The organism is Methanolobus psychrotolerans, from assembly GCF_002243045.1.
GTDB lineage: Archaea > Halobacteriota > Methanosarcinia > Methanosarcinales > Methanosarcinaceae > Methanolobus > Methanolobus psychrotolerans.
Genome location: NZ_MBKP01000027.1, coordinates 1 through 57,671 on the forward strand (window position 1 = coordinate 1; position 57,671 = coordinate 57,671).

General features: G+C 42.1%; 56 protein-coding genes (1 of these 56 running past the window's edge). 16 read left to right on the forward strand and 40 right to left on the reverse strand.

Features of this window, described 5'->3' with window-relative positions; translation table 11 throughout:
- The 11 genes from BB781_RS09590 to BB781_RS09640 form a co-directional block, all read right to left on the reverse strand.
- Window positions 1-2,630, reverse strand: a 2,630-nt coding sequence (locus BB781_RS09590; RefSeq protein ID WP_094228276.1) for a DUF7507 domain-containing protein, incomplete at its 3' end; no start/stop codon positions are given.
- Between the two features lie 170 nt (window positions 2,631-2,800).
- Entirely contained in the window at window positions 2,801-3,490 is a 690-nt protein-coding gene (locus BB781_RS09595) for a hypothetical protein (protein WP_242492607.1), read from the reverse strand.
- Between the two features lie 229 nt (window positions 3,491-3,719).
- On the reverse strand, window positions 3,720-4,448 hold the full coding sequence (locus BB781_RS09600; RefSeq protein WP_207205271.1) for a hypothetical protein: 729 nt from the start codon (window positions 4,446-4,448) through the stop codon (window positions 3,720-3,722).
- A gap of 308 nt (window positions 4,449-4,756) precedes the next feature.
- Window positions 4,757-5,017, reverse strand: coding sequence for a winged helix-turn-helix domain-containing protein (locus BB781_RS09605; protein WP_094228277.1), 261 nt, complete (start codon window positions 5,015-5,017; stop codon window positions 4,757-4,759).
- Window positions 5,018-5,071: 54 nt separating this feature from the next.
- On the reverse strand, window positions 5,072-5,617 hold the full coding sequence (locus tag BB781_RS09610) for a hypothetical protein (protein WP_129582680.1): 546 nt from the start codon (window positions 5,615-5,617) through the stop codon (window positions 5,072-5,074).
- Window positions 5,618-5,805: 188 nt separating this feature from the next.
- Entirely contained in the window at window positions 5,806-8,058 is a 2,253-nt protein-coding gene (locus BB781_RS09615; protein WP_129582681.1) for a cohesin domain-containing protein, read from the reverse strand.
- Between the two features lie 22 nt (window positions 8,059-8,080).
- The gene (locus BB781_RS09620) at window positions 8,081-11,596 is read right to left on the reverse strand and encodes a hypothetical protein (protein ID WP_094228280.1); all 3,516 of its coding nucleotides are present in this window, start codon (window positions 11,594-11,596) and stop codon (window positions 8,081-8,083) included.
- Window positions 11,597-11,893: 297 nt separating this feature from the next.
- Window positions 11,894-12,301, reverse strand: a complete 408-nt coding sequence (locus tag BB781_RS09625) for a hypothetical protein (RefSeq protein WP_129582682.1) — start codon at window positions 12,299-12,301, stop codon at window positions 11,894-11,896.
- A 34-nt stretch (window positions 12,302-12,335) separates the two neighbouring features.
- Window positions 12,336-13,847 carry a cohesin domain-containing protein gene (locus BB781_RS09630; protein ID WP_094228282.1) on the reverse strand — a complete coding sequence of 504 codons (1,512 nt, stop codon included), beginning with the start codon at window positions 13,845-13,847 and terminating at the stop codon, window positions 12,336-12,338.
- Between the two features lie 783 nt (window positions 13,848-14,630).
- Window positions 14,631-14,864, reverse strand: a complete 234-nt coding sequence (locus BB781_RS09635) for a hypothetical protein (protein WP_094228283.1) — start codon at window positions 14,862-14,864, stop codon at window positions 14,631-14,633.
- A gap of 8 nt (window positions 14,865-14,872) precedes the next feature.
- On the reverse strand, window positions 14,873-15,925 hold the full coding sequence (locus BB781_RS09640; protein ID WP_094228284.1) for an L-threonylcarbamoyladenylate synthase: 1,053 nt from the start codon (window positions 15,923-15,925) through the stop codon (window positions 14,873-14,875).
- Between the two features lie 249 nt (window positions 15,926-16,174).
- On the opposite strand from BB781_RS09640, the gene BB781_RS15730 reads away from it, so the two are divergent.
- On the forward strand, window positions 16,175-16,339 hold the full coding sequence (locus BB781_RS15730) for a hypothetical protein (protein WP_164997841.1): 165 nt from the start codon (window positions 16,175-16,177) through the stop codon (window positions 16,337-16,339).
- Window positions 16,340-16,432: 93 nt separating this feature from the next.
- On the opposite strand, the gene mnhG is transcribed toward BB781_RS15730, so the two are convergent.
- Genes mnhG through mbhE form a run of 7 tightly spaced genes read right to left on the reverse strand, consistent with a single transcriptional unit; the run spans window position 16,433 to window position 22,300 of the window.
- Entirely contained in the window at window positions 16,433-16,789 is a 357-nt protein-coding gene (gene mnhG, locus BB781_RS09645; protein ID WP_094228285.1) for a monovalent cation/H(+) antiporter subunit G, read from the reverse strand.
- 11 nt (window positions 16,790-16,800) lie between these two features.
- Window positions 16,801-17,067: a cation:proton antiporter gene (locus BB781_RS09650; RefSeq protein ID WP_094228286.1), complete on the reverse strand. Its 267-nt coding sequence runs from the start codon at window positions 17,065-17,067 to the stop codon at window positions 16,801-16,803.
- On the reverse strand, window positions 17,064-17,558 hold the full coding sequence (locus BB781_RS09655) for a Na+/H+ antiporter subunit E (RefSeq protein WP_094228287.1): 495 nt from the start codon (window positions 17,556-17,558) through the stop codon (window positions 17,064-17,066). Before BB781_RS09655 ends, BB781_RS09650 begins: the two co-directional genes overlap by 4 nt.
- Entirely contained in the window at window positions 17,555-19,096 is a 1,542-nt protein-coding gene (locus BB781_RS09660) for an NADH-quinone oxidoreductase subunit M (protein ID WP_094228288.1), read from the reverse strand. The genes BB781_RS09655 and BB781_RS09660 overlap by 4 nt, the downstream gene beginning before the upstream one ends.
- On the reverse strand, window positions 19,093-19,521 hold the full coding sequence (locus tag BB781_RS09665) for an NADH-quinone oxidoreductase subunit K (protein ID WP_094228289.1): 429 nt from the start codon (window positions 19,519-19,521) through the stop codon (window positions 19,093-19,095). The genes BB781_RS09660 and BB781_RS09665 overlap by 4 nt, the downstream gene beginning before the upstream one ends.
- Window positions 19,518-19,934, reverse strand: a complete 417-nt coding sequence (locus BB781_RS09670) for a monovalent cation/H+ antiporter subunit B (protein WP_094228290.1) — start codon at window positions 19,932-19,934, stop codon at window positions 19,518-19,520. The genes BB781_RS09665 and BB781_RS09670 overlap by 4 nt, the downstream gene beginning before the upstream one ends.
- On the reverse strand, window positions 19,931-22,300 hold the full coding sequence (gene mbhE / locus BB781_RS09675) for a hydrogen gas-evolving membrane-bound hydrogenase subunit E (protein WP_094228291.1): 2,370 nt from the start codon (window positions 22,298-22,300) through the stop codon (window positions 19,931-19,933). Before mbhE ends, BB781_RS09670 begins: the two co-directional genes overlap by 4 nt.
- A gap of 242 nt (window positions 22,301-22,542) precedes the next feature.
- On the opposite strand from mbhE, the gene BB781_RS09680 reads away from it, so the two are divergent.
- Window positions 22,543-23,526, forward strand: coding sequence for a hypothetical protein (locus BB781_RS09680; RefSeq protein ID WP_094228292.1), 984 nt, complete (start codon window positions 22,543-22,545; stop codon window positions 23,524-23,526).
- On the opposite strand, the gene BB781_RS09685 is transcribed toward BB781_RS09680, so the two are convergent.
- Window positions 23,523-23,738 carry a hypothetical protein gene (locus BB781_RS09685; protein ID WP_094228293.1) on the reverse strand — a complete coding sequence of 72 codons (216 nt, stop codon included), beginning with the start codon at window positions 23,736-23,738 and terminating at the stop codon, window positions 23,523-23,525. The genes BB781_RS09680 and BB781_RS09685 overlap by 4 nt on opposite strands.
- Window positions 23,739-23,840: 102 nt before the next feature.
- On the opposite strand from BB781_RS09685, the gene BB781_RS09690 reads away from it, so the two are divergent.
- Window positions 23,841-24,482, forward strand: coding sequence for an HAD family hydrolase (locus BB781_RS09690; RefSeq protein WP_094228294.1), 642 nt, complete (start codon window positions 23,841-23,843; stop codon window positions 24,480-24,482).
- 42 nt (window positions 24,483-24,524) lie between these two features.
- Here BB781_RS09690 and BB781_RS09695 read toward each other — a convergent pair whose 3' ends face one another.
- From BB781_RS09695 to BB781_RS09725, 7 genes are all read right to left on the reverse strand, one after another.
- Window positions 24,525-26,435: a beta-CASP ribonuclease aCPSF1 gene (locus tag BB781_RS09695; protein WP_094228295.1), complete on the reverse strand. Its 1,911-nt coding sequence runs from the start codon at window positions 26,433-26,435 to the stop codon at window positions 24,525-24,527.
- Window positions 26,436-26,539: 104 nt separating this feature from the next.
- Window positions 26,540-27,172: an archaeal proteasome endopeptidase complex subunit beta gene (psmB, locus tag BB781_RS09700; RefSeq protein WP_094228296.1), complete on the reverse strand. Its 633-nt coding sequence runs from the start codon at window positions 27,170-27,172 to the stop codon at window positions 26,540-26,542.
- Window positions 27,173-27,280: 108 nt separating this feature from the next.
- Window positions 27,281-27,805, reverse strand: a complete 525-nt coding sequence (locus BB781_RS09705) for a TIGR00295 family protein (RefSeq protein ID WP_340637518.1) — start codon at window positions 27,803-27,805, stop codon at window positions 27,281-27,283.
- A complete protein-coding gene (locus BB781_RS09710; protein ID WP_094228297.1) occupies window positions 27,789-28,286 on the reverse strand; it encodes a transcription factor in 498 nt (165 codons plus the stop codon). The genes BB781_RS09705 and BB781_RS09710 overlap by 17 nt, the downstream gene beginning before the upstream one ends.
- Before the next feature lie 109 nt (window positions 28,287-28,395).
- Window positions 28,396-29,574: an ATP-grasp domain-containing protein gene (locus tag BB781_RS09715; protein WP_094228298.1), complete on the reverse strand. Its 1,179-nt coding sequence runs from the start codon at window positions 29,572-29,574 to the stop codon at window positions 28,396-28,398.
- A 13-nt stretch (window positions 29,575-29,587) separates the two neighbouring features.
- Window positions 29,588-30,640, reverse strand: a complete 1,053-nt coding sequence (locus BB781_RS09720) for a 60S ribosomal export protein NMD3 (protein ID WP_094228339.1) — start codon at window positions 30,638-30,640, stop codon at window positions 29,588-29,590.
- Between the two features lie 59 nt (window positions 30,641-30,699).
- Complete coding sequence (locus BB781_RS09725) at window positions 30,700-31,761, reverse strand: DUF362 domain-containing protein (protein WP_094228299.1); 1,062 nt, start codon at window positions 31,759-31,761, stop codon at window positions 30,700-30,702.
- A gap of 307 nt (window positions 31,762-32,068) precedes the next feature.
- On the opposite strand from BB781_RS09725, the gene BB781_RS16360 reads away from it, so the two are divergent.
- Both BB781_RS16360 and BB781_RS09730 read left to right on the forward strand, forming a co-directional pair.
- Window positions 32,069-32,200 (forward strand): hypothetical protein, encoded by a 132-nt coding sequence (locus BB781_RS16360; protein WP_277985496.1) that lies wholly within the window; start codon window positions 32,069-32,071, stop codon window positions 32,198-32,200.
- A 196-nt stretch (window positions 32,201-32,396) separates the two neighbouring features.
- Window positions 32,397-32,576, forward strand: coding sequence for a hypothetical protein (locus BB781_RS09730; protein ID WP_094228300.1), 180 nt, complete (start codon window positions 32,397-32,399; stop codon window positions 32,574-32,576).
- Here the strand turns inward: BB781_RS09730 and BB781_RS09735 are convergent, their stop codons facing one another.
- From BB781_RS09735 to cdhA, 7 genes are all read right to left on the reverse strand, one after another.
- Window positions 32,577-32,921 carry a hypothetical protein gene (locus tag BB781_RS09735; RefSeq protein WP_094228340.1) on the reverse strand — a complete coding sequence of 115 codons (345 nt, stop codon included), beginning with the start codon at window positions 32,919-32,921 and terminating at the stop codon, window positions 32,577-32,579.
- Between the two features lie 164 nt (window positions 32,922-33,085).
- A complete protein-coding gene (gene acsC, locus BB781_RS09740) occupies window positions 33,086-34,495 on the reverse strand; it encodes an acetyl-CoA decarbonylase/synthase complex subunit gamma (protein ID WP_094228301.1) in 1,410 nt (469 codons plus the stop codon).
- Window positions 34,496-34,498: 3 nt separating this feature from the next.
- On the reverse strand, window positions 34,499-35,824 hold the full coding sequence (gene cdhD / locus BB781_RS09745; protein WP_094228302.1) for a CO dehydrogenase/acetyl-CoA synthase subunit delta: 1,326 nt from the start codon (window positions 35,822-35,824) through the stop codon (window positions 34,499-34,501).
- A 27-nt stretch (window positions 35,825-35,851) separates the two neighbouring features.
- The gene (locus tag BB781_RS09750; protein ID WP_094228303.1) at window positions 35,852-36,604 is read right to left on the reverse strand and encodes an ATP-binding protein; all 753 of its coding nucleotides are present in this window, start codon (window positions 36,602-36,604) and stop codon (window positions 35,852-35,854) included.
- Between the two features lie 12 nt (window positions 36,605-36,616).
- On the reverse strand, window positions 36,617-38,029 hold the full coding sequence (gene cdhC, locus BB781_RS09755) for a CO dehydrogenase/CO-methylating acetyl-CoA synthase complex subunit beta (protein WP_094228304.1): 1,413 nt from the start codon (window positions 38,027-38,029) through the stop codon (window positions 36,617-36,619).
- 30 nt (window positions 38,030-38,059) lie between these two features.
- A complete protein-coding gene (gene cdhB, locus BB781_RS09760) occupies window positions 38,060-38,575 on the reverse strand; it encodes a CO dehydrogenase/acetyl-CoA synthase complex subunit epsilon (protein ID WP_094228305.1) in 516 nt (171 codons plus the stop codon).
- Window positions 38,576-40,987, reverse strand: coding sequence for a CO dehydrogenase/acetyl-CoA synthase complex subunit alpha (gene cdhA / locus BB781_RS09765; protein ID WP_094228306.1), 2,412 nt, complete (start codon window positions 40,985-40,987; stop codon window positions 38,576-38,578). It abuts the gene before it with no gap.
- A 371-nt stretch (window positions 40,988-41,358) separates the two neighbouring features.
- Between cdhA and BB781_RS09770 the strand changes: the two genes are divergently transcribed.
- The 3 genes from BB781_RS09770 to BB781_RS09780 all read left to right on the forward strand — a co-directional run bounded on the left by BB781_RS09770 (window position 41,359) and on the right by BB781_RS09780 (window position 43,438).
- Window positions 41,359-42,225: a rhomboid family intramembrane serine protease gene (locus tag BB781_RS09770; protein ID WP_242492611.1), complete on the forward strand. Its 867-nt coding sequence runs from the start codon at window positions 41,359-41,361 to the stop codon at window positions 42,223-42,225.
- Entirely contained in the window at window positions 42,222-42,647 is a 426-nt protein-coding gene (locus BB781_RS09775; RefSeq protein WP_242492608.1) for a hypothetical protein, read from the forward strand. Before BB781_RS09770 ends, BB781_RS09775 begins: the two co-directional genes overlap by 4 nt.
- A 200-nt stretch (window positions 42,648-42,847) precedes the next feature.
- Window positions 42,848-43,438 carry a TIGR00288 family NYN domain-containing protein gene (locus BB781_RS09780; protein ID WP_242492609.1) on the forward strand — a complete coding sequence of 197 codons (591 nt, stop codon included), beginning with the start codon at window positions 42,848-42,850 and terminating at the stop codon, window positions 43,436-43,438.
- On the opposite strand, the gene BB781_RS09785 is transcribed toward BB781_RS09780, so the two are convergent.
- From BB781_RS09785 to BB781_RS09810, 6 genes are all read right to left on the reverse strand, one after another.
- The gene (locus tag BB781_RS09785; RefSeq protein ID WP_094228308.1) at window positions 43,435-44,607 is read right to left on the reverse strand and encodes a homocitrate synthase family protein; all 1,173 of its coding nucleotides are present in this window, start codon (window positions 44,605-44,607) and stop codon (window positions 43,435-43,437) included. The genes BB781_RS09780 and BB781_RS09785 overlap by 4 nt on opposite strands.
- Before the next feature lie 206 nt (window positions 44,608-44,813).
- A complete protein-coding gene (locus tag BB781_RS09790; protein ID WP_094228309.1) occupies window positions 44,814-45,647 on the reverse strand; it encodes an NAD(+)/NADH kinase in 834 nt (277 codons plus the stop codon).
- The gene (locus BB781_RS09795) at window positions 45,637-46,467 is read right to left on the reverse strand and encodes a bifunctional fructose-bisphosphatase/inositol-phosphate phosphatase (protein ID WP_094228310.1); all 831 of its coding nucleotides are present in this window, start codon (window positions 46,465-46,467) and stop codon (window positions 45,637-45,639) included. The genes BB781_RS09790 and BB781_RS09795 overlap by 11 nt, the downstream gene beginning before the upstream one ends.
- 15 nt (window positions 46,468-46,482) lie before the next feature.
- Entirely contained in the window at window positions 46,483-47,490 is a 1,008-nt protein-coding gene (locus BB781_RS09800) for a type II glyceraldehyde-3-phosphate dehydrogenase (protein WP_094228311.1), read from the reverse strand.
- A 76-nt stretch (window positions 47,491-47,566) separates the two neighbouring features.
- Window positions 47,567-47,755 (reverse strand): CooT family nickel-binding protein, encoded by a 189-nt coding sequence (locus BB781_RS09805; protein WP_094228312.1) that lies wholly within the window; start codon window positions 47,753-47,755, stop codon window positions 47,567-47,569.
- 11 nt (window positions 47,756-47,766) lie between these two features.
- Window positions 47,767-48,642, reverse strand: a complete 876-nt coding sequence (locus BB781_RS09810) for a damage-control phosphatase ARMT1 family protein (RefSeq protein ID WP_094228313.1) — start codon at window positions 48,640-48,642, stop codon at window positions 47,767-47,769.
- 261 nt (window positions 48,643-48,903) lie between these two features.
- On the opposite strand from BB781_RS09810, the gene BB781_RS16145 reads away from it, so the two are divergent.
- The 7 genes from BB781_RS16145 to BB781_RS09845 all read left to right on the forward strand — a co-directional run bounded on the left by BB781_RS16145 (window position 48,904) and on the right by BB781_RS09845 (window position 54,841).
- Window positions 48,904-49,581: a PEF-CTERM sorting domain-containing protein gene (locus BB781_RS16145; protein WP_094228314.1), complete on the forward strand. Its 678-nt coding sequence runs from the start codon at window positions 48,904-48,906 to the stop codon at window positions 49,579-49,581.
- Window positions 49,582-49,700: 119 nt separating this feature from the next.
- Complete coding sequence (locus BB781_RS09820) at window positions 49,701-50,645, forward strand: calcium/sodium antiporter (RefSeq protein ID WP_094228315.1); 945 nt, start codon at window positions 49,701-49,703, stop codon at window positions 50,643-50,645.
- A 178-nt stretch (window positions 50,646-50,823) separates the two neighbouring features.
- On the forward strand, window positions 50,824-51,381 hold the full coding sequence (locus tag BB781_RS09825; protein ID WP_094228316.1) for a CBS domain-containing protein: 558 nt from the start codon (window positions 50,824-50,826) through the stop codon (window positions 51,379-51,381).
- 170 nt (window positions 51,382-51,551) lie between these two features.
- On the forward strand, window positions 51,552-52,703 hold the full coding sequence (locus BB781_RS09830) for a pyridoxal-phosphate-dependent aminotransferase family protein (protein ID WP_094228317.1): 1,152 nt from the start codon (window positions 51,552-51,554) through the stop codon (window positions 52,701-52,703).
- A 17-nt stretch (window positions 52,704-52,720) separates the two neighbouring features.
- Window positions 52,721-53,185 carry a riboflavin synthase gene (gene ribC / locus BB781_RS09835; protein ID WP_094228318.1) on the forward strand — a complete coding sequence of 155 codons (465 nt, stop codon included), beginning with the start codon at window positions 52,721-52,723 and terminating at the stop codon, window positions 53,183-53,185.
- A 68-nt stretch (window positions 53,186-53,253) separates the two neighbouring features.
- Complete coding sequence (gene ribH / locus BB781_RS09840) at window positions 53,254-53,658, forward strand: 6,7-dimethyl-8-ribityllumazine synthase (RefSeq protein WP_094228319.1); 405 nt, start codon at window positions 53,254-53,256, stop codon at window positions 53,656-53,658.
- A gap of 40 nt (window positions 53,659-53,698) precedes the next feature.
- Window positions 53,699-54,841 (forward strand): pyridoxal phosphate-dependent aminotransferase, encoded by a 1,143-nt coding sequence (locus tag BB781_RS09845; RefSeq protein WP_094228320.1) that lies wholly within the window; start codon window positions 53,699-53,701, stop codon window positions 54,839-54,841.
- Window positions 54,842-54,897: 56 nt separating this feature from the next.
- On the opposite strand, the gene BB781_RS09850 is transcribed toward BB781_RS09845, so the two are convergent.
- Window positions 54,898-55,353, reverse strand: a complete 456-nt coding sequence (locus BB781_RS09850; protein ID WP_242492612.1) for an FAD synthase — start codon at window positions 55,351-55,353, stop codon at window positions 54,898-54,900.
- A 197-nt stretch (window positions 55,354-55,550) separates the two neighbouring features.
- Between BB781_RS09850 and BB781_RS09855 the strand changes: the two genes are divergently transcribed.
- Window positions 55,551-57,671 carry the 5' portion of a CHASE4 domain-containing protein gene (locus tag BB781_RS09855; protein WP_094228322.1) on the forward strand. Its footprint extends 807 nt past the window's final position, so only the first 2,121 of its 2,928 coding nucleotides appear in the window; it begins with the start codon at window positions 55,551-55,553; the stop codon falls past the right edge of the window.

Below are 57,671 nucleotides of genomic sequence, written 5' to 3' on the forward strand. Positions count from 1 at the left end.
AGTCCCTGATCATCGGTAACGACAACATTGCTCAGAGGAACATTACCTGTGTTGGTTACAACATAGGTCCATGTTACAACGGCACCTTCAGCAATTCCGGGACCAGGAGCAACATCAGCATCAACACCGTTGGTTGCTTTCTCAATATCAATGTCAGGACATTCACCGAAGTAGTGGCTTGGATCCTCATCGGTCACAACTACATCGCCATAGTCACCTGTCACATTACCCATATTAGCATACTGACCACACTCGGCAGTACCTGTAACCTCATAGGTCCAGGTCTCAGTAAGGTCAAGGATACCGTCAGTATTGGTATCACCGCTCTGGTAGACTGGAACGAGTCCCTGGTCATCGGTAACGACAACATTGCTTAGAGGAACATTGCCTGTGTTGGTCACAACATAGGTCCACGTTACAACGGCACCTTCAGCAATTCCGGGACCAGGAGCAACGTCAGCATCTACACCGTTGGTAGCTTTCTCAATATCAATGTCAGGACATTCACCGAAGTAGTGGCTCGGGTCACTGTCATCCACTGTTACATCGCCATAGTCACCTGTCACATTACCGATATTAGCATACTGGCCACACTCGGCAGTACCTGAAACCTCATAGGTCCAGGTCTCAGTAAGGTCAAGGATACCGTCAGTATTGGTATCACCGCTCTGGTAGACTGGAACGAGTCCCTGATCATCGGTAACGACAACATTGCTCAGAGGAACATTGCCTGTGTTGGTTACAACATAGGTCCACGTTACAACGGCACCTTCAGCAATTCCGGGACCAGGAGCAACATCAGCATCTACACCGTTGGTAGCTTTCTCAATATCAATGTCAGGACATTCACCGAAGTAGTGGCTTGGATCCTCATCGGTCACAACTACATCGCCATAGTCACCTGTCACATTACCGAGATTAGCATACTGGCCACACTCGGCAGTACCTGAAACCTCATAGGTCCAGGTCTCAGTAAGGTCAAGGATACCGTCAGTGTTGGTATCACCGCTCTGGTAGACTGGAACGAGTCCCTGATCATCGGTAACGACAACATTGCTCAGAGGAACATTACCTGTGTTTGTTACAACATAGGTCCATGTTACAACGGCACCTTCAGCAATTCCGGGACCAGGAGCAACATCAGCATCAACACCGTTGGTTGCTTTCTCAATATCAATGTCAGGACATTCACCGAAGTAGTGGCTTGGATCCTCATCGGTCACAACTACATCGCCATAGTCACCTGTCACATTACCGAGATTAGCATACTGACCACACTCAGCAGTACCTGTAACCTCATAGGTCCAGGTCTCAGTAAGGTCAAGGATACCGTCAGTGTTGGTATCACCGCTCTGGTAGACTGGAACGAGTCCCTGATCATCGGTAACGACAACATTGCTCAGAGGAACATTGCCTGTGTTGGTTACAACATAGGTCCATGTTACAACGGCACCTTCAGCAATTCCGGGACCAGGAGCAACATCAGCATCAACACCGTTGGTAGCTTTCTCAATATCAATGTCAGGACATTCACCGAAGTAGTGGCTTGGATCTGTATCGAACACCGGGATCACATCGAAGAAACCAACAACTGTGGCATTGTTCTCGTACTGGCCACACTCAGCAGTTCCGGTTGCTTCAAGTACCCAGACCTCACCTACGGCAAGGACATCGTCGCCATCGCCCTTGTCGATTATATTAGTAATAGGACCAAGTTTGTCGTCAGTAACAGCTATGTTTTCCAGTGGTACATCACCTGTGTTTGTTACAACATATTCCCAGGTAACATTCCCACCCTCCGGTATTCCCGGACCTGGTGCCAAATCAGCATCAACTCCATTCGTTGATTTTTCTATATCAATGATCGGAGTAGGAATTTCAAAGAATACTGCCGCAATGTCCTCTCCTACAATGTCAATATACCCTCCTGCACCGGCAGCTACACTGAAACTTTTGCCAAAGCTCATATCGAAGTGCTCAGACAGGTTATTTATAGAGATCTCATATACGCAATCGCTACAATTATCATATCCTCCGGCATTACTATTTGCAGCAAATACGTCATTTTCATCGAGTCCTGTAAAACCTATTGCATTGACAGTCCAGCCATTATTTGTGATGACAATCATCAGGAGTTTATCTTCCTGTGATATGATAATACTCCACTGTTCAGCTGGGCCGATGCCCGTGATTGGATTTGCGGTAACACTCCCTGATGTGTCACCATTTGAAGTAAGTCCTGCTATATCGCCATCACCATCAAGGTCACCTGGCAAACCGTATACGGTACACAGACCATACAGAGTATCATTTATAACGTCGTAATGAGCATATATTCCCTTTATGTCATAACCACTTGGATATGGCCCCTGGGTACTAAGATTCTCATTAAAATTCGTACCTGCATCAGAAGCAGGATCATCGTCATACCAGTTTCCATTCTGGAATACAACCATCTTATTTCCAAACGGCCCATTTGGATCATAGTCAGTACCATTCATCTGACCAAAATTCCAATTCTCATTCCATTCTCCTGTGCTTCTTTTTCCATCCACAGTAACAGCTACTGCTGTTCCTGATATTGCGATAAACACTAATGCTATCGCAAAAAGTGTTCTACATTTTGTCATGCTTGCCCCACCCTTATATAAGTAAAAAGGTATTTATTACCAGCAAATAATTTGGATATGTCACTATTTATTATGGCAGCAAACATAATTCAGTAGAAATATTCTGTAATATAGTGAAGGATTATCATTTAGAAGCTTGTAATGAAAACAGAAGTCAGTGAGAATGTTGCTTATTCAATCTTCGGGTCAACTTCTCCGGACAATATATATTCAATTATTTTGAGCGATTCACTACCGATCTTGGTTCTTTTCCCCCTGTCAATCTTTTCCATGCTGTTATAGTCAAAAATGCTTCTACAAACACCATGGTCCTTGTCCAGAGGATTATAATCCTGCAGGAAAATTATACAGCCCTCCAACCCAATCTTTTTTTGGACATATTTCAATGCATAACTTACACCATAATGGCAGCCAACACCAGGAAGAAAATAGTTATACCCTTCACTTTTTTTCTGTTCAAGCCAAGGAAAAAGGTTAGAATCACTATCAATTATAAATATCCGGTCTTTTGTAAATCCTTTTTTCTTCAAAAGATCTACCATATCACCAAGGGAACAGGGGACATTACAATTTTTACCATCCAATTTCAAACATTTCCTGTTTTTCCTTGAATTCCGTTTATCAGACATAGGACAAATAGAATTACCGGAGGGTTTGGCACAGTAAGGAAGAAAAGAAATACAACTATCCAACTCATCAGCTACTATTTTTTGCAGGTCGACAGAAGGCGAGGAGATAGCTACGCTCCAACTGAGCAACTGATCATTGACCGGGATGGGACTCAATCTATTTTCTATCAATCGTCTGTTCAAAGAGTAAGGAATTAAAGAATATAATCTCTCCAACATCGATATTTTCATGAAGGAAACCTCTTAACTACACAATTCATCTGGGTGTATGTGCACGTCCCATAATCAACTATAGCTGGATCATGGTTCTAAAACCTTGGCGTTGCAATAAAATAGCATTCAAAATCTCTATTTTTGAGATTATGAAAAAATATACAAATGAAAAATGTAAAAAAGTAGGATAACTGATCTTTTTTATAATTTGCCGCATATCTCTGAAAGCAACGGAAGATTCCCCGATCTATGTACTGGAAGGAACTTCATATGAATGGGGTGATTTGTTAGGAACACCCTCCAAATTCTGATAATCCCCCGAGAGAATGCGGTCCATCAGGATAATTGTCTCTTTGTGTATTTTGGTCATTTTTCCTTTGTCCACACCTTCCATCGCAAGATAATCGTTCATGCATTTACAGACACCAGTATCCTTGTCACCAGGGCAATAATCATCAACAAAGGCTATGCATCCTTTGTAACCGAGCTTCTTTCCAATATAATCTATGGCATAAGATACACCGTATTTACAACCTATTCCAGGCATGAAATACTCATAACCTTCCTTCCTTTTTTGTATGAGCCAGGGGAAAAGGTTGGAATCACGGTCTATTACAAATATCTGATCTTTTTTAAAACCATGCTTTAAAAGAACATCCACCATCTCACCAAGGGAACATGGTATATCGCACCTTCCTCCGGAAACTTTGATGCACTTCTGATTCTTCCTATGGTGGACCTTGTCCGATGTCGGACATTTGTGTTCACCCATAGGCTTTGCACAATATGGTAAAAAAGCAACGCATTTATCCAGATCCTCTCTCACCACTTTATTAATATCAAGAGAATGAGGATATAGTGCCAGGTGATTTTCTATCAGAAGATTGTCCTGTTTTTTGAATTTACATTTCAATTTCACAATCTTTTGATGAACAGAGTAGGGCATTAATCCGTATATTAATTCTCGGGTCAGCATTTTTTTCCTCCATTTGCGTTTTGGGCTAAATTCTTGGAGTAGTCCAGAGAACATTATTACACCCAATTGCTAAGCTTTATAACAAATACTTACTGTGGACATAGGTATAAACATCATGACCCTTTATACATTTATCTGTGAACATAGACTGTATTATACTTTAAATAGAGTGAACATATTAATAAATAATTAAGACAGATACTGTACAAAGTATCTACATTTTATGTACAAGTTAAGTAAAAAAGTAAAAGTTTTTAAACTTTGAGAAAATCACTGAAATTCAGTAACATGCAAATTGATAATAAAAACTAGATACCTAATTCCTTTGCAATCTCCTGAAACTCTTTACCCTTTGAAGTTGTTACATACAGATTCCCTTTACGTTCGATAAGTCCTTTTTCTTCCAGGATTTCAAGATACCTGTTTACCATTTCAAAATTCAAATTTGCACTGTAAACGATGTGTGTTTTTTTAGCCCCCTCTAATGCAGCTTTTAATATTTCCACGCTAATTGTCGTTCTGCTTCTTCTAATATAATCACATCCACTGGTTACAGTCTGTTCTTTCATTTGCAGGTACCCACCCATGAGAAATAAAAGTTGGAAGAACGCTTCATTCCAACATCATTTTCCAGCTTTATTCTTAGACCTGTATCCATGAACAACAATAATTCCAACAAGGATAAGGCCCAGTATAGCAAGCATACCGTTAACACCAGTTACAGGTGAGTAGCCACCATCGTCTGCTTCATCATTTACGACCTCATCAGCTACTTCGTCTATTGTGCTTGAAAGTGTTGATTCATCTGCAACATCAGGCACAGATTCAAATGTATCTTCTTCAGTGGGTTGTTCAGTAGTAGCAACGCTAATATAACCTCCGCCCCCCCCTGATGTACTTGAAGATACTGGTTTTTCTTCAGCTAGAACAGTTGCACTAATGTCCAGCGACACTGCCTCTCCGCTTTGGTAATTTTTGAGATCTAAGGTCTGTGCTTCCACCCCGTCCACATAAACCTTGACCAGATCATAACCTGTGGGTATACCCAGCCTATTGCCGCGTTTATCACCAATAACCCCTTCTGTGGTCACAGTTGTTTCACCTATGACATTTCCATCAACAACTATAGCAACCTCTGTTCCCACAACTGCGGGTTTTCCATCAACCAACAAATTACCTTCTAACACTATAGGAGGTTGGTTAGCTGCAGCAGGTACCACCAGGAATGCAAATAGAACTATTAATACCTGTAATAAAACTCTTTTTCTTTTACCACATATCATACGTCCCACCTTCGATAAATTAAAAATACAGTGAGAAAGTATCTCACTGCGATCCTTCATGTTTCATTGAGCCTTCAGGCCAATACGCACTCCTCGTCCACGAATACATAATATCCTTCGTACACGCTCATGCTAAATACATCGGTACCTACCTGGTTACCATTGATGACACCTTCCACACCGTTGTAGCCCACATAGGCATACTCGTTTGCAGAGGTAACCCATGGTCCGGTTACCTTGATGTAGCTGTTGTCAATAGTTGAGAGACTAATCTCTGCAGATAGCTCGACCTTTGTATTGTGGCCAACAGCATTCCATCCCGGATAGAGTCTCAGCGATGGTGGTGTAGATGGCACCTTTGGTGTGAGGTAATCTTTGATTATAACTACCTCTTCGTCCAGATTGTTGTGCACCCAATATGCCTTCAATGGTTCGAAACTGGTTGGTACAACCATCATTCCGGTAGATGCATCGTCATAGAATACACTATCGATCTCTGTATCATCAAAGTCCTGAAGCACAGAGTCAATTGTTGCATCCTCAAGCGTCTCTGGGAATGAGATCAGATTCCAACCCGGCAGGAGTATTATTCCTTCGGGGTTGTACACTTCAACACACACTGTGTTGAATGCTGAATCTTTTCCATCGTCCAATGTAGCTTTTATCAGGTACTGTCCGTCAGGTACACCAGTTGTATCAAGCACGCCTGTCCAGCCATCTGAACCGTCATTATCTGTTGCAAACACAGTCCAGACATTGCCGACATCATCGTCAATGCAGTTACTATTGGTATCTGCAAAGACAGCAAACGTTGCAGTATTGATATCATCCTGACCGGAATTATCTACAACTTCGACTATCTGTGTCTTTGAGACAACATCACCATCTGCATGGGAGACTATCTCCGGCTCTGGTACAACATTTGGTACTGTGGAAACTTCAACAGTTCCATCCGTGACCACAACTCCCGGAATTGCTGCATTAGCCTGGTCCTGGAGAACCACGTTCATCAGGTCAAGGTCGTAGACACCGTCTGCTGCACCTGCCTTCACTTCAAACTCAATGGTTAACATTGCTCCGGCCTTTGGTGTGTAGACCCCACCTGTGGCTGCAATACCATACGATATGGTACCTGCACCATTGTCACCACTTCCAGGTGCCACTAGTGCTCCAGCTCCAAGCAAGTTCTCATCATTTATGTCGGTCACCATAAGTACTGCAGGATCATAGCCAAGCAGTAGACTCACAGCACGCAGGTTCTTGTCGGCTGAATCGACCATCACTTCAACCTGGAATGTCTCACCGATATCGACTGGTCCGCTTGCATTTGGAGATACCATTACCTCCGGCATTACAACAGGACCGTCAGCTACCTGTACAGTAGCATCAGTGACAACAACTCCGGCGATTGCCGTGTTGGTCTCGTCCATAAGTCCCACATTGTCCAGAACAAGGTTGTAGATGCCATTTGCAGCACCTGCCTTCACTTCGAATTCGATGGTCAGCATAGTACCGGCTTGCGGCGTGTAAGCTCCTGCGGTGGAGGCAATACCATATATAATGGTACCTGCACCGTCGTCACCACTGCCTGGCGCTTCCAGTGCTCCTGCTCCAAGCAGGTTCTCGTTGGTCACACTGTTCACCATGAGAACTGCAGCATCGTATTTCAGCTGCAGGTTCACAGCACGAAGGGCCTCATCAGCGGAATCCACATCAACCATTACCTGGAATGTGGCTCCCGGAGCAACCGGACCGCTCATTGCAGGAGTGATCTTCACTGTCGGATCAGCGGGCACTGGTGGTAATACATCATCACCAATTTTCACCGTTGCATCCATGATAGCTACTCCGGCAATAGCCGTGCTGGTCTCGTCTAAGAGTATCACATTCATCAGGTCAAGGTCATAGATACCATCAGCAGCTCCCGCTTTCACTTCAAAATTAATAGTGATCATGCTACCGGCTACTGGTGCATATGGACCGGATGTGGCTGCAATACCATAGGTAATGGTTCCTGCTCCATCATCCCCACTTCCCGGTGCTTCCAGTGCTCCTGCTCCAAGCAGGTTGTTGTTGGTTATACTATTGACCTGGAGAACTGCCGGATCATAGTCCAGCTGCAGGTTCATGGCACGTAGGTCAGACGCATCGGAATCCGCCAATATACTGACCTGGAACGTATCACCTGCATCGTACTCATTGGTTTGTGGATCTACTGACACCGATGGTGCAGCCGCTGCAAGTCCTACGCCTACCATGAAACATGCACAAAATATTAAAAGGATGGCAGCAGATCCCGCCATTCCTTTCCATGTTATTTTTGTCATGATTTCACCTCTTACATCAGGCTTAAGACTGATATACTCCTGCAAACTCTACAAAGTCAAAGAAGTCTATTGCGCCATCATCATTGAAGTCGAAGATTGCATTGTAGTTGCTGTCACCCATTACTGAGTTGTAGCAAGCTGCAAATTCAACGAAGTCAAAGAAGTTGACAACTTCATCACCGTTGTAGTCACCCTTTGTCTCATCAACAACTGGTGGTTCATTGTTGCCAGCAGGTACTCCGCCATTCATGTACAGTCCTGTACCGTCCATTGGGTTGTGCGTGAACATGAGCCTCTGGTATCCGCATTCGGTTTCCAGATCAATGCCATCACACAGTACAGAGTTCGGTGCAAGGAACGAACTGGTCAGCAGATAGTCACCTGCTCCGCCTGCATTTGGTACATCCGGATAGACAAACTCCTTGTAGAAGTCTGGCATTGTCCTTATGTGCAGCCATACCCAGCTCTGAACTGGTGCTACAGAGTTGGATGATGCAGTGTTGTATGTACCTTCGCAAAGGATCTCCAGCAAGTTGGTGTGGAACCTTTCTTCAATGTCCTTACCAGTGAAGTATACCTCAAGGGCCGGGACAGTGAACATACGCTCTGCAATTGTATCCCATGAGCTGCTTATGTACCTGTCCTGATACCACAGCAGATCATTGAATCCTGGTGTTCCTACTCCGTCAGCAAGTATCTGACCGTAGTAGCAGGTCGTAGTCTCATCTGGCACGGAGTGTGGCACATCGATGTCATCGATCATGATGTACTCGCGGTTGAATGGTGGCAGTACAGGAACGATCTCATAGTTATCGACCATCTTCTTAACGACTGAGAGGTCGTTCAGTGCAACATCCTGGTGTTCTGGTATCGGGTTCCTGATGGTAATGTACTTGACATTGTCATCCTCGCTACCAAAGATAGCTGCAACGTCATACTCGGCACCGTCAACGAAGAATGTCTCACCTGTGTGGAGCAGACGTCCGACGCGTACAAGGGCCTTTCCATTGTTCGGGTTGACACCTTCGGTCCTCATGTACCATGGTTCATAGAACTGTGGAGCAGCATCTTCGGTGACTGTGTGACGTCCGGAACTCAGGATCTCATTGCCTACACCAAGAACGTGCAGACCACCGATCTGTCCAGGGTTGGTGTTACCATTGTAGTAAACCTTTACTGCAACTGAATCCGGCTGACCGTTCTTGTAGTATATGTCCTCGATCTCTACAATGTGATCAAGGAACTGCAGCCTGTCTCCTATGTTAATTGAGAAGAGCTCAGATGCAATGGATATGTCTTTCAGTCCGTCTCCACCTGGATACATCTCATCAGCGAAGTCTCCTACATCCATAAGATAGACAATATTGTCATTGCCATCACCGTTGATATCGAAACTGTCAAGACCTGTCTGGCCAAGGCGGTCTGCGACTGGGAAGTAGAAGTAGGTCCAGTATGCTCCGGTTGGGCTGATTGCCGTACCTTCTGTTGGCTGGTAGTGCTTGTCTATGAACATGTAGGTAAATTCATTGACAACATCTTCCCAGACGTACTTATTAGGCTCGTCGATCCATACACGGCCTGTCGGCTCAACGTACTCAGGTACGAACCACTGCCTGAAGAAGACCTTCTGCCAGGAGTCCCTGTTGTCCACAACTATACCTGCCTTTATCTTTGCAGGGTTGATGGTGACAAAGTCCTTAATTGGTGCTTCAGGGCTCATCGGGTCAAATGGTCCTTCCGGATCAGTATATGGGAATGCTGCGCTGTAACCGTTCTCACCGTATATCCTCAGTCCGTTGGTGGTCTCGTCGATCTCATTGATATAGAGGTCAGTGAAACCTTCGACCTGGTCATATACAAACATCACTCTCTGTGGAAGAACTACGTCCCTTGGTGTCTCACAGACATCAGAGTTTGGTGCTCTCCATGAGCTGGTGAAGAGGAAGTCTCCGTACCTGTCATCTGCATCAGGCAGTTCAGGATATACGAATTCCTTGTAGAAATCAGGCATTGTCCTGATGTGCAGCCACTTCCATGCTTCGATCTCGTCCTCGTCAAGGATCTCCAGCAGGTTGGTGTGGAGCCTTGGCTCTTCTGTCTTGTCAATGAAGTAGATAAGCAGTGGGTCTACATCATAGATCTTCCGCTCCTCAATGGTATCATAATAAGAATCAATATACATAGATTCATACCATTCGCCATCCGGCGCGTTCTTGTTAAGCAGGTCGCCATAGTAGCAGGTTGTGCCTTCCGCTCCCAGTGTGTGCATAATGTTGATATCATCGATCATGGTGTGTACCATGTTGAGTGGTGGCAACATAGGGATGTATTCGCCGTTATCAACCATCTTCTTAACGACTGAAAGATCGTTCAGTGAAACGTCCTGGTGTTCTGGTACAGGGTTTCTGATGGTTATGTACTTGACATTGTACTTTTCAGAACCGTATATCCTTGCAACATCATATTCAGCACCGTCTACGAAGAATGTCTCTCTTTCATAGATCTGACGTCCGACGCGTACAAGGACCTTGTCCATGCCTGCGGCAGCTCCCTCTACCTTAAGATACCATGGTTCGTAGAACTGTGGATAATCGTCTGTTACTGTGTGACGTCCGGAACTGAGAATACCGTCATCAACCTCGATGACATGTATACCGCCTATCTGTTCAGGGTTAGTGTTACCGTTGTAGAAGATCTTCACAGCTACGGAATCAAGCTTGCCGCCGACGTAATAGATTCCCTCGACCTCTACTATGTGGTCAAGGAACTGTAGCCTGTCACCGATATTGACGGCGAACAGCTCGGAACTGATGCTTATATCCTTGTGACCGTCCCTGTTAAAATCACCAACCCTCCTGAGGGTTACCATATCATCCTTGCCGTCATCATTGATGTCAAAACTGTCAAGACCTATCTGGGCATCATCACGGTCTGCGACAGGGAACCAGAAGTTAGTCCAGTAAGCCCCAGTTGGGCTCTTTGCTGTAGCTTCGCGTGGCTGGTAGTGTTTGTCAACAAACATGTAGGTATATTCTGTGACCACATCTTCCCAGGTATATTCATTATGGTTGGGTATCCACTTGACATTTTTAACTGGTTTCTGGTAAATGTCAAGGGACATCTCTCTCAATTCGGATTCATCCACTTTCTCTTCCATTTCGATTGTTTCATTATCGGAAACGACTTCATAAGAGCGCCTGAATTCATCCAGCCATACCATACCTGTGGGTTCTGTGTACTCAGGTACGAACCACTGCCTTGCAAAGACCTTCTGTTTGGAGTCAATATTATTGACAACTATCCAGTCTTCCATTAAGGCCGGGTTGAATGTCACAAAATCTTTCTGCGGTGCTTCGGGGTTCATTGGGTCAAATGGAGCTACAGGATCCGTATAAGGGAATGCTGCGCTATAACCATTCTCACCATAGAGCCGCAATGTATTTACATCATCTTGAGCACTTGCTGCAGCTGCCATTGAGATAATTGCAATAAGAGCAATAGCAACCACTAAAAGCTCATGCTTCAACTTCACTTTCATATTATATCCTCCTTTCTTAAGCCATACCGACTCTTCGATACCATCAAACGTGACTTATGACTCCGTCTCCAATCGTTTAATGATACCCGAGTGAAGTTGCCTTGGATAACCCCCTGACAACCCCAAATAATGATACGAAGTCAGATATTATAAACCGATAAGAAATACAGGTTCAGAAAACAGTTCGCAAGATAATATTCGTAATATAGTTCCGTAACAAAGATACTATAGATGACATAACTTACATGGGAAATTTACATGATCACATGCACCAAAAATAACAAAAAAGCAAAAAGATCATATTTTATCAGATGTTTTTTGTAAGGGGACAATGAAGCTATCGTAGGTAAAAGTAATCCATAAGAGGAAGGGAAAAGCTATTCTTCCAATGGCATAGATGTAAAGCAACTGATCCTGATAAGCGAAAAAAAAGAGTTGCAAATACACTATTAATAAATTAAAAGTTATTGTAAGCAAAAAGCCTATGAGTAAAATCTTTATGGTCCTCTTCCTTTGGAGAGCTGTGGCAAGCACGAGTGCTACAAAAGGCAGGAAGTTCAAGGGCAGATAGAACAAAAAGAAATTCTGAAGATCTACAATTACAACAGAAGCGGCAAAATATCTTCCACCGATGGGGAGCCACAAAATAAATAAAATGGTAAGATAAAGAAAAAATCTTTTCAGAAATGGTATCATTCTTATCATACTCATAAACTCTTCCTTCTTAGTATATCTGCCTTTAAGGTTTACGTTTCACAAACACATTTGTCATACACACTGAGAGGAAACTGATAAGAAAACCAAAGCCTGGTACCTCTTTTGCTTCTGCCTCCGTTTCCGGCATCGTGGCTTCTTCGACAGGTATTTCCTGGGTAGATGCCAATACATTCTCCGTTTCATCAGGGTTGCTTAGTTTGAATACGACAGGAACATCACTTACTCCTATATTCATGGCTGCAATGTTCATTATTTCATAGATATCAACTATCAATGACTTTCTGCTTACATCTGCTTCTTCATTGATCCTTACTTCAAAGTAACCATTTGGCGATAATCCCGTACTCCGGAGTACACCGCTTTTTAAATAGCTGTCGATCTCATCACTTACATTAAGAGAGATGGCATATGAATCCTGGAAATACCATTGCCAGCATTCTTGTTCGGTCCTTATCTGAGGTACCGTTCCGGCTGTAGCTAAAATCATCGGATCATAGAGAGAACTTTTATTATCCATTAAGTCTTCAAGTTTGGCTTCGTTTATCGTCTGTATTCTTTGAAGTAACTGTTGGAGAACATCACTTACCTGAGAAAGTGTGCCTTCACCAAATTCCACAGGTACATTCTCTATACCCATTTCTTGTGCTTCATTGTCAATTATTGTATATACTTCATCCATCTGGGATCTATCGGGCATGAGAGGTTCGTAAAATACGACTACCAGATAGCCACCAGAGTTGGAGCCTATAGATATTATCCTGCCATATGAGTAAAGATATTGACCTTCCAGCTCTTCCACAAGCCGGCTCTCCAGTATAAGACTGTTCCGGGACCAGTTAGCATCTTTCTGTGCTGCGCCATACCTGCTCATCACTTCATAGTCAGGCGGATGGGAACCAAAGACATATGTGTATTCCAGCTGTTGCCCAGAGTTCAATGACGAAAATGAGCTGCTGGTTGAGCTGGTTGATGTGCTTTTGACCACACTTCCAAAATCAATACTTTCCGGTTGTGTTGAAAGATCATCTGCTCCTGCCCCAACTACAACTGTGCTTCCAGTTGCTTTACCGTTAAGGTATTGACTGTTTTTATCAAGAAGCCATACTTCCTCGAAACTGAGACTATATGTACCTTCTTCGGCAATGTCTTTGATATGGAAATTGATCGTTAGCATTGTATTGGCTTTTGGTGTATAGCTTTTGTCCGTGGATGCAATACTATAAGTTATGCTACCTGCACCATTATCACCACTATCTGGCCCTATCAGGAAATTACTACCAAAAAGATTTCCATCCTTTATACTAGCAACTTCAAATGAATTAGAATCATAAACTAACTTTATTTGTACTGCTCTTAACGGATCAATTCCAGAATTAACATCAATATTTACATTAAAAGCATCACCTGGAGACATACCAGTCTGCGATTCCGGAGATATGACAACATATGAAATTGCAGACACATTCCCGATACCTGCCATTAGAATTAATAATGCCAGGACTGAATATTTAACATATTTATCAATACACCACATTATGTAACCCCCGTTACAATTTTGATTAGGCCTTGTAGCCTAATTGTTCAGTAATTAACATTCGGTTTTACATACGATATATAGATTCCGATTTGCTTCCTGAAGGAGGGAATATGTAAAATCAATAAATGAATGATTAAAGAAAATGGTTGCAAGAAATAAATGGCCCTGAAGACCATCTATTTCTCGGCTTTTGTGGTGGTACGTGGGGGTATTTCTTAACAAAAGGCTTCTCTTTTCCACAATTATTTGGAGACAAAGCCGACAACTAATACTAGATTTCACTTAACAGGAAATAAATATTAAGGAAACTTTATTTTGGATTATAATTAAGTATTTAAACACCTTAACAATGCTTTTTAGTGAACCGCACATAAAAGCGGATAAACACAGATGTAAATGTATTAGCTTACTAATAAGTGAGATTAAGGTTTTTTACAGAGCCAAATCTTGTTCAGCATTTATTTAGAACTAAAATACGTATATGAAGAAGACATAGTGTCGAAAACAGGGAGTATTAAAAAGAAGAGACAGGTACTCCGATTAGAAATAAACGCCAACCTGTCCCTTAGTTTCTTCTTGCTTGTTGGTGGTACCTGATAGTAAGGTGGTACTAAAGAAATCCCCCTACATATTAAGGAGATATAATTAAGACCACCAAATCCTTCTTGTTCTCTGATGAGATAAAACATAGAGAAACTGTTTTGCTAAATATTGCTTAGTATCTTTTGTAAGTAATATATCAATTCAATAACATTACAATCAAGTATTATATCCTGTAAATTATACTTGTTGTTTCAATTGTTTTTTGGCCATAAGGCTAGAAAATGTTGTGTATCCAAATATTATGATACCCAGCCAAAGTATTGGCTCTCCTATACTTTCATGCCCAAGATATGAAAGTGCAAGACCTGCACTGAGGATCAATATATTGATCTTGAGCAACTGACGGTTACGGCGAATTATACCGATATACTTTTCCCTTTGATGAAAAACACGTTTCTTTTCCTGATTCATAAAAATCACTATACCTTGATTATCATATCTGCAGCTTTTCGAACTCTGTTAAAAACAGCCGCCCCTATTCCATCTGGTCTGAAAGAACCATCCACTATTATTATATCAACATTTCTTTCATCAAGATACCTAAGCCCGATGAACAAATTCTTTGCAGCTTGTTCCGGTTTATCTTTTTCACCCAATGAATAGGATATATCTGCATGAACAATGTTTTCTGTTTCTTCTGTAACCAGCAATCCTATTTTTGTATCCCTCAGACTAAAATCAACAATAAGTTCTTTTATTCTGGAGACTACACGATCATGCTCCCCTTCAACAAGGATAACCCTTGACTCCGGGGAATAATGTGTATATTTCATTCCTGGAGAGCGGACTGTTTCATTTACGTGGTGCACATTATCGTCATAAGCAATTATTACTTCCCCAATGTACATTTCAAGCTCTTCTTTGCTTATTTTTCCTGGCCTTAATATCGCAGGGACAGCGGAGGTCATATCAATAACAGTAGATTCAAGCCCAATGACAACTTCTCCACCATCTACTATTGCATCGATTTTCCCGGAAAGGTCATGCAAAACATGTTCTGCAGTTGTCGGACTTGGTTTTCCGGAAATGTTAGCACTAGGAGCAGCTATCGGTGTGCCAGAATGCCGGATCAGTTCCAGAGCAATTCTATTTCCAGGTATCCTGACTGCTACAGTATCTAATCCGCCTGTTGTTACATCAGGGACTACTTCGTTCCTTTCCAATACAAGAGTCAAAGGACCTGGCCAGAATCTATCCATCAGGATCAATGCTTTATCTGGTATACTCCTGACAAGTTTCATGCAACTTTCCTTAGAATCAACGTGAACTATGAGCGGATTATCAGCAGGCCTGCCTTTTGCCTCAAATATCTGCATTACAGCTACTTCATTAAGTGCATCAGCCCCAAGTCCATAGACAGTTTCAGTTGGGAAAGCAACCGTGCCACCTTCACGTAGTATCCTGCCAGCCTCTTTAAGATGATCACCATTATCTGATCCTGATATATGGAATATTCTTGTGTTCTTTTTCATAGTTCAGCATTTGTTGAGAAATATACTTCAATTAGAAGTTTCTTTTTATCATAAACCATTCAGTGGACTGCAGGCCTTATTGGATGATAAGGCTCATAAGTTTTTTGTTCACCAATGATAAGAATGCTTTAACTTTAAAATGACAATTATGATGTTGGATGTGTTATTTTCTCCTGGAAAGACATTTATTCAGGCTGTCTTTCTGTAAAAAGGCAATACTTATATAGGATAATTCCGTCTAGTCCTGAAGTGAGCGGGTCTATTTTTAACCCCACTCCCACACTAACCCCCACTCCCCAGCCCGCTCACGCTTATGGGAGGGAGACTCCGGATCTGCAGGAAAGGGATTGTGAGTTGTCAATAATAATAATAATAATAATAATAATAATAATAATAATAATAATAATATTGTAATATAACAATATCGTAATATAATACTGCCTTCAAAATCCAGGATAAAATTAAAAAAAATGCTCCGGCACTATGCCAGAACATGTCTATTTGGAATCATTCGTCCTCTTTTTCGGGGCATGCGGCTGAACATGCCCTTCCGTATTCATCAATAACAGACTCCTTGCAGAGACCCACGCCATGTCTGTGTGCTGCCCGACCTATCATATGAGCAGCAACTGGCGCGGTCACAAGGATGAAAATAGCTACTGTAAGTGCTTTCACCCCTATTGGAGAAAAGCCTACCTTCAGCAGTATGCTAAACATGACTCCGAATGCACCAAGGGTTCCTATCTTGGTAGTTGTATGCAGTCTGTTATACACATCCGGAAGCCTTGCAAGCCCGAGCATTGCCAGGAATACGAAGAAAAGTCCAATCACCAGGACTACATTGCTAAGTATCTCCAGGACCATCGATAAAATACTCAGAGTATCACCCCTTCATCAAGGTATTTTGAAATGGTAACAGCCCCTACAAAAGATATAATAGCAAGTACAAGTGCCACGTCCATGAAAAAAACGGACCCTTTGACAAATGAGTAGATACCAAGCATCACAACGATTACCGTTGTCATTGCATCAAGAGCAACCACCCTGTCAGGGATGGTTGGTCCTTTAATGATCCTGTATAAGCAAGGTATGATGGCAATCACCATGAAGATGAGCGAATATTCAAGTAACATAGAATTCATTCGAATGCCTCCAATACGTATTTCTCTAGATCATCCCTTATTGACCGAGCCAACCCTTCAGGATCTGTTGCATCTATTGCATGGACATACAGAACAGACCTGTCTTCAGATATATCAATCGTAAGTGTTCCCGGTGTAAGGGTAATAGTATTTGCGATCGCAGTTATTCCAAGATCTGTTTTTGTGCGAATAGGTATTGCAACTATACCCGGTTTTATGTTTATTTTTGGCTGAAGCACTATTTTTGCAACCACTATGTTCGCCTTTATGATCTCCTTGAAAAGCACATACATGTACTTTACTTGTGCCGGAATCTTCTTTATGGCATTACCAAAAGAGAACTCAGTATCAAAACGGAAAAGAGATTTAAAGGGCCTTATTATAAATGGAGCTATGATGACCCCCAGCACAAAATTGTTAATGCTTACAGTACCATGGACAAAGCACCATACAACACCAAGTATAGCTGAATAGGCAATGTATCTCTTCATCTGACCACCCTCGTCATTACAGCATCAATGTAGGGCTGCGGATCAAGTATCTGGTTCGCTGTCGCATTTGCAAAGGTTATCAGCGGTTCTGCATAAAGCCCAAATATGACAACTCCAAGCGCAAGCACGATTATTGGTAGAGCAATCAATGAGGAAGTACCATGTGTAGAATATTCACCATATTCATTAACATCCCTCTTCTCACCCCAGAACATCAAAAGCATTGCCCTGAACATGTAGAATATGGTGAATATTGCGAACAGGAGTGCGATCGCAACCTCAAAGTAATATTCCCCACTGATCCCTGCATCGAACAATTGGAACTTGGCTATGAATCCCCCCATTGGTGGCAGTCCTGCAATGGACATAGCACCTGTAAGGAACATCAGTGACATGAAAGGAGCACTATCAACCATACCTCCCATTTTTCTCATATCCCTTGTACCTGCATGGTGTATTATGCCACCTGAAGTCAGGAACAGCATTGACTTTGCAAGAGCATGGTTCACGAGATACACAAGTGCTGCTGCAATTCCATAAACACCGCCAAACCCAATTCCAAGGAACACATAACCTATCTGGCTGACACTTGAATATGCAAGCAGACGCTTCACATCTGTCTGGGCAACGGCTGAAATGGCTCCCACTACAATTGTAGCAAGTGCAAGGTAGATGATCACCGGCTTGAATAGGTAGAGGGTATCAGGGAATATGAGGAAGAACACCCTTAGCATTCCATAAGCTCCAACCTTAATCAGTACACCGCTGAGCATTGCGCTTATGGGTGAAGGTGCTGTGGGGTGCACATCCGGGAGCCAGTAGTGAAGTGGAAATATTGCCGCCTTATTACCAAAGACCACAATGAACATTAATGCAATGCCAAACACGTGCCACGGAAGTGTGCCTGCTGCACTCATTGCACTGAGCTTCACGGATATATCCGCCATGTTAAGCGTTCCTGTAGTTGCGTACAGAGAAGCCACTGCGATGAGCATTACAATGGAACTGAGCATGTTAAGTACAAGGTACTTGAAGGTCGCTTCCATCTTATCTGAACTTTTTGTAACTCCACCCTTTTCGTTGGCTATTACAAGCCCACATGAAGAGAGAAGAAGTATCTCAAAGAACACGAAGAGATTGAATATATCTCCTGTGAGGAAAGATCCGTTAAGTCCTGCCACCAGCAGACTGAATAGTGGATAGTATGATGCGCTAAGTGACTTTTCTTCAATATAGTCAAGTGAGTAGACTAGTGCCAGGAATGACACGATGGATGTCAGTACCACCATACCTGAACTTAGCAGGTCGGCAACTAATATGATCCCATATTTTCCCCATTCTCCTACCTCATATGCCTGTATGCCACTGGACCATACCTGCAGGAGCATAAGCACGCTAACTATGGCAAGTATAAAGAAAACTGAAATGCTCAGTAATTTCTGAATTGCCGGCTGCTTCCTCAGAAACAACATGAGAGCTGCCGTCAATATAGGTGTTGCTACCAGTAGTATGGGCAGATGTACTGCCAGTGCAATCATCCCCAGAGCCTCCTGAGTTCCTTGAGATCAGTTGTCCCGTACTCTTCATAGATACGGTAGGCAAGTATCAAGATGAATGCAGTGGTTGCCAAGCTGATTACAATAGCAGTAAGTACTAATGCCTGCACCAGAGGGTCCACGTAATCGGTATGATGACCAGCAGCAAGCACAGGTGCAAGTATATTCAGGGACAGTGTGTCGGTAAATATAGATCCCGTGGCTTCGACAGCTCCATGGCCACCATCATCGACAATGATAGGTACTTTTGTTCCTGCAAATACTCCGGTTGATACTATCAGGAGATTAACTGCATGTGAGAGTATACCAAGGCCGATTATAACCCTAACAATGTCACGGCGAAGGATAAGGAATGTGCCGATACCAAAGAGTATGGCTATTGTGAGAGAAAGAAGCGTATTGTTCATCTGTCATCACCTACGTTTTTGAAAATGAAAAGTAGTCCGCCAATTACTACAAAATAGACTCCTATGTCGAATAAACCTGCAGATACAAGCTCCACCTCTCCGAAAAATGGTAGATGGATGAACTCCACTGCACTGCGGAAGAAATTATGGGAAAATGCAATTGCTGCAAAGGCCGTGACTGAAGCTAGCAGTAAGCCAAATCCGAACCAATTGCCCCAGTCCGGATCGAAGAACGATTTGATATAATCTAAGCCATACACCACATATGTCAGTGCTATCACTGAAGCAAACATGACACCACCTATAAATCCTCCGCCTGGGTTGTTGTGTCCTGCAAGTAAGAGAGATATTGAAAAGAGTATGACCAGTGGTAAACATATCTTTGTTATTGTTTTTGTTATCAGGGTTGTCATTCATCATCACTCCTGCTCTGTATAAGGTTATAGACGCCAAGTGCTGCAAGGCAGAGAACGGCAATCTCACCAAGGGTATCATACCCTCTGAAATCAACTATGATCACATTCACTATATTGTGTCCGCCTGCCAGAGGAAGACTATTCTCAATGAAATAATGGGAAAGCGATTCAAAGGGAGGAACTATTCCCTGGGTGGCATTTATCAGCAGAATGAATACAATCGATGCTACTGTGGCGGATATAAGCAAATCCTTGGTAAGTGTTGCCTTTGTGATATGTTCTTTGAACTTCTGCGGGATCTTCACGATGGCCAACAGGAAGATTATGGTTGATAATGTCTCCACCAGTACCTGCGTGAGGGCAAGGTCGGGCGCCTGCAGATATATGAACAGCAGGGCAACCAAATATCCCAATCCTGAAATGGATATTATCGCAGGAACGTACCTTGGCAACATTGCTGCCCCAAGTGCAGCAATTATCATGAACAGGTAGATGATAATTTCATAAAGTGGAATATCAAAGTTAAGATCTGACGGTAAAAGACTTGATGCCAGCAATATGGCAGGTATTGCAAACATTGTAATAGTCAATAATAACAAGGCAAGCATGTATGTCTTTATAGGACCAGGCTGCATCCTGTTGGAAAACTTGGATGTTACATTCTTTGCATTATCAACTGCTGCATCATAGTAATAATTGACACTTATCCATGGGAAACGTGCATTGAACTTGTTCTGCCATTCTGCAATCCTTGAGTATTGCGTATATGTAAGGATACCAAGTATAAAGGTGACAATGGTCATAAAGAGCGGTGCGGTGAATCCATGCCAGAGTTTTATATGCAGATGAGCTTCCTGAAGCAAAATACCCGAAACCGTAGGCTCTATGAAATTGTGTACAGGTATGGAAGGCACAAGTCCGAACAGTACTATAAGTCCTACGAGAAAGATTGCCGGGGCAAGCATTACCATTGAAGGGTCGTGTATATGCTCAGGCAGTCCCTTAGAAGGTCGCTTCCCAAGGAATATGCCATCTATGAGCTTTATAGAATATGCAAATGTGAACACACCACCAAGCACAGCAAGTGCAGGAATGAGTATGTTATATGGTGAACCAAGTAATGACCCCATCTCAACAGATGCCTCATAGAACATCTCTTTACTAAGGAAACCATTCAATGGCGGTATTCCTGCCATGGAAAGTGCTCCTATAGTTGCCACTATAAAAGTGATGGGCATTTCCTTGCGTAACCCACCCATCTTCGTAATGTCTCTGGTGGCAGTTTCGTGCGCCACTATACCTGCTACAAGGAAAAGACATGCCTTGAAGGTCGCATGATTGAGAAGATGGAAAGTTGCAGCAGCAACACCAATTCCAGGTTCGTGGTGTGTGGTGTAACCATACATTGTCATAATGTAGGCAAGCTGGCTTATGGTTGAATATGCAAGTATTCCTTTGATATCAGTCTGACGGAAAGCAAGGAAACCTGCCAGAAGCATTGTAAATATCCCGACACCACTTACAAGGAAGAACCAGGCGTCAGTTCCTGAGAATATCGGATGGATCCGCGCTATTAGATAGATACCGGCTTTAACCATTGTTGCCGAATGCAGGAATGCACTGACAGGAGTTGGTGCTTCCATTGCATTAGGGAGCCATATGTAAAAGGGCCCCTGTGCAGATTTTGAAGCAGCTCCGATGAATATGAGAACAAGCGTTAAGATGAAGAGTTCATGGCTGTGTAATATGTCCCTAATGGATTCGTTCTGAAGAATTGTGGGGATGTCAAAAGTGCCGGTAATAGCATGCAATACAAGGAAGCCTGCAAGCATGAATAAACCACCTGCTGCGGTTATGAGTAATGATTTTGTTGCGCCGTATACTGACATGGGCCTATTCCGCCAGTATCCGATAAGCATGAATGATGTGATACTTGTAAGTTCCCAGAAGATGAATAGCTGAATTGTGTTGGCTGAGAATACCATACCAAGCATCGACCCCATGAAGAATAGGAGTTGCTGGTAGTATCTGGGAAGATCTTCTTTCTTTGACATGTACCCATTGGAGTATGACATGATTATCACACCAATACCGGATACAATGAAACCGAACATGATACTCAGGCCATCTGCATAGAATGAAAGGTTTATACCCATTGAAGGAAGCCATTCGATCGATTTCTGAATAGTCCCTCCGTGTATGATCTCCGGTGCCGCCTGAGCAACTAATAATAAACTCATAAATGCAACTGCGGACGCATACCATCCTATTTTTTCTTTCAGAAGTTTTTCAATGGCAGGCAATATACCGGCCAAAATAAATGGCAAAAAAACCGCCAGAGTAATTGCTGTAAACGAATCCATGTCACCTTAAATTCAATTCCCTATATTTAACGTTTATTAATGTGAATTATTATTTATGATGAATATATTGCATTTTTATATACATTGTTATTTTATAATAATGGATTGTTTCTGAAAATGCGAAACTTTTATATATAAATTAGAATTCTGCTTTTGCCATCCGGATAAAAAAGATTAAAAGAAGGATAATAGAAATATATTATGCATATTATTAGTTCGTATACAGTTATTTTTGTGATAGAATGAAAAAACAACCATCTCCATCTAATAGTTCTGCATTTAAGAAGATCAGGAACCACTACATACCAATATTTATTGTTCTATCTGTTTTCTGCCTTTTTTTGCAGGCTCCAGCTTTAGCAAATGATGAAAATGAAGGAAATGAATCTGCAATTTCAATTGTTTCCAAGCAAACGAGAATCTCAGAATTCAGTCATTTGATAGAATTATATTTTGAAGATGACAACTATGTAATTATAAGTGAGTCCATAGTTTATTCAGCCGGCTCACCAAATAATAGTGAAGAACTTGTGTTGTGGATTCCTGAAAATGCAGAAATTATGCAGTTCCAGGTAACTGATATGGCAGGTAGTACCCCCATAAGCTCTGTAAATTACTCGAGAAAAGACAATTTACTGTATTTCCATTCATACGGAACTACCGCCTCTGATGGAATGCCGCTCCTCTATATGATCAGGTATGCTGTACATAATCACGAAGAAAACCCTGCATTCAGAAAAGTCATCCGGGAAGAAGAAATATTTGAGTATCCCATATCCAGACTAATAATTGTTGTCAACTATGAAGAAGGTAATGTCCCTGCTATTTATTCCGCAGATGGTTTTTCACTTGTAGCTGACCAAGTGACCAATGGAGAGACTTATACATCATATGTATGGTCTTCACCACAGTTCAATGAACTTAGCATTGCCCTCCAAAACAATATTGACACAAATACCGGAAATGGGCATAATTCAGGCCTGATTGCAGGAATTATATTACTGGTAATTGTACTCGCCGGAGTAGTATATTATAAAATGAACAGACCCGGTTATTCAGAGGAGCTTGAAGACCTTTACGAAGCAGAACTTGCAGTCCTTGCACAAATAAAGGAAGACAGGATAAAAAATAAGCTCAGTAGAGAAGAGTTTGAAAAACTTCACAAAAAACACACCGGAAATGCATTAAAGATCAAAAACAAAAAGGATAAACTGAAAAAGACCTAGTGATCCAGTTCCCCATATGTACCTTCTTTTTTCGGCTTCATCTCTGTGATATCAGCAGTAAGCCATCCAATATCATAACTCTGGCCACAATTTGGGCATATTAACCCCAATCTTGCTTTTTCCACGGATATTTCCTTAAAGTGTACATGAAATCCACGCTGATATCCACAATTAAGACAGACACGAAATGAGTTCTCAGTATTTGAGTCCATATTTAAAAATCAATATGTTGGAATAAATCATTGTCGATATAGTTTAGCATAGGTTCATTCCACCCACAATACTTATCAGAAAATACCTGCAAGGGAAAACTCATGTACAAAGGAATAATCTTTGACTCTGATGGAGTTCTCGTAGACTCAATGCCCTATCATGCAAAAGCATGGGTTGATGTTTTTGCGGAATTTGGCATCTGTGTCACTGAAAATGAGATTTATGAGATAGAAGGATCAAATCACGTTGGTGTTATCAATATCTTTTTTCAAAAAGCGGGCAGGGTTCCTGGACCAGACATCTATGACACGATCCTTGAAAAAAAGAGGGAACATTTTCTGGAGAATAATCATGCAAAAGCATTTAAAGGCATGTATGAATGCCTGAACTCCCTTAAAGATAAATTTAAACTTGCTGTTGCATCCGGTGCTGACAGAACGATTGTCACCTCGCTGATGGAGAAATTCTATCCGGGAATATTCGATGCTATAGTATCAGGTGAGGATGTCAAAAATGGAAAACCTGACCCCGAACCTTATAACAGGGCAGTTGAAATGCTGGGACTGGATAAGGATAATTGTTTTGTTGTAGAGAATGCACCCCTGGGAGTTAAAGCAGCCAAAAATGCTGGCCTTTTCTGCATTGGGGTCCCGACATATCTCGATATGGCAAAACTTCAGGAAGCTGATTTGATACTTAAATCTCATGCAGAATTAATTGAGTACCTTAAAAGTATTGGTTAAAAAATAAGTAATAAAATCAAAGAAAACAAAAAAGAAGTACGGTCAGACTAACCGTACTGTCTCAAGGTTTACGAGTGCCTTTGTCTCCATCTTATTTTTCTTGTGGATAGAGCTTGCAAGGTCCACGCATGAACGCTCATCACCATGCTCTGTGAAGACTCTTTCAGGGCGTGGCTTCATCTTCTTGATGTAATCCATTAACTGCCTCCTATCAGAGTGACCGGAGAAACCGTCAACTACCTCGACATTCATGTTCATTTTGACAACATGAGTACCATTGCTGCTTGAGAGTGGTATCTCTTTCCATCCCTTCTGGATCCTTCTACCCAGGGTTCCATCTGCCTGGTAACCTACAAAGACAAGTGTGTTATTCTCATTCTCTGCAAACGCTTTAAAATATTCGATTACAGGACCTGCATTCATCATACCTGATGTTGCCAGTACCACACATGGGTGTGGCTCCTGAATTATCTTCTGGCGCAGTTCATTTGAGTCAACAGGTTTGAAGCATTCGGCGAGGAAGGGATTCTGACCCTTCTGGAAAATGAGCTTACGCAGATCGTTGTTCAGGTATTCAGGATATGTTGCATGGATGGCCGTTGCCTCCCATATCATTCCGTCAAGATAGACCGGAACGTTAGGTATTAGACCGGAACGTATGGCATCTTCAAGCACGATCATTACTTCCTGGCTTCTTCCAACTGCAAAGGCGGGTATCAGTACGACCCCATTCTTCTGCAGTGTCTCAGTAACTATATTCCTTAGTTTCGTCTCTGCTTCCTGAAGGCTTGGCTGAATAGCATTTATGTTCCCATATGTGGACTCCATAATAACACTTTCAACACGCGGAAACTTGTTAACTGCAGCATCAAAAAGCCTTGTTTTCTCATATTTGAAGTCACCTGTGATAACCACATTGTGAAGTCCGTCCCCAATATGGAAATGGGAAACTGCAGAACCGAGTATATGCCCTGCATTATGGAATGTAAGTTTTATGTCAGGAGCTATATCCGTTACTTCCTCGTAATCCAGGACAATTGTGTGCTTCAGACCTTCCCTGACATCAGCGGAACTATATGGAGGCCTCTTGCCTTCCTTTGCAGCCACATCAATGAAGTCAAGCTGCAACAATGCCATCAGATCCCTTGTTGGAGGTGTGCAGTAGATAGGACCTTCAAAGCCGTATTTGTAGAGAAGTGGCACAAGTCCCTGGTGATCAAGATGAGCATGTGTCAGTACAACAGCATCTATCTGGTTAATAGGGTATGCTTCTGGCACATACAGATAAGGTGTCATATGTTCATCGGAACCAACATTGACCCCGCAATCGATCATAATTCGTGATTCCGGGGTTGAGAGTATAAAACAACTTCTTCCTACCTCTTTTGCGCCACCCAGCGATGTAACTCTTACCCATTCATCCTTTGAAGTGCATCCTCTGTGGATTTTTCTCCCAACTGATTTAAGGATGTCTTTTCGATCCTTGTGGTTGGTGCGCATGAATTCACGTATGTTCTGCACAGTACGGGATTTAATAGGAGGTGTACGTACGACCTTTGGTGTCCACCCTATCTTCTTTGTTATTTCCCTGAGTGTTTCCCCATGCTTTCCTATAACGAGTCCCGGTTTCTCAGCTTCGATGATGACCTCACCGACATCAAGATCAAAGTGATAATTGGATACCCCTGATTCTTCCGGAACAGTTTCCAGGATCTTTGTAATTGATTCCTCTGGAGGCATCAGCACTTTTGGATCAGGACGTACTACAATACGTGTCCGCAGTGCTTTTGCCAGATTTCTGACTATATTACCGTTATCTGCAAATTTTTTAGGCTCTTCTGTGTAAACAACAAGCTGTGGGCCTTCAAACTCAACACTAGAAATAGTAGTACCAACAGGTAGTTTTTCTTCTATTTTCTTCTTCAAATCAGATAGTACTTCTTCTACCGCCATTAAAACAGCCTTCCTTATAAAAAAGTGAAAAATATGATATAGTTAAAAAACTATGTTCAAAACGTTATGTAATGTTAAATGAAAGAATTTAATAGATTATATAATCAGTTTAATTCATCCCTCATTTTTTTGACATTTTCCATATCAAGTCTGGTATATGTGTCCTTTTTAATGACCACAACATCTATGTTCTCACCGGATGCAGAGTCCCTCTTAATTGCATTGTGAAGTGCCCTGACAGCCAGCTCAACACCTTCATCGGTGGTCATATCTTTCTTGTAGCGATCTTCAAGTACCCCGTATGCCATCGGAGAACCTGAACCGGTAGCTACAGCTTTAGTCTCTTCTATACTGCCACCAAGAGCATCAAGTGAGTAAATTGAAGGTCCATTCTTATCATAGCCTCCAACAAGAAGCTGCACCATCAGTGGATAGTACCTCTGGCCACTGAGCATATTTGACAACAGAGTTGTAAGACCTTTGATAGTCATCGGTTCCTTGCGTCTCATTTTGTATAATTTAGATTCGACACTCATTACCCTTACGATCTGCTGTGCATCTCCCACAGATCCAGCAATGGTCATTGCAACCAGATCATCTATCTGGTAGACCTTCTTTGCAGTTTTACTTGCAATGAAATTCCCCATTGTTGCACGCTGCTCGGTTGCAAGAACTACACCGTCATTGCAAACTATCCCTACAGTGGTTGTACCTGTTAAATGTTTATCATTAACCATTAATTATACCTCATAGCAAAAATGAGAAATCAATATGAAAAATGTGTAATGCATAGCAATGCATCTAGTTACCCATTAGCAATTTTTATATATATATTTATCCCTTGCTCAGTAAATACCTATTTCTTCAGCAAGTACTTTAACACGTTCGATGCTTTCGATATTTACATGTTTTTCCTGCATCTTACGGAGACATCTGTCAAGAGAGATCCTTTCAGTACCCATTACAAGATTGTCCGCATGGGCTACAATTTTTTGCTCCAGCGTCACAGGCATATAATCTTCATCCGGAAGTCCTATTTTTTTTGCTTCTTCTCTTGTGATCCCGGCCCCAATATGGCGCTTAATTATTTCCATGATCCGGGGTTCTAGATTATTTTCTTTTGCGATGTCCACACCAGCTAGGGCATGGTCTATACCATGGCTTTTTGCCCTTCCAATATCATGCAGGAGTCCGCCAATCTCAACAAGCTCAATATCAACATCTTTTCCGTTAACTTTCAGCTTTGAGGCTATTTCAAGAGCAACATCAGCAACAGTAATACAATGAGATATAACCTTTTCACTGCACCCTGAAACTTTCAGGAGATGAAGAGCATCTTCACGTGAAAGCATCTTATTTATTTCTGTCAAGGAAAGCCAGCCGGTCTTCTATTTTCTGAATGAATTTGGAATTATCCTCATACATCATGTCCTCACCACAGTCCGGACAAAGGAACTCACATTCTGTAGCTGCCTTAAAATCCATACGTACACAGCCTGCAGGACAGTTATAGAAAACATTATCCTCTTCAAATTTAACTCTAACCTTGAGGTTTTTTACAAGTCTTTTCCTCTCCTTCAATAACTGTGGCCCTATGTCGGTCATGTCAAGCGTCCACAGATATGTAAGCCACCCACTGCTCGAATCACGTTCACGCCTGCATAATGCAAGCTTGTTCTCATTAAGAATAAAAAGAGTTCTTCTGACTATATTTAATAAAATGCCCGTTGCTTGTGCTATTTGTTCGTCAGTAACCTCTCCTTCGGGCATGCTCTCTATCATCTGGAGTCCTTCTTCACCCACCAGCCGAACGAGATATCCTCTGACAACCAGATCATTCAAATCTATCAAAAAATTTCACCTCATGATGTGCATGCTTAATGCAATGTATTCAAATATTAACCTTTGCTTGCAAATCCTGCCTGACTTAAGCATTATTAGCTAATTCCCGTATCTTGTTTCAGGAGTAAAGTAAATTCAATGATTCACGTATAAACATGACGCTTTCCTCAATTCCGGACAAAACATCCTTGCGACTTTTCCCAGAACATAAGATGGAGATCATAGGCTCATCCGGACTTATGACCTGCCCAGTATTGGGAATATCACACACATCCTTTTCAAGCAACATCTTTTGAGCTATTTCAGTTATCCTTATCTCTTGTCCGGCATATAATATGGCACGACCCACATACTGCTTTTCCCGGCCCTCATCCAGATTTTCTACATGATGGACATTTCCTTCAAAGGCTTCAAGATGAGCATCTAATAAATTGACCCCTGTTGCCATTTCAACAGTATCAAGACTGCCCTGGAAACGTGCGTTCACCTCAATAATCACCGGACCACTCTCACTTATTATGAAGTCCACTCCATTTGAACCCACAAGCCCTAGTTCAAGTATCAATTCCTCAGATATCCTTTTCATTTCAACAGCAAAAGGCGTGTCATAAGGTGTTATATTCCCGCAGTATGCAAAGGGCAGTCCTGTAAGCCATGGTACTCCAATAAGCTGCTCATTAACGGCTATTGCAATGGCTTTTTCTTTTGTGGATATTACTGAAACACTTGCAGGCGTACCGTATATAAACTCCTGGGCTATCATCTTACTCTTACCATCTGGAATTTTGAGGTTTCTCAATTTGTCATGAAGAACTTTGATATCTACCTCATTTTCAATTTTCATGTTAAAAATGCCGCCACCGGAACATGAAGGCTTGACAATTGCAGGTAAACTTAATTTATCAATCTCAGAAAGAAGGACCGTTTCAGGATGAGAGATTTTTAATCTCTTCAGGATCATGGAGAGACAGTATTTATCCGACACTTCCCTCATTGCCCCGGGTTCGTTACCAAGAACCCTGTATGGGAGCCTTTCAAGACCTATTGCCTCAAACCCCGAGCCCGGTATGATTGCATCAAAATCCACATTGAAACTTTCAATAAGGTCTGCCAGTTCCTCAAGACTTATGTGGTTAGCGTCAAATGTTCCACCGATATCCAGCTTCTTTGCACCTGCAGAACAATGTAAGAGGTCATAATCACAGAATGCATCTATAGAATACATATTGTATCCGGCCCTCTTGCCGGAACAAACAATGTTACGGGTGCTAAACCCTATAACCAGTATGTTTTTCATACTACGGACCTTTTTATTTGGACACATCGGCAACAGCAAGAAGTCCCTTTTCGGTTTTGATGACTGGTATATCTGTCCCTGCTTCTGCAGTAAACATTATCGGTTTTTTGATTGTCACGGTTTCATAAGTGTCAGGATCAAGTACTAGAAGATCATTGTTTTCAATAGCTACAAGAATTGTTTTTTGTAGATCCTTTCGATTTATAAGGAGCCTTGCACCATCCAGCTCATCAGGTGCAACTGTAAAACGTGCCCCTGTCTCAACATCAATACCACTGACATTCTTTCCAAACTTCCTGATCTCTATTATTCTTCCTTTATGCTCTATAAAGTCATGGGGCATAAATTCAGGAAGTCTCAGTGAAAAAGTGACACGGTAAACGTCCTTCCCGTCTTTTCTTCCCTGCAATGTTGCAGATTCGGTAAAGCTGCCCCCAAGCCTGGAAACAATCTCTTTGCAGATATGTCTGCCTGCATTTGAAGAACCAAGATAAAGGTCAGTACCCTCCTTTATCTCAGCAGTATTGGATATAAAAGCAAGCCTGTCACCTTTATTGCGCATTCTTTCCAGTACATCGTTAACGATATTGATGCATTTAATTTTCTCCTCATCACCCGGAATGCGGTTAGTAGCTCTTATCTGCATGATAGATTCAAAATATCCGCCTGATATACGACTGCACATATCACATGACTCACGTATTACACGAATCTCGGTTTCAAGATCCTGATGGAACATCTCATCCAGCAAAATTGCATCTGCCTCAATATGCACCTTAAAAAGATAAGGTGTGGCTTCCCGGGGTTGGACATATACCTCAATGTTCTCAGCTAGTTCATGTACAAAAAGCGCATCTTCTGCAGCCTGGACTACAACATCTTTAAGGCTGCCAACATTTACCCATTTGCTCTTGACATTGCGCGCTCCACAACTAGAACATATTTTTGTGTGCAACACCGGAGCTATTTCTGCAAGAGTGAAGGTTTCTAAAAAGCAGTTTTTACAGCGTCCCTGGAATAGTTTCGGTGTTTCATTTCCGCACTTTGGACATATGGTACTGTTCATCGGCTCTGATATCATAGTTAATTAGATATTGTTTTCGCTCAGCAATAAAGTCGTCTGTTTTACCGGCGTATTAACTTGTAATTCGTACTACCAGCACCAATCTTTCTCGCATACTCAAGGTGGATCATAGGGTCTATACCCCATACATTATTAATACGGCCCCTATTTTCATGTTTCATTTTCTCATTTACAAGATCAAGGCTTGCCTTATCAATGGCAACAGGATCTTTTGAAGCCGTGATACCTACATCCCCCACAAAAGCTGGTGCTGAGAAGTTGAAACAGTCACATCCGGGAGTCAGGTCAAATATCCAGTTGATGTACCCTATTTTTCCAGACAGGAGTTTTACAGGCCCCATAGCAGCTTCCCCAAGTCTTTCCTGCATTCTCAAAGGCGCATCAAAGGGAGGAACGATAGCCTGGTAATTGCAGCTCCCAAGACATGAGAGTTCACCTCTGCACAAATCCTTATTTACACTTGCTTTCCCATTCTCAATTGACAATGCATTCCACGGACAGGTCTTGATACATTTTTTACATCCTACACATCTGTCATGGTCAATGTCAGGTTTTCCAACTTCATGAACAGCAGTCTTTCCTGCTTTATCCAGACATCCCATGCCCAGGTTCTTGACCGCTCCTCCAAATCCGGATCCGGGATGACCTTTGAAATGTGATATCATTATCATCGAATCAGCTTTTGCGATGGCTGATGCCACAGAGATCTCACTTAGTACATCCCCTCCGATATCCACTGATACAAAATCATCTCCCTGGAGCCCATCTGCACAAATTATGGGGGCACCCATGCTCCCATGCGTAAAACCATTCGTGGCAGCAGTATATAGCAGATCTGCAGCATTGAAACGCTTTCCACTGTAAAGAACGGTCGTATCCGTAATAAAAGGAATTCCACCTGCCTCCCTTACAAGATCGACTACGGTCTTTACAATAACAGGACGTACATATGTAGTGTTTCCAAGCTCTCCCGGATGTATCTTTATTGCAACAATATCACCTTTCATAACAGGAGATATTTTTGGGAAAAGGTCAACTATCTGATCGATCTGGGTGTTCTCAGGCCCGATCTCTTCTGCGGATCTAAAAAAGACTTCACTCATACCACTACCTCTGCATCTACAATTTGATATATCAGTATTTATACATACGTCCTGATCTGATGTAACCATATTGGCCAGAACAAAAACACGCCTTTGCCTCTTTTATTATAATATGTAGCAAATAGAGGAAAAAGCAAAAACACCTTTAATTTGGCACTCACCTACATATAGTATATATATTTCATAGATTAATGTATTTTACTAAGATATATAGATAATATATGCACATGATATATATTTGCGCATGATGTATTAGCGTTTGACTAAGGAAAAAGAGGAAAAAATTATGCGTTACATTAAAAAATGTATGGATACATATGCAAATACTGAGATAGAAAGTAGTCTGAAATCAATCGTCAACGGACAGTACGAAAAAACGATGAGCAAAGACGATCTGGAACTTATGCGTTTCATGATCGGCGGGATGGATGCAAAATAAGCAGCATATGGATTTTCTTATAAGTGGGAGATGAACGAATGATAATCAAAGAACCTTTATACTGTAGCCATTGTTGTACAGAAGTTAAGAGACAACTGATAGGATCTAATGTATTCTATTATTGCAAGAACTGTGAAAGAATAACTTCTGCAAAAGAGATGATAACGACCATTATCAATGATAACGGAGTTAAAACATGTGCATAATAGAGGAACTAGGTTATTCTGAAAAAAATAAAGAACATTACTGCCTAAATTGTATTATTTTCCTGAAAACAGGTAAATGCGAGTACCTGAATTACCTTGAAGCAAAATTTACTGTTAATCTTTACAGTGACTATTTTCAGGAAATAATGATAGATGAATGCGGGTATTGATTATGCAAACCAGTCTATGTAGGCAAGCAATTCTCTCTGCTCCCAGTTATTCAGTTTCACCGGACTGTCGCTTCGTGCTCCACCGAAAAGAGCTGATTTTTGATCCATATCAAGAACATGTACTTTGTATCTGCCCTCTTCACTATCGCGTATGAAATAGCCGGGACTCATAGAGTCGGATTTTTTCCACATGGTTATCTTATCATAGTCCCATAGGCATGCTGCCCACTCAGCCATTTTTTCAATATGCTCATCCATGACATCCTTCACATCGCCAATAATGACACAGTGCATTCCATTTCTTGTCAGTTCGATGCAATTGTTATGACGTATGATCATATCCATCTTATCCCAACTAGAACCACATGTAAATAGTATAAGAATTTTGTGTTCAAAATCGATTTTCGTTCCTGTTTTCATTCCTGATTATTAGAATACAATGTAAAACAAGACAGAATATCAAATAAAAAAGGTGCTATGTGAACATCATAACACCTTTAAGGATAGTCTTATTTCTTCTGCGGTGGCCAGTTCTTTTCCATCCAGCCTGGGATCCTTCCTGAATCTGCAGGACCTATCATGACATTAGCACCTGTCTCATCTTCCACGTCACCCTGCAGACGTGCTGCAAGTCCCGGAAGAATGATAGTGTTGTGTGATGTGTCCTTCTTAAGATCAAAGCCTGATCCATCTATTCCTTTCTTGATCTTTGCGGCGGTGAGCTGTCCACCTGCCACAGCCGCTTCAACACCAATACCATCAGTATCAATTGCCCAGAGGTAACAGTCTATCTTGTTGGATGAAATGTCACTCTCCACAGTATAGTATGTCAGAGCAAAGTTGGTTGTAACAAGCACAGGGGAATCTGCTGTTGGCTCTCCTACCTTGTACATACCCGGATCCACACTTACAGGTTTCCTCGGATCAGTATAGATAGTATCACGGATGTGCAGTTCAGGCAGCATTGCGTATGGTTCTGTGCTGTGGAGGATCATTATGTCACCGTATTTGATGGTGAATACTGATGCAACAACAGTTTCCCAGTAAGATGCACTTACCGGATCGTCATGAGCCATCCATGCTGTAAAAGGTACTGCCATTATCGGATAAGCAATCTCGCGGTCACCATCGATACCAGCCCTGCGTACCTTGGTGAAGTTGTTGAAGGTCTGCTTGAGCTGCTTACCGGTTGGGAATGTACCAGGATCAAGCACAAGTTTCTCAGTACCCATTTCTGCGAAAGTCTTTGCCATTGACTTGAGAAGATCAAGGTCATTTGGTGCAAAGAGTGTTACAGGTACATCGTACTCCAGTGCAAGTTCTGCGACCTCTTTCCAGTTGTCCTTGTTTGCAGCGTAGAGGAGTGGATTCTTGCCCTTTGAGACCTCAAGGCCTGCTTTGAGAACCTCAGCATTGAATGAACATAGAATGATTGGCAGGTCTGTTGTTTCGACTACTTTCTTAACGGCTGCTGCAAACTTCTTAGGATCGTTAGATGTGCTGCGTATAGCCACCATATCCACGGTGAGGAAGTCACCTACATAGAACTTCTTGAAGTCCTGGATGTATTTTACTCTTTCAACCAGGTCCTTTTCATTCATTGTGTCCCATACATCGTAGGCGAACTTCGTCTGGTTGAAGAATGTGAGCTTGTGACGGTAAAGCACATCATCTCCACCGATCTTTACGACCTTCTCGCCAGCGCCGATCTCAATTTCCCTTATCTCGGGAGCCAGGAGCTGATCAAGATCTGTGAACTTCTTTTTGAACTTCGCATCAAGGATTGGAGTACAATCTGTGAGTTTCTTTGACCTGTCAATGAGATGTGCTGCAAAGGCCATGCATGTCTTCTCACCACATTCCATACAATTGGTGCCTGGCAGGAACTTATAAGCTTCCAGTGGACTGTTAATTTTCATTTATCACACCTCCGCTCCGATCCAGTTGGTGATATCTATCTCTTCGGCCTCTATGGAGCCATAGAGTGTCTGCGTAATTTCCTTGAGCACCTGAACTGATGTCGGGTGCATCATCATGAACATGTCATTACCTGCAAGTGAGAGCGCAAGACCTGTAACGATCTCCCATATCGGACCACGATATTCTCTTGGTCCCCAGTCAGAGTCTTGCTTTAGTGGGGATGAAACCATCCATGCCTCACGGGCACCCCAAGCATTGGTAGTACCGGATGACATTGGGAATGTGAGTTCGTCATCACCCATAAGACCAGCAAGCCTTATGCGTTCCATGTTGGTGTAAGCGTAGTCAAGACCGTATCCAAGTGCAGCTGTTGTCGGGTCCATGATAATGCTGTCCCTTGGAACGTTGCACTGCTTCATGAGCTTCCTGTTGAGTTCCTTCTGAGCGTTTATCTCAAGCTGTGTCCAGGAAAGAACAACGTGTCCGTGGTTGATAGCTGCCTTTGCTATCCTCTCATAATCAAGGTTCAGGCTGGCAGATGCCAGGAGTACTCTCTCCCCCTCTGCAACCTCAGCTGCCTTTTCAAGCACTTCGGGATCTTTTTCAGGATTTCCTGAGCCACCTATCACAATAGGTACGTCAACTGCCTGAAGTACATCTTCAACAACCTTTGCTGCTTCCTTTGCAGAAGTATCGTTAATGAGAGGGTCAGTTGAAATTAAGTGAATAGTAACCATATCAGCGTTGAACTCACGCACGACTTTCTTTGCCCACTCTGCAGGGTCGTTGATAACATCTTCATAATTACCCTTTACTGACTTTGCCATATTTATAGGCATGTCAAAGACATCCATGGTGATATAGTTCCTGTGAGGCATTTCTGCATCGAAGTAGTATGGAAGTGCGTTCTCGCCACCGAGGGTCACTGTACTCTTCCTTGAGCCACCATCGGCTGATGTTGCACCAAGTGTAACTTCCTGGATTGGATTCTTCCAGTTGTCAATCTTTGCAACCTCGAATTTGGAAGCAAGTAGTTCCTGTATCTTCGGGGAAGCTGGAAGTGCCTGAGGCTGGGGCATCTCTCCCAGTCCGAAAGCAGATGCGAACAATTGTTCAGCAGGGAATCCAAGGATCCTCCCTATGTTAGCCATGTGCAGGGAGATCTGTGAGATCTCACTTCCAATTGCATAAGCGAGTGCAGGATTGAGTCCGCCGCCGCCTGTAATGTTGAGCTCAATGTCACCTTCTATGGTCACCCCTTCAAGTGATTCCACATTGAGATCCTGCAACATATCACTAAGTTGCGATAATTTCATTTTCTTTGTCATGTGCATTCCACCATATGATAATATTTGTTACAAACCAAGTTTCTGAGCGATCTTCTCAATTTCCTGTACTGCTGCAGAATCATCCGGAAGATCGAATAAAGGTTCCCCTGCAAGATCTCTTTCCACTATCATCTCATCCACGGGGATCATTCCTATCAGTTCAAGACCAAGCTCTTTTGCAGTGCCGGCGATCTTCTCATGGTTTGCATCTGTGACTTTGTTTGCAATAACATAAATGTTTGATATATCGGTCTCCAGTTCACCCACAAGCTCCCGGATACGCTCGGCAGTCCGCAGTCCCCTGCGTGAACCATCTGTGACAACTACAAGGTCATCGACATTCCTGAATATCTTCCTGCTGAAATGTTCCAGACCGGCTTCAGCATCGATTATGAGCACATCATAATTGTTCACAAGCTTGTTCATGATACCCCGAAGCAGGTTGTTGACATAACAATAACATCCTGAACCTTCCGGCCTTCCCATGACAAGCAGATCATACCCTGGCATCTCTTCAAGGATCTCGTAGAGCTTTGACTCTAATACGGATTCCTTATTGATGTCAGGAGGAAGGTTGTCACGCTCATCATGCATGTATTCCTTGATGTCACCAATCGTCTTGCTGGTTTCACACCCAAGTGTTTCGGGAAGGTTGGTGTCAGGGTCCGCATCAACGGCAAGGACAACCTTGTCACCTTTTGTAAGGTAGCGGATGAGAAGACTTGTTATTGCTGTCTTCCCTGTTCCACCTTTACCTGTCACTGCAATTATCTTAGCCACAGAAAACCTCTCTTAGTCCTGTTTCTTAATGATTACCTTTTCGATGCTTACCTTTGCATTCTTCAATATGATCCTCACACCGCCGGAACCGCCACCACTCATCATTGGCATGGATGGCATGAAGTTTGAAGGCATCATCTGCGGAGCAGAGAATCCTGCCTGTGGGACTGCTTTTGCGGGTGCTTCTTCCTCTTCAGGGGCTTCCTCTTCTTCCTCTACCCACCTTGCAAGTATTGGGTGGTTCTTTTCCTTGAGGAAGTTCCTGAGGCTCTCAACATCTGCTGCATCCTCGTCGGTTGCTACCATATCGCGAATACCTTCTGGCATATCGTTTACTATCTTATCCTTGAGCATCTTTGGCATCCATACAACCCTGTCCCAGCCACCATCGGCCTGGATGAACTTTGGTGAGCGGAAGTAATTGACACCTACTCCAAGGAAACCGACAACCTGCTTGCCTCCACCAGTCTGTCCTGCCATGGTTGAGAACTGAAGTCCGTTTGGTGCTGTGCCTGCGAAGTCCCTGTCTACCCATCCGATACCATCGACTTCAGGGATATAGAACCCTACAACTTCGAAACATCCACAGGATGTGTGCGGGTACTCGAAGAATGAGTGCAGTTTTATACGGTCGTATTCGCCGCTTGACAGTCTCTTTGCAGCTTCATTGACACCGGTGTATTCCCCGGATTCTGCATCGATGACTTCTCCTTTTGGAATTGCGAACTGTGGACCGTCCGGATCTACCTTTGCTGCTGCCCTGCCGTCGAACCAATTGATAGCACCACAAAGTGATATCCTGTCAGGTGTTACCACACAAACGTTGGTCGGAGCGAATGATGCACATAGAGTACATCCGTAGAATGTGTCAACATCCTCATCGTGAAGATCGCGGGTTCTCTCATCCCTTGCCTTGTAGACTGCCTTTGCGTTCTCGATCTCTTTTTCGATCTCTGCCATGTCAGTTATATAGACTGCTTCGACCTTCTCTATGAACGGAAGTTCGTTCTTGAAGAGCATCATTATTGCCTTTGCAACCGGCTCAAAAGAGGTCATACCTTTTTTGACCGCATCCTTTCCGACCCTCAGCCACACGTCATCTCTCTGGTTCAGGTGCATGAAGCCCTGTATGTAGTTCTGGAATTCGTGGTTCCTTCTTTCAACGATGGACTCAAGATCAGCTTCTACAAGTTCTCCGGCAATCTTGTAGATCATTGCAATAGGATATCTGGAACCTTCTTCCATGTCTGCAAGATCAGGACCTATCAATGTGAACTTATCATCCACAACATCATCCATATCTGCTGCCCTTACAAGCTCAAAGCCTTTTGACTTTGGGCCTGCAAGTTCTACATACATGTTGTCTTTTCTAATCCTTTCTCCTTCAAACATAGGAGATATTTCAAAAGGAAATTCATCTGCCATGATTAGTTCTCCGTGTTGTCAGCATTAATACTATAAATTCTCAATAAATTCGTCAAGCGCTTCAATATGTACTTCGGGTTTCAAGTTTCCGAAGGACAATGTAGCATTCTGCATGAAATGTCTCTCGATAGCAATAGTCTTCAGGTCTGTGAAGTTCTTTAGTCCTGAAAGGACCTGATCAAGATAATACTTCTTGTGTCCAAGGAAAACGATGGTATCATAAGGCCCCTGACCATCCAGGCCGCCCCATTTTTCATCTCCCAGGAAATGACCAAGTGAATGGATATTGATGTATTTTGCACCTATATCTCTATTTACCAGTGCTGTTATGGAATGTCCGGTAGCTGCTACTGGAATTCCTTTCTTTGCAATTGCAATTGTCTTCTCTACGAGGAGATGATCGCCATTTAGTATCTCAGCTCCAACTACTAAAAGAGGTCTCTTTGCCTTTGATATCAGCTTTCCTGCCACATTTGGATTTACAGGTTTTGCTATTTTTCGCCCCGAGGTAGTGTAGATCAGTGTGTTCTTGGTTGTATCGACCATTTAGCATTCCCCCTTGCAGAGTCTCTTCACATTTGTAGGCTGGGCGGAAACATCAGATTTCATCGTTGGTCCGGAAAGGATCTTCTTACGCTTCCAGTCAATTTCCCATCCATGGTCCTTCTCAAGAATCTTGAGAAGCTCCTCACGTTTTGCAAGCGGAAGGTCAGTCTCCATTCTTACGAACTTGTACCAGTCTTCCGGCATATGCCCAAGGTATTTCTGGCTCAGTTCCATGTAATGGGTTAGTTTGATCATCCTGCCCATGTTGTTGTCAGATGGACGGATACAGTTCTTTGCAAGCATAGGAAGCAGTTCTTCAATGGATTCCGCAGTTGTGAGCAGGAATTCAGGTGATGCGGGAATAGGCATTTCTGAACCGTCCCTTGCGTCATAGACCTTCCAGTCCTCTTCCTGATATGGCTTACCAATAAGTGCCCTTCTATACTTTGAACCGTGTGGTCCTACAACTACAGGGATACCGAGCCTGTTGCAGCCGGAAGCGATAGAAGCTGCCTTCTGGGAATAGGCCCCCCATGCAACACCAACGGCACCAATACGATTTGTGATGTAGTCAGCAATTTCTTCATAGTTACCGGAAACTTTCCTCTGTGCAAAAATTGCGGCTACCTTGATGGCCGTTCCTGTAATGTGGGAGTTGGAAACGCATGATCCGACGTTAATAAGGTTTCCTGCAAGGAATTTTGACGGATATTTCTCATAAAGAGTCTGGCCGTCTTCATTTTTATACATTCCAAGATCCATTGCAGAACATCCTGACATTACCACAATATAGTTCCTCTTAAGCATCTCATCTGCAACTAAGTACAAGTCCTTTGTACCGTTTGGATAGTTTGAACATCCAACCATTGCAATGATACCAGGCGTTGTTCCCATAACAAGGTTAACACCTTCTTCACGGATCTCAGGATCACTTATCTGCCCTCTGCCTGCGCGCATGAGTCCCTTCTCCTCACGGATGAGCTTCTGGGATGATTTCTCTATCATGTTGAGGATAGGGATGTCCTTTGGACATGCCTGGTCACATCTCCCACATGCGATACACTTGTCGTGCAGGTACTCAAATTTGCTGAAATCTTTGTCAACTCCTGCTTTCATTGCTGCCATGATAGGGAGATTGTCAGGACAATCCATTTCACATGCGCCACACTGGACACATTTTGCGGAAAGTTCCTGAAGCTCCTCCTCGCTTGGAAGTGCTTTGATACCCATCTCTTCACGGATCTTTGACATTTTTATCGCAAGTTCCGGAGCTACTTCCCCGAGAACATCAAAATCAAGAATAAGGGCACCTGGCTCCTTGAAAGTGGAAAGATCTTCAATGATATCTGCTGCACTGTCCTTTGACCTGTTGCGCAGACCATACATTATCTTTTCATTGGTTGTGATTACAGGAATTGAGAGCTTCTTTGCTTCATCAAGTACATCTGCTCTGACACACTGTTCATCAACAACGATCACATCGGGAACTCCGGATCTTATCATCTTGAGTTCTTTTGCAAGTGTACCAATGATCTTGGCCTGTGGCTTCTGGCCCTGATCGGTCTGATAACGGGTCATGTCAATAGCAGTACAACACAGACCTGCAAGTTCCATCTTGTCTCCCAGATCATGCTCATGTATGTAATCCATGATGTTAGTTACACCTGCGACATTGTGCCCGATGACAACAAGTACTGGTTTGCTTGAGTCAATGCACCCCATTCCAATTTCCACAAGAGGGGCCTCAGGGTCTGATTTAGGCATCCCAAGACATGAGATCTGGGCAAGGTCGGATACTTCCATACCAACGTGGTCAAGCATACCGCCGTGAAGAATCTTTGACTCAAAGTCAATTGCTGCCCCTTCCTGTCCGGCATGGATGGTAGCAAGCAGCTGGGTGAGCTGCTCCTCAACATAATCCATGACTTCTTCAAGGTCACCAAGGGTCTCAGGATTGATACCTGTTACAGCCTGGGTGTTTGGTGCCAGCAGATTTGAAGGCCCCACGTCTATTAGTTTGTCCCGTCCGTACAGGTGTATAAGATGATGAAGAATGTGGCGACCGTGTCCTGCATGCGCTGCAGCACCGGTAATTACCCTTAGAAGAGTTTCACGGGCCTGGTGAGCTTCCATGTTGATACCACAGGCACCTTCCTTATTTCCACCCAGGTCACATTTACCAAAAGTACAGTAACAACACTGGTCACAGACCGGAGTGTAAACCGGGTGGTAACGGGCTAGAAGTTTGTAATCCCATTCCCTCAGAGCTGAGATTCCAGGCTTTGGAGTAGGACCTACTTCGACTCCTTCTTCTTTTGCTTTTTTCTCAACGGCACCTACGATTTTGCCGATAGTGATCTGAACGTTTTCCAGTTCTTCAATGGAAATGTGCCCAGTTGGTATGTCGCTCATGTTTGTTTTGTCCTCCTTAATAGATAGCAGTGCTACAAAAAAACACTGTCGTATGATTAAGTGTTATTTACACATTTGTTAGTAATATTTTTGAAACTGTTGTGCAGGATGTTCTAATAACACCACCCTATATAAAAAAGTTTCCAGAATCTATCATGATTATTTGTGACCATTGGTTCAATGTTTCACATAACTTTCCAGTAAAAAAATATATCCAATGATGAGAAGATAAGCAACAATAATAGACAATTTTCACATATAAGTTTTCCGACATCTGTCACGATTATTCTTGATAGATGGTCCCTTTTTCGATATTTCGCAGAAATAGTTTTATTTGATGCCCGTCTACCATAGAGAAGCATTAGATCATGGTGAATTATTTGGACAAAAAATGCTGGATCTGCGGCAAGGAAGAAACCATGCCATTTAAATGCCGCTTTTGTGGAAAAACTTTTTGTTCCGGGCACAGGCTTCCTGAACAACATGCATGCGAGGGTCTTGAACAACTCAAGCAGGATGGTTTTTACAATAAAAGCAGCAGACAGGGAAACAACGTAACTGACGATATTTTCAAGGACGCTATCAAAAACACTGCAAAGTATGCAGCAAAAAGCGCAGCAAAGGGCATCGGCAGGAATATCAGCTACTCCATGAAGAATAGTCCGTCAATGGCTATAATTTATCTTTGTATATTCTCGTTCATTTTGCAAATCGTCATCCCTGGATATGAGCAGTTTTTTCGGATGGTACCTGCAAATATAGTGACACAACCGTGGACATTGGTAACCCATATGTTCATCCACGCAGATTTCATGCATATATTTTTCAATATGCTTGTACTTTTTTTCTTTGGACCTGAACTCGAAAGAAGAGCTGGAAAAAAGATATTCCTTTATGTATACTTCACTGCTGGCCTTGTTGCAGCTATAGCATATTCCCTGACAAGCAGCGCCCCGCACATACCGGTAGTCGGTGCCAGCGGTGCTATAATGGGCATCTTTGCGGCCCTTGCAATAATCGCCCCCGAGATAAAAGTATATCTTTATTTTATTCCAATGAGAATTACTCATGCCCTGATCCTCTTTGCACTGTTCGATTTCGCCCTGCTGGGCTCAAATGACATGATAGCCCACACGGCGCATCTGAGCGGTATCTTCGTAGGCTTGCTTATGGGATCCCGGATCAAACGAGCACAGGCCAGATACAGATCATATGAAGATATTTATAATAGAAGGTGAGCTTTCTGGCAGGAGATGCAAATCATCTTGCAAGGCTTTTTCCAAAGCCTGAAGAAGGTGAAGTTGTCCTTATTCATTTCATTGATATGCAGGACAAACTGGCAGGCTGGTCCCCGGAGCTCAAACGCTCGGTCTATGTTGATGATTTTAAAGACACAGAGAAACTCAAAAGAGTACGTGAAGTTACTCTTCTAACAGTCTACAACTGGATACTTGACGGGGAAAGTCTGATAGAACTTTCAGACATGGAAAAGATTCAGTTTGAAGAAGTGATGAATATGTTTATAAAACATGGCGGCGAAATTCTGTTTACAAGAAAGAGAATTGACGGGAGGTTTGTAAATTATTTCATTCTGGATGATAACATAAAATCAAGACAGAACATAACCACAAAATCGTTAGCGGAAATGTTGGGACACTGAACGCCCCGGAATTTTAATATGGACTAAATTGTCGCTATTCTGCCATTATAAAGTATATAAAGGTAGCATTGGCTTAGTAATACTTATGTACCCCATTAGATTTAATTGTGTCTAATAATAGTTATAACGTATACAATACTTATGAAAATTATATAATCCGATCGTTTAGATCGATCTTATTATCATTATAGTGAGGCATCATGGCTAATGTGAAAACCGGACTGAATTCTATTGTTAAATACCTTAGTACTAAAAAAGAGACAGGAAGACGAAGTATTGGCCTTCTTGTAGATGGTCCTAATGTATTGCGCAAGGAGTTTAATGTAAACCTCGAAGAGATCAGGGATGTCCTGAAAGAATACGGCAATGTAAAAATAGGAAGGGTATTCCTTAATCAATATGCATCCGATAAGCTTGTAGAAGCCATTGAAAACAATGGATTTGAACCGATTATATGTTCCAGTGATGTCGATGTACGACTTGCTGTAGAGGGAATGGAACTTGTCTATAATCCAACAATCGATACTATGGCACTTGTTACAAGAGATGCGGATTTCAAACCACTCCTGAATAAAGCCAATGAACATGGTAAAGAAACGATCCTGTTTGGTGTTGAGCCCGGCTTTTCCACAGCCCTGAGAAACTCAGCAGATTATGTCATCATACTTGAAAACGACGAAATGAATTACAATGATGACGTCCACTCTGAAGAGGATAATGCAAGTGCTGCACATGGAAAAGAGATCATACGAAATTCACGCCGCAAAAAAGATGCATTGTTCGATTATTAATGCATCTTTGTTTCATTTATCATTGATTCAAGCCTTGATGGAGATATACCATGTTTTGTATCAGTGCAGTTCTTTATCCTGTCAAGAAGTGCAGCAAGCTCTTCATTTGAAAGGTCATGACCCATGCTCCCGATGATTCCTTTCAGGGCTTTCATACCCGTATGTTTGCCCACTATAAGACTACGCTTACCACCCACCATTTCCGGACTGAAAAGTTCATATGTACGGGGTTCTTCAAGAATTGCACATACATGAATACCGGATTCATGAGAAAAAGCATGTTGTCCTACAATTGCCTTGGTAACAGCAGGCCTGATTCCGGAAAATTCGTTTACCATTCCTGAAAGTTCTGTCAGTTTTGTTGTATCGTACCTGTCAATACCATACTGTATCCTAAGTGAGACAAGTACTTCTTCAAGTGAGGCATTGCCGGCACGTTCACCTATACCGTTAACAGTAGTATGAAGCTGCTTGGCACCTGCCTCTGCTGCAGCAAGGGTGTTTGCTGTTGCCATTCCAAGGTCATTATGGCAATGGATACAGACGGGAGTTTTAACTACTTTTTTGATCTCGCTTACGAGGTAATGAGTAGTACTGGGAGTAAGAATGCCGATCGTATCTGCAATACTTACATAATCTACCTTATATTCTTCAGCAGTCCTGAAAGCAGTTTTCAATACTTCTATATCGGTCCTGCTCCCATCTTCTGCTGCAAACCTTACACCAATTCCATGGTCCTTTGCATACTGTACAGCCTCCATGGCGCAGGAAAACATTTCTTCATAGCTCTTATGATACTTATATTTCAGATGCAGATCTGACATCGCAATGAATATACTGATAAAATCAACATCACAATCAACGGCAATTTCAACATCACTCATTTTAGATCTGGAAAGACAGCATGTGCGTGCATTAAGCCCCATATTAGCGATTTCTTTAACAACTTCCTTTTCGGAAACAGAGACCACCGGAAAACCTGTTTCAATTATATCCACGCCAACAGAGTCAAGTTTTGTCGCAAGGGCAATCTTTTCTTCCCTTGTAAAAACAACTCCCGGCGTCTGTTCACCATCCCGCAATGTCACATCACAAATCTCAATATCAAGAGGTGGCAGATTCAAATAATCGATAAGCTTGTTTCTTGAGTAATCTTTAGTTTCTGACATACTTTGACTCCTGTGATTGCTGGTCAATTTCCAATACCAATATATAACTTTTAGTTTTTTTAAGACATATTGATGCTTTTATGAAAATGTTCAAGAGCAACTTTTATTTAGTGAATGGAAGGCACTTTTATGTAGCCTTTGTCTATTCCATCCTGCAAAGAGGATATTTGAACTAGTTGCCGCAATATCAGCACATTTTCCAATTGTCATGCAAGTTTACTCTGCACTTTCTCGTAAAAACCATTGACAGAACTGCTCACAAACCTTGCAGGATTTTCAGCCTTTGTAATTATGACAATATCATTTTCTTTCATACTGTAGGAATGCTGTCCATCAATGACAACTGCAGCTTCTTTCTCAGGGATTATCATTTCTACTTTCAGAGTACTGTTCCCTGGAACTATCCACGGTCTTGCAGAAAGCTTAAAAGGTGCCAGCGGCACTATAATCGATGCATCCACCCTCGGATCAACTATCGGTCCGCCTGCACTCATAGCATAAGCTGTTGAGCCCGTAGGAGTTGCAAAGACAATGCCATCAGCCCTCACATCTTCTATTTGCGAGTCATCGATCGATATCCTGAAGGTCAGTATCTTTGCAGGCCTTGCTGTTATAAGCACCATCTCATTGGTTGCGTCCTGCAACCGCTTTCCATTCAGGCACACACTGAGCCGGGAACGTTCAGTGTAGGTAAAGCCCCTCAAAACATCTTCGATGTCTTTTATGGCATCTTCCGGCGGCACATCTACAAGAAAACCCAGAGTCCCCATGTTAATTCCAAGTACAGGCAAAGGATCGTCCATTTTTGAGATATTCCTGAGCACTGTACCATCACCACCAACAGAGATTATCAATTCAACACCTGCATCACGCATTTTCTCAACCGGAAGCAAATTCTTTGTGAGGCCAAGGTGCTCCCCAGTCTTGGGAGAAACTACTATTTCTACTTTTGAACTGAATTTATCATAGATCTTTCTGACCATATCAAGAGCATCTTGCTGATCAAAACGTGATACAATCCCTATTTTACTAACGTTCATGTACTATCCCTGTTGAAAGCTTTAAGATCCTGTCATGTGCATGCCCATTGGATGCAATTACAATAACCCTGCTCACTACTTTGTCTTCCATCTTTAAAGAATCACCGTATCCATTGGTAACAATACCCCCGGCTTCTTCTACAATAAGCTTTCCTGCAGCTATATCAGTCATGCGCATTGTTCCCCTGACATCTGCAAATGCATCGGTTTTCCCGGATGCTACATAGCATAATTCAAGTGCAACACTTCCAAGTACCCTTATCCTTCTGACACTTTTTGAGATAATCGCAGCTTCCTCCGTATTGTTCCTGTAGCCATAAATACTCATACAGAATCTGCTGATATCTGAATTCCCGGATGTTTCAAGTTTTTTGCCATTAACATAAGCACCTTTGCCAGCCCCTGCATAGAAAGTATCCCCTGTTGCCAGATTTTTCACATAGCCAAAAAAAAGATCATTCGGATCATTGCCTGCAATGGCAATTGACAGGCTGTAAAATGGTATTCCGGAACATGCATTATAGGTCCCGTCAATCGGATCGATAATGAGGGTATGATCAGGAGGAGACATATCCGAAGATTTTCCCACAATCCTATCTCCCGCTTCTTCACTGATAACCCGGAAAAAATGGTGTTCCCTTTCAAGTAATGCGAAAATAACTTTTTCGGAAACATCATCTATTAGTTTTGTCGGTGTTCCGTCTGCACCAATATACAGGACCTTGCCGGCATCCGGTGTACCGACAAGTCCTTTTATTGCCTCATGAACTGCATCAGCTATCCTATCACAAAGCGCCAGGAAATCACTTGTGCACTGCATAAGGCCTGGATTTGTTTAAAATCCCATTGCTTTGTTTGTCTTTGCTATGGATTTTGCACCATCTGTCTCAAGTTCCATCATGGCACGGATAGCATCGACATTCTCAGGGATGACATCAGATTCCTGGTGGATTGCCTGGAAGAAGTAAAGTTCACCTTCATACATTGTGATAGAATCTTCCCAGATACAGTTCTCCCACATGTCACCTCTTGGACGTCCGATATCTTTTCCAAGCTCCATTATCTCGGCTGTAGAGCCGATTCCCTGACCTATAAGTCTTATACGTGGCTGCTTTGCAAACAGGGCTTTCACATCAGCAGCAGTGCATTCCTTTTCCAATTCAATGTTAAGGGTGTGCAGGTGCATCAGGGTTGTAGGTAACTTCACAGCAGTTGAAGTTATGTTAATGTGCGGTATAACTGTCTTAACATCGGGTCCGTGATGAGAAGGAAGCTTTATCGGATTTGGCACAATAGCATTGATAGGTCCGTTCTTGACATCATTTGGGTCAGCAGCTCTTCTCATGAGTGTGACCCTCACTTTTTTCACACCATATTCCTGATCAAGCGGATATATAACTCTGCACAGGCCGGTTGTGTTACATGATACGACCCTTACAAAGTCCCTACCTAGTGCTTCGGCATAATTAGATTCCGCGTTGAATGAACAGCCTGCAAGTTCATGCTCCTCTCCGCCCTGCCAGATGGCCTTGACACCAGCTTTTTCATAGAGGACTTTGTTTTTTTCACCTACTCCACCAGGCGTACAGTCAACAACAACATCAGCTTTTGCGATCATGTCTTCAATTGTACCTGCTGCAGGAATTCCTGCTTTGTTCATAGCATCGATCTTGTCAGCAGGGGTGTAGACATCATACCCTTTCTTTTGTGCAACGAAGGCTTCGTAATTAGGCTTTGTTTTAGCAATGCCTATTATCTCCATATCATCCTGCACAGTAACAGCATCTGCCACTCGTTTACCAATTGTACCGTATCCGTTTATTGCAACCTTTATTTTAGACATAATTAATTACTTCCTATTTATTTATTCATTTATTTATATGACATTAAATTATGAATAGATAGAATATACTTTAAAATCACTTATGAAAAATAATAGCTTCTCCAGTTCCAAAATTGATCTCTTTCACCAACCCTTTTACAACCTCTTTTTCCCCGAGTATCCCATACAGATCAATATTCTCTCCGTCAACAATAATCTTTGTGACAGATTCCATAACTGTACTACGAGTTTCACCATTGACAAGAATAACCTTCAGCTCACACATAGATGTTCCTCCTATTCAATTAACCGGGCTACTGAACAGCCCTTAGGTGCCCCAATATCCTCTCCCACAGGATCGCACTTTACCTTAAGTAAATAGGCTATCGGACTATAACTCTCTTCTGACAGTGTCTCGTAATTTGCCATTCCTTTACTTATGATAAGTGATGCATTTTCCAGTGCTTCTTTAAGCTCCTGCGGAGCTTCCTCAAGGCAAACACCTATTGCATTGGAGCCTGTTGTGAGTACGCGGTCTACTTTTTCACCAATATTGAACTCCTTGACCTCATCCATTGTCACATCATTCAGTATTGGTGCTCCTCTTACAACAAGAGTTATGTTTCCACCCATTTTTTTAATTATCTCAAATACAAGAGTATCTATGAGGATTTCCCCGCAGTTGTCTGCCAGATATACAACATTACTGAGCTTATCCAGCATCCTGTCAGTATCGTCTATATCCAGTCCGCGCCTGAAATGCTCCCTGAAGGTATCCTCAAACACATCAATGGGCACATCAAGTCCCATAACACCATAATCAAAATAATTGCCTATTACAGCCGCAAGAACTGCACGTTTGAATGTGGCAACATCATCCCCGTCCCCGTTGAAAACATGTGAACGTATGACTGGAAGGAACCTGGCTGCAGTATTGCTGCTCAGCTCTTTCATTTTACGATACGGATCATTGTCGTTGAGGATTGCATAGGCTTTCCTGTGTATGGCTGTAGACAATTCTGCCGCGGGCATTCCCGGCCGATAGATAGAGTTCATTACTTCTATACCACCGATAATTGCTTTGTGCATTAGCTCCTCGTCATCAGTTGACTGTTCTGCTTCCAGGTGAACCCGGGATAGCAGGCAATATGAACATCTTGGGTGAACTTTCATAGGATCATTCCTGTGGATTTCGGGTCTGTATTTTTATCATGTGCAATAAGTTTAACCTTGCTTATAAAGAAAGCGAAAAAAACTTTGTGTGAATCTATTACATAGCGCCATTATTTAAAAATAAGGAGGAAAGTTAAGTTTTAAAAAATGAGATATATAATAAATAAATTTAGTAACATTTATAAGTAATTAACTTTTTTAGGTAAAATATCCGGAGTGAACCGGATAAATTGGTACACTAAAAAAGGTGGTTAAATTCATATGAGATCGAAAAAAACATTATTATGCTTAGTTGTTACTATAGCAGTATCCCTTGTACTGGTCAGTCCCGCCACGGGTGCTCTCTATCGCGGAGTAGACTTCCCTTCCGGAGCTGTGTCCTTTGCCGATGAGGTCGTAGACTACCAGCTCAATGGTGGGGCATCCTCAGGAGATATTAACAAAATACTTGGAGTAGCAGACAATAAATATGTTAGTCTTGGTGCAAAAGGTTATGCTATTGTAAAATTCACAGACAATTCCCTGACAACATCAGGCGACAACCGATATGATCTTGCTGTATTTGAAGCAGGGACTTCTTCAAATGAACTTGTCGAAGTTTTCATTAGTACAGATAATCATAATTGGATTAAGATAGGTAATGCCAACAGGAAAACATTGTTTGATATTGATGCAATAGATGGAGTTATCCAGGACGAAAGATACAGTTACGTCAAACTAATAGACTTAAACGGACTCAGTAGTGGTGCTTCATATGAAGGTGCTGACATGGATGCAGTTGGTGCCATAACATCGGCCTGTCCGGCTTCTGAAGGGCCTGAGGATGATGGTGGCGAACAAACACCTGTTAACAACAACATTCCGGAATTCCCTACTGTGGCTCTTCCAATGATAGCAATTTTGGGACTTGCACTTGTTTTCATTAGAAGTAAGGAGTAACTTTTCCAGACTGGAACCTTTTAAGGTTCCTTTCATGTTTCCTTTTTTACATTATTTTTGAGAGCAATGCTTTTGTTATCACTTACTTTTAAATCCCATGGGGATGTATAAACAGCTTCATGTTTGTAACGGTTGCATTATTGCTTGTAAGCCTGGTGATGATCACCAAGGGTGCCGACTGGTTTGTAGAATCTGCGGTCTCCATTTCCGAGAAAAGCGGCATTCCAAAAATAATAATCGGAGCCACCATTGTCAGTTTTGCAACTACGGCACCGGAATTTACTGTTTCTGCAATGGCAGCATATCTTGATCACGTGGAAATGACAATCGGTAACGCTGTAGGTTCTGCCATATGCAATATAGGCTTGATACTGGGTTCTATAGTTGCAATCAAAGCAATACCCATAGAACTTCATGGTTTCACACGCAAGGGTGCTTTCATGCTGGGCTCAGCACTCCTTTTGATAGTCGTAGCATATGACGGCGTGGTTTCCTCATTCGATGGTTTTCTGCTTTTGGCAGTGTTCGTTGGATTCCTCTATTATAATTACCGCCTTCAACGTGCTATTTTTGATGGAAATGAAAATGTAAGAGAAAAACTTCCGTTAAGCCACATGAAGAAAGATATTATACTTTTCCTCACCGGTGCCATTCTTGTAGTTATAGGTAGTCGCATTCTGGTTGATTCCGGAATAACTATTGCAGAATGGCTTGGAGTTCCTGAGATGATCATAGCTCTGACACTTGTTGCCCTGGGTACATCACTCCCTGAGCTGATAACTGCGGTTTCTGCTACATTAAAAGGGCATCAGGATATTTCCATAGGTAACATACTTGGTGCAAATACAATGGATATTGCACTGATCCTTGGCGTATCTTCCCAGATACGACCTCTTACCATTCTCCCCCAGTCCCTTGAATATGATTTCCCATTCATGATCCTTATAATGATACTTCTCCTGGTTTTTGGTATTACCGGGAAGAAACTGTCAAGATGGGAGGGCGGCCTGATACTTGGAGTCTATCTAGGATATATTGCTGGCCTGTTCACACTTTATAATTAAAGAACAACTTGCAGCTACGAATGACAAGTTAAAATCACATATGATCAGTGTACTGTTAATGAGGGCTGGCCCTCCTGAACTGATTCTTTTTTATTATCCTGCATTGTCTTGCTTTCTGAATGAACCTTTATTTTTCTCTAACTGGATTTAAATATGATAATTACCATCAGTAATACCTATGCAACTTCCAAGTCCGGATGAATTAAAGCAGAAAAGGATTGATCTTGGCCTTACACAAAGTGATCTTGCAAAACGGGCAGGTGTCAGCCAGCCCCTTATAGCCAGAATAGAAGCAGGTGATGTAGACCCCAGGTTATCGACTCTAAGGAAGATTATTGATGTTTTCAATGATATCGAAAAAGAGGACATATACCTCAGGGACATCATGAACCGTGAGCTCATATCCGTATCTCCTGATGAGAGTGTGGATACTGCGGTCCAGATCATGGAGAAGTACAACATATCCCAGATACCAGTTATACATGAAGGCATTTCTGTTGGCAGCATATCCGAAGATATGATCGTCCGGTCAATGACTGATAAAAAGAGTTCCGTAGTGTCTCATATGAAAATAGGTGACATCATGGGTGATTCTTTCCCGACGCTCCCTCCAAATACTGATGTTAAAACGGCATCCTATATGCTGGAGAAACATCCGGCCGTACTAGTACTGGAAAAAGGTCATGTTACAGGAGTTGTAACGAAGTACGATATACTGAAATTACTAAGCGATTAGGATTTCATGTGTGCGTCTGGCTAAGGTTATATAATAAGGTTGCATATCAGGCAAAAGTTGCCCATCAGCGGGCAATTCAGCTATGCATCATGCGAGTCACCTCCCATGGTTGCAAAGTAAATTAGAATCATTAATTATAATTACAGGGCAAAGATAATCAGGAGATTAATATGGATCTAGAAGATACGCTTCTTATGATGCCAGGACCGGTTCCTGTTGCACCTCGTGTTCTCAGGGCAATGTCAAAACCTATGATAAATCACAGGGGAGCAGAGTTTGCGGCAATGTATGATGACTGCTGCGAAATTCTGGCTGATGTTTTCCAGACAAAGAATGATGTTTTAATTATAAGCGGTTCAGGCACTGCCGCAATGGAAGCAGCTGTTGGATGTACAACAGGCAAGGATGATGTCGTAATCACCCTTGAAAATGGTAAATTCGGTGAGAGATTCAAGAAAATAGCTTCCAGATATGGAAAAGTGAATCCTTTAGAGAATGAATGGGGTCGCTCATTTGACCTTGCTGAAGTTGAAAAGAAACTTGAGGAAGGCGCAAAATCCATCACCCTTATTCACAACGAAACCTCTGTGGGAATTCAGAACCCTGCTAAAGAGATCGGAAAACTTGCAAAGGAAAACGATGCACTTTTCATTATGGATGGCGTAACCACTATTGGTGGAGATGCTGTCAAAACAGATGACTGGGGCATTGATATTGCAGTTGTTGGTTCACAAAAATGCATTGCTGCACCGCCCGGGCTTTCAATGGTCTCGGTCAGTGAACGTGCTTTTGAAGTTATGGATGAAATGGAAAAACTGCCATATTACCTTGACCTCAAAGCATACAAAAAGAGCGGTGACAAATCACAGACACCCTATACTCCGGCAGTTCCTCTGTTCTTCGGTCTCCAGGAAGCACTCCATATAGTAAAGGAAGAAGGTATGGATGCCAGGATAAAGCGTCACGCCACATGTGCAGAAGCCGTCCGCGCAGCAGCAGTAGCAATGGGCATTGAGATGTTCCCGCAGCTTAATGATGAGCACAGTCAATATTCTAATACAGTCACTGCTATGAAAGCTCCTGAAGGAGTTTCCGGGAATGATATAAAGAAAGATATGCTTGCAAGAGGTATCATCATTGCCGGCGGGCAGGACCACCTAAGCGGCAAGATATTCAGGATCGGAAGTATGGGCAATGTACAGCCAAAAGATATCATGCTGACAATACAGGAACTTGAAGTCGTCCTCAAAAAGAGAGGAATCATACCAAGCATAGGAGCAGGTACAGAAGCTGCCAGCGAAGTTCTGGATACCCTCCTTTAATATTTTATCAGGTGAACATGGCAACAATAGGCGTTGTAGACACTACATTTGCACGCTTTAACATGGGGAAAGCTGCAATCGATGAGATCCGGAAGAACGTTTCTGCTAAAATAATACGCAGAACAGTTCCAGGCGTAAAGGATCTTCCTGTGGCTGCCAAAAAACTTATAGATGAAGAAGGATGCGATATTGTTATAGCTCTTGGCATGCCGGGCAGTAAAGAACAGGATAAGATATGTGCCCATGAAGCATCCACAGGAATAATTCAGGCACAGCTTATGACAAATACCCATATAATAGAGGTTTTTGTTCATGAGGATGAAGCAAAGGACGAAAAAGAACTTGCTTTCCTTATGGAACAAAGATCAAGAGAGCATGCGTTTAACGTTGTCAAAATGTTATCCAGGCCTGATAAAATGATAAAGGAAGCCGGCACCGGCCAAAGACAGGGATTTGAGGATATAGGGCCTGCAAGAATCTGATATCGGATCTAAGCAACAATATAATTATAATCTGTAATATATAATATAAGCAACCTTAAGTGATCATTATGACCATAAAATTAGGATTTGTAATAGCTGAATTTAACAGGGACCTCACATTCCAGATGGAACTGCTTGGCGAAGAGCATGCAAAATTCCTTGGAGCACAGGTAGTGGATAAGATTCTTGTACCAGGAGTATACGATATGCCTCTGGCTATCAAAAAACTCTGCCAGCGCAGTGATATTGATGCAGTAGTTACAATGGGAATTGTTATTGAAGGTGCAACAAAACACGATGAAATAGTTGTGCAGCATGCTGCAAGAAAAATCATCGATCTGTCCCTTGAATATAACAAGCCTGTAACCTTGGGAATTGCAGGACCTGGAATGACAAGGATGGAAGCCCATGAGCGTGTGGACTATGCAAAGCGTGCTGTGGAAGCAGCAGTCAAACTCGTACAACGTCTCTGATCAGGTGTAGACTGAACTGAAAAATGGTTGTGTTAATTCCATGGCATCCTCAAGACTAGAGCGTGTGGAAGAATCGGCAACGATCAAAGCTGCAAATATTGCTAACAAATTGAAACAGGAAGGTTTCGACATCATCAGTTTTACTCTGGGTGAACCTGACTTCGATACTCCTAAACATATATGTGATGCTGCAGCAGATGCAATGTACAAGGGAGAGACACATTATACACCTTCAGCCGGAATTCCGGAACTGAGGAATGCTATTGCTGAAAAACTCCGTACAGAGAACAAACTGGATGCAAAAGCTTCGGATATACTCGTCACACCCGGCGCAAAGCAGGCCATTTTTGAAATAATGATGTCAGTACTCGACGATGGAGACGAGGCGCTTCTCTGCGATCCTGCATGGGTTTCCTATGATCCTGCAATCAAATTTGCAGGTGCAAACCCTGTATGGGTACCTACTGATCATGAAAATGGTTTTAAGCCTAGTAATATGGAAGAATATGTCACTGACAAAACAAAACTCATCATTGTTAACAGCCCGGGAAATCCTACAGGAGCTGTCTATGATAAGCAGACCCTGAAAGCTATTGCGGACATTGCAATTGATAAAAATATTCTTGTGCTTTCTGATGAAATATATGAAAAGATCATCTATGACAGGGAACATTTGAGTATTGGTTCATTTGAAGGCATGCAGGACAGAACCATAACTGTAAATGGATTCTCCAAAGCCTACGCAATGACTGGCTGGAGGCTTGGTTATGTCTGTGCAAAACCTGAGATATTCAATGGCCTGTTAAAAATACAATCCCATTCAGTCAGCAGTGCAACAACCTTTGTCCAGTACGGTGGTGTTGCAGCCCTTGAAGGACCACAGGAACCAGTAACTAAAATGGTTGACAGATTCAAATTAAGACGTGATCTCCTTGTAGACGGCCTTAATGCCATTGGTATAAAATGCCAGAAACCAGGCGGTGCTTTCTATGCCTTTGCAGATGTAAGCGAGTATGGAAATGGTGATGCTGTCACCGAAAAGCTCCTTATGGATGCACATGTTGCAGTTACCCCAGGGTCTGCTTTCGGGGAAAGTGGCAAGGACTTCATAAGGATATCCTATGCCACATCACTGGAAAGAATACAGGAAGGATTGGAAAGGATCGAGTCAGCACTTGTCTGATCTATCCTTTTTATGTACACAATTGTACACTGTACTTTTTTACTATATAATTACGCTTACTTGTAGCGTTCAAGCACTTTTTTAATGATCTTTCCACTACTGCAAAGTGGACATGACAATGACTTTTCCAGTCTGGTGACCTTACAATTAAAACCTCGTTCATGCAGATCTTTTTGAAGTCTGGCAATATCAAAACCCTGATCATATCCCAGTACAACAATATCAGGTTTTATTTCCTTGATAGGCTCGAAAATATCTGAATCACTTCCAAGAATAGCTTTATCAACTATTTTCAGGGAATTGACCATTTCAACCCTTTGATCATCGGGGATTATAGGTTTTGGTTTATGTCTTATCATGGATTCCCTGGCAACTATCACATAAAGTTCATCGCCCATTTTCTTAGATTCACGAAGATAGAGTATGTGTCCCGGATGAAGCAGATCAAATGTTCCTGTTGCAAGTACTCTTACCAAAACATCACCTGTGCTGCTCCCTATAAACAAGCATATATTATAAAGATAGCTCCAAAATAATAACTTCCAAACCACGATATTTACAAATGGCCACTACAAATACGCACACTATTTATATGTAGAATTATATACTAAACACAGAAATATAACCCGCGTAAGTTACACATCAAAACACATTCACTGAGGCATCAGGAACTGTGGTGTAATTACTCTTTTCGAACTACGGTGACTGCATGAAGATATATAGCAAAACGATCATAACTCTGGGAATAGTTTTTATCTTTCTCTTTTCACTCACGGCAGCTGTTACCAGTTATGTATTCATGACCCATACAGAACAAGTTGAAAATGATGTGTTAAAAGATAATGCCCTCCGGGTCCAGCGGGCATTCTCCAATGAGATATCTCACATGGATAATAACTTATATGACTGGTCTGCATGGGATGCAACATATCAATATATCCAGGACAACAATTCAGAGTATCTTAACTCCAACATTCAGCAAATTGACATTTTTTTGACATTAAATATCAATTTCATGCTGTTCTATGACAACAACGGAAATCTCGTTTATGGAAAAGCCGTTGATCTTACTGAAGAAAAAGAAATTCCAATCCCCCCTGATCTTGATGAGCATTTTAATGTGGACAGCATTTTACTGGACCACCCTTCAATTGATTCAGCGTCTTCAGGCATCATTATGTTGGAAGATTCGTTTGTCATCGTTGTTTCAAGACCAATTATAAAAAGTGATTATACAGGCCCTATAGCCGGTACTATGGTTACTGGAAGATTCCTTGATGACTCCTTCATAGCTCAGATTGAAGAACAAACACTGCTTCCAATTACCATTCAAGCTCTTGATAGCTCAAATTTGCCTTTGAGTTTTGGATTGATTAAAGAGCAAGTACTGAAAGAAAATTATGCAACAAATATCAATAATGAAAATAACATTGTTTCAGCTTATTTCTTAATAGAAGACATTTACGGAAAACCTGCAATTATAATGAAGACAGAGATGCCAAGACTAATTTACAAAGAAGGCCTGGCAGCTATATCCCTCACATTTTACATGACGCTTCTGATATCAGTAACATTTGCTCTGTTGTTGTCTTTCCTGCTGAAGAAAAATCTGTTATCCAGAATCACTTCCTTGCGTAATGGGATCCAGGCAATTGATTTAAAAGCTGATATTAATTCCCGTATTTATATGGATGGGAACGATGAATTATCAGAACTTGCGAATAATATCAATTCCATGCTGGATTCTTTGCAGGAAAAAAATGCAATCTTCCAATCTACTATTGAATCCGTTGCTTATGGACTCATTGCAGTTGATAATGAAGACAAGGTTCTCTTTATGAATCCAGAATACCGGCATATGTTTAAATTGCCGCCTGAAATGGAATCCGAAAAAGATGGAACAAAAATACTAAAAATTGCCCTCCAAAAAGCTCAAAAACCTGATGAACTTTCAAACAGAATTAATGAAAATAAGCTTTCGTTTGATGCGAACAAAACTTTTGTAAAATTAATAGATGGAAGAACAATCCAGACATATTCATTACCTCTGGTAATTGACGATCGGATATCCGGCCGGCTTTATGCCCATAGCGACATCACCGAGATACTGGCACATGAGAAGGAACTCAGAAAAGAGATCGACAGAAGAGAGGAAGCAGAAGAGAAACTACTGCTTAGTGAAGATAAATTCTCAAAAATTGCAACCTCTGCTAACGATGCAATAATAATGATCAATGATGAAGGCAAGACAACTTTCTGGAATGATGCCGCAGCAAGGATGTTTGGATATCCTGAAAATGAGGCTCTTGGAAAGAATGTACACAGTTTAATCGCACCTGAAAAGTATACAGATGCATATTCAAGAGGGTTTAGAAAATTCACAGAAACGGGTTTTGGTGCTGTAATAGGCAGTACGATCGAACTTGAAGGAAAACATAAGGATGAAACAAAATTCCCTATTGAGCTTTCATTATCATCAATACAACTCTCTGACGGGACATGGAATGCAGTGGCCATAATTCGTGACGTTACAGAACGCAAACGACTGGATACCATGGAGCATGAACTCCTGGAAAGACTGACCACTATAATAAATAACATCAATAGCGGTATAATGCTAATTGATAGTGAGAACAAAAAGATAGTTGATGTAAACCCTGTGGCAGCAGATATGATCGGACTTCCCCGCAAATCGATAATAGGAAATGTGTGCCACAAATTTGTCTGTCCTGCACATGAAAAACAATGTCCTATAATAGACCTGCACCAGAAAGTAGAGCAGTCTGAGCGGTTCCTTTTAAGCAAGGATGGAAAGGAAATACCCATCATA

Bases quoted from the DNA above. Each gene is read 5' to 3' on its own strand.
- BB781_RS09595 (WP_242492607.1), bottom strand. From the start codon at position 3,490: ATGAAAATATCGATGTTGGAGAGATTATATTCTTTAATTCCTTACTCT.
- BB781_RS09600 (WP_207205271.1), bottom strand. From the start codon at position 4,448: ATGCTGACCCGAGAATTAATATACGGATTAATGCCCTACTCTGTTCAT.
- BB781_RS09605 (WP_094228277.1), bottom strand. From the start codon at position 5,017: ATGAAAGAACAGACTGTAACCAGTGGATGTGATTATATTAGAAGAAGC.
- BB781_RS09615 (WP_129582681.1), bottom strand. From the start codon at position 8,058: ATGACAAAAATAACATGGAAAGGAATGGCGGGATCTGCTGCCATCCTT.
- BB781_RS09620 (WP_094228280.1), bottom strand. From the start codon at position 11,596: ATGAAAGTGAAGTTGAAGCATGAGCTTTTAGTGGTTGCTATTGCTCTT.
- BB781_RS09625 (WP_129582682.1), bottom strand. From the start codon at position 12,301: ATGATAAGAATGATACCATTTCTGAAAAGATTTTTTCTTTATCTTACC.
- BB781_RS09630 (WP_094228282.1), bottom strand. From the start codon at position 13,847: ATGTGGTGTATTGATAAATATGTTAAATATTCAGTCCTGGCATTATTA.
- BB781_RS09635 (WP_094228283.1), bottom strand. From the start codon at position 14,864: ATGAATCAGGAAAAGAAACGTGTTTTTCATCAAAGGGAAAAGTATATC.
- BB781_RS09640 (WP_094228284.1), bottom strand. From the start codon at position 15,925: ATGAAAAAGAACACAAGAATATTCCATATATCAGGATCAGATAATGGT.
- mnhG (WP_094228285.1), bottom strand. From the start codon at position 16,789: ATGGTCCTGGAGATACTTAGCAATGTAGTCCTGGTGATTGGACTTTTC.
- BB781_RS09650 (WP_094228286.1), bottom strand. From the start codon at position 17,067: ATGAATTCTATGTTACTTGAATATTCGCTCATCTTCATGGTGATTGCC.
- BB781_RS09655 (WP_094228287.1), bottom strand. From the start codon at position 17,558: ATGAAGAGATACATTGCCTATTCAGCTATACTTGGTGTTGTATGGTGC.
- BB781_RS09660 (WP_094228288.1), bottom strand. From the start codon at position 19,096: ATGATTGCACTGGCAGTACATCTGCCCATACTACTGGTAGCAACACCT.
- BB781_RS09665 (WP_094228289.1), bottom strand. From the start codon at position 19,521: ATGAACAATACGCTTCTTTCTCTCACAATAGCCATACTCTTTGGTATC.
- BB781_RS09670 (WP_094228290.1), bottom strand. From the start codon at position 19,934: ATGACAACCCTGATAACAAAAACAATAACAAAGATATGTTTACCACTG.
- mbhE (WP_094228291.1), bottom strand. From the start codon at position 22,300: ATGGATTCGTTTACAGCAATTACTCTGGCGGTTTTTTTGCCATTTATT.
- BB781_RS09680 (WP_094228292.1), top strand. From the start codon at position 22,543: ATGAAAAAACAACCATCTCCATCTAATAGTTCTGCATTTAAGAAGATC.
- BB781_RS09685 (WP_094228293.1), bottom strand. From the start codon at position 23,738: ATGGACTCAAATACTGAGAACTCATTTCGTGTCTGTCTTAATTGTGGA.
- BB781_RS09690 (WP_094228294.1), top strand. From the start codon at position 23,841: ATGTACAAAGGAATAATCTTTGACTCTGATGGAGTTCTCGTAGACTCA.
- BB781_RS09695 (WP_094228295.1), bottom strand. From the start codon at position 26,435: ATGGCGGTAGAAGAAGTACTATCTGATTTGAAGAAGAAAATAGAAGAA.
- psmB (WP_094228296.1), bottom strand. From the start codon at position 27,172: ATGGTTAATGATAAACATTTAACAGGTACAACCACTGTAGGGATAGTT.
- BB781_RS09715 (WP_094228298.1), bottom strand. From the start codon at position 29,574: ATGAAAAACATACTGGTTATAGGGTTTAGCACCCGTAACATTGTTTGT.
- BB781_RS09720 (WP_094228339.1), bottom strand. From the start codon at position 30,640: ATGAACAGTACCATATGTCCAAAGTGCGGAAATGAAACACCGAAACTA.
- BB781_RS09725 (WP_094228299.1), bottom strand. From the start codon at position 31,761: ATGAGTGAAGTCTTTTTTAGATCCGCAGAAGAGATCGGGCCTGAGAAC.
- BB781_RS16360 (WP_277985496.1), top strand. From the start codon at position 32,069: ATGGATACATATGCAAATACTGAGATAGAAAGTAGTCTGAAATCAATC.
- BB781_RS09730 (WP_094228300.1), top strand. From the start codon at position 32,397: ATGTGCATAATAGAGGAACTAGGTTATTCTGAAAAAAATAAAGAACAT.
- BB781_RS09735 (WP_094228340.1), bottom strand. From the start codon at position 32,921: ATGGATATGATCATACGTCATAACAATTGCATCGAACTGACAAGAAAT.
- acsC (WP_094228301.1), bottom strand. From the start codon at position 34,495: ATGAAAATTAACAGTCCACTGGAAGCTTATAAGTTCCTGCCAGGCACC.
- cdhD (WP_094228302.1), bottom strand. From the start codon at position 35,824: ATGACAAAGAAAATGAAATTATCGCAACTTAGTGATATGTTGCAGGAT.
- cdhC (WP_094228304.1), bottom strand. From the start codon at position 38,029: ATGGCAGATGAATTTCCTTTTGAAATATCTCCTATGTTTGAAGGAGAA.
- cdhB (WP_094228305.1), bottom strand. From the start codon at position 38,575: ATGGTCGATACAACCAAGAACACACTGATCTACACTACCTCGGGGCGA.
- cdhA (WP_094228306.1), bottom strand. From the start codon at position 40,987: ATGAGCGACATACCAACTGGGCACATTTCCATTGAAGAACTGGAAAAC.
- BB781_RS09780 (WP_242492609.1), top strand. From the start codon at position 42,848: ATGGCTAATGTGAAAACCGGACTGAATTCTATTGTTAAATACCTTAGT.
- BB781_RS09785 (WP_094228308.1), bottom strand. From the start codon at position 44,607: ATGTCAGAAACTAAAGATTACTCAAGAAACAAGCTTATCGATTATTTG.
- BB781_RS09790 (WP_094228309.1), bottom strand. From the start codon at position 45,647: ATGAACGTTAGTAAAATAGGGATTGTATCACGTTTTGATCAGCAAGAT.
- BB781_RS09795 (WP_094228310.1), bottom strand. From the start codon at position 46,467: ATGCAGTGCACAAGTGATTTCCTGGCGCTTTGTGATAGGATAGCTGAT.
- BB781_RS09800 (WP_094228311.1), bottom strand. From the start codon at position 47,490: ATGTCTAAAATAAAGGTTGCAATAAACGGATACGGTACAATTGGTAAA.
- BB781_RS09805 (WP_094228312.1), bottom strand. From the start codon at position 47,755: ATGTGTGAGCTGAAGGTTATTCTTGTCAATGGTGAAACTCGTAGTACA.
- BB781_RS09810 (WP_094228313.1), bottom strand. From the start codon at position 48,642: ATGAAAGTTCACCCAAGATGTTCATATTGCCTGCTATCCCGGGTTCAC.
- BB781_RS16145 (WP_094228314.1), top strand. From the start codon at position 48,904: ATGAGATCGAAAAAAACATTATTATGCTTAGTTGTTACTATAGCAGTA.
- BB781_RS09820 (WP_094228315.1), top strand. From the start codon at position 49,701: ATGTTTGTAACGGTTGCATTATTGCTTGTAAGCCTGGTGATGATCACC.
- BB781_RS09825 (WP_094228316.1), top strand. From the start codon at position 50,824: ATGCAACTTCCAAGTCCGGATGAATTAAAGCAGAAAAGGATTGATCTT.
- BB781_RS09830 (WP_094228317.1), top strand. From the start codon at position 51,552: ATGGATCTAGAAGATACGCTTCTTATGATGCCAGGACCGGTTCCTGTT.
- ribC (WP_094228318.1), top strand. From the start codon at position 52,721: ATGGCAACAATAGGCGTTGTAGACACTACATTTGCACGCTTTAACATG.
- ribH (WP_094228319.1), top strand. From the start codon at position 53,254: ATGACCATAAAATTAGGATTTGTAATAGCTGAATTTAACAGGGACCTC.
- BB781_RS09845 (WP_094228320.1), top strand. From the start codon at position 53,699: ATGGCATCCTCAAGACTAGAGCGTGTGGAAGAATCGGCAACGATCAAA.